The organism is Microcystis flos-aquae FACHB-1344 (assembly GCF_014698375.1).
GTDB lineage: Bacteria > Cyanobacteriota > Cyanobacteriia > Cyanobacteriales > Microcystaceae > Microcystis > Microcystis aeruginosa.
Window position 1 is genome coordinate 1 of the sequence record NZ_JACJSW010000220.1, and the last position, 57,671, is coordinate 57,671.

Consider the following 57,671-nt stretch of genomic DNA (forward strand, 5'->3'; position numbering starts at 1 on the left):
CCAATACTCGCTGCTGTTCTTCGAGATTACTACTTCCTTTTTTATCCAATATCTCCCAATAGATTGGGATGGCTCTCTTGTCATAAATTAGACTCACCATCAAGATATTAATTGCTCCCCAACTCGTTCGGTCTATGGCAATATATACTAATCCTTTTATTGTGAATCTCTCCTGCTGTTTTAACATCTCTTTTAAGCAGAGAAACCAGATTTTTTCAATATTCAGAATTTCCAGCTTTAAAAATCTTTTTAGTTTTTTTCTCCGACTCTCAAACAGGATTGGTATTGGTAAGGCTTCAGCTAATATCTCTAACTTTGCTTGCTTCAATATTTGCAAGGTTCCAACTACCATTAACAACAGTAGATATCTGGCTCGCCCCAGTTCATTTTCTAACACTTTCTGGTATAGTTCACTTATCATTTTCGTTATTTAGGTCATATATGGTAAATATGACTTATCTTTTTTGGGAGTCTGTGTCTGTATTCCATGCTACATAAGCTTTTCAGCTGGCTTGTCCCCCTGTCAGCTAGTTGCTTCTCCAATAATGATAAAATCCTAGAGAACCGCTTTGACAGTTGTTCGATTTTTAGCAAATTCCTCAAACGTCATTCCCTTTGTCCGTTGTTCAATTTCAGTGATAGATTCTAAAATGTCTTGAAGGAGAATTCGCCAATCTCTAGAAGGCATTGATAACATCCACCAACACAGGTTCTCGTCAATGTTCTCTTAAGGTATCCTGAGTTCCTAAATCCACTTTTTAATTTCGATAGGTCTTGATATGTAATTTTTTCGGTCATGTCCTCTAGCATTCTTTGAATCTCTTCTTCCGTTACGTCATTTCTTCGGCTAACATTTAAAATATCTCCTTCTTTTAATTGTTCGAGTATATTCTTGGCTAGTCTTTTCGTATAGGTTCGTTTACTGGCAACAAAATCTAACTCCTCACTAAAGGGTTTCTGACAATTATCGCACTTAAATTAACGACGATTAACTTGTAGGTATACTGATTGACCTGAGATTGGTAAATCTTTGACTAGATGTCGATGATTTTGGTGTAGTTTATCGCTCTCTAAGCCACAATGAGGACAGGTTACTTTTTTATTTTTCGATTCGATTCGGCAAACTATACCGATATTTTCTAGGTGTAGATAGCCTTGAATACAGGTTCCTTTTAGGTTCAAAAATTTGTCAAGTATCATAAGTAAAATACTCTGGTTTTTGGCTATTATATCAAATCTTAACTCTATTGTCTATCTTTTGGTATTAACCTGTTTGTGCCTTAAGTCTTTCCCTGTATGGATTTCAGCTACTTTTAGTTCTAGTCACTTTCAGCGAATTTGATTTTTAGTTAAATATTTGCATAACAAGTCCCGAAGAACCACTTTTGTCTCCCGAAGTACCGATCGATAGGATAATTGATCATCGGAACATCTGCTCTGAGAATATGTAGCTAATATCTAACTACCTCTTGCCTTTCCCTCTTCCATGAGTGCCTATCCTAACCAAGAAGTTAATTTTGTTTTATTACTTATGTCTCTCAATCGCCGTCAATTTATTGATCTTTTAGGTGCTACCCTTGGCACAGCCACTCTTGCCGGTTTTAACCCTGCCGCTTTTGCCGCTACCGGTCCCTATAGTCTTATTCCCCTACCCTATAGCTATGATGCCCTAGAACCTTATATTGATAAGGAAACGATGCAATTTCATCACGATAAACACCATGTTGCCTACGTTAATAATCTCAACCTGGCAGTGGCAAAATATCCAGAATTGCAGAAAAAAACAGTAGTAGAATTAATTAAAAATCTTGACTCTTTGCCCGCCGATATTCGCACCACTATCCGCAATAATGGCGGCGGCGATCTTAATCATACGATGTTTTGGCAGATTATGTCCCCCGATGGCGGTGGCGAAGCAACAGGAGAAATAGGGGCGGCAATAATCGCTAAATTTGGCAGTTTCGAGGAATTTAAAAACGCTTTCAACCAAGCTGGTACTAAACTTTTTGGTAGTGGTTGGACATGGTTGGTTTTAAATAAGTCAGGACAACTGGAAATTACCAGCACTGCTAACCAAGATAGCCCCCTAATGATGGGATTACAGCCAATTATGGGCAATGATGTCTGGGAACACGCCTATTACTTAAAATATCGTAATCAACGGGCTGAGTATTTAAAACAGTGGTGGAATGTGGTTAACTGGGAGGAGGTAAATCGCCGCTATCTTCAGGCAAAAGCTTAACCATGTCAACTTTTACGGTAACAGTTCCCGCTACCACTGCTAATATTGGGCCCGGCTTCGATTGTCTCGGAGCGGCCTTAACCCTATATAATCAGTTTACTTTTACCCTGCTGCCAGCAACGACAGCTAACCCTGTCAGCATTATTGTCAAGGGAACTGAATCAGCTAAAGTTAGCCAAGGTGCTGATAATTTAATCTACACTTCTTTTTTGCAAGTTTATCAAAAAATAGGACAGAATCCGCCCCCTATCGCCATCGAGATCGGTTTAGGGGTTCCTCTGGCTAGAGGTTTAGGTAGTTCTGCCACTGCTATTATCGGTGGGTTAGTGGCTGCTAATCAATGCGCGGGAAATCCTTTATCTATGGGGGAAATCGAAGCATTAGCGATCGCCTTGGAGGGCCATCCGGATAATGTGGTGCCAGCTTTGCGGGGTAACTGTCAGCTATCGGCAGGATATAGCACAAATTGGGCTATTTGTCAAGTATTTTGGCAAAAAAATCTCATTCCCGTCCTAGCGATTCCCGATTTTGAACTGGCTACGGAAAAAGCTCGGGCGGTTTTACCCGAAAAAATTAGCCGTCAGGAGGCAATTTTCAATATTTCCCGCTTGGGTTTATTATTGCGGGGATTGGAGACGGGTAACGGCGATTGGCTGAGAATTGCCCTAGAGGATAAACTGCATCAACCCTATCGCCAATCTTTGATCCCGGGTTACGAAAAGGTGAAAAAAGCCGCCATTAACGCGGGTGCTTACGGGATGGTAATTAGTGGCGCAGGTCCGAGCCTATTAGCTTTAACTAACCCCGACAATGCCCAAAAAACAGCAACAGAGATGAAAAATGCTTGGCAGCAAGTGGGGATTAACTCTGAGGTGAAAATTTTAGCTTTAGATACCCTAGGGGCGCAAGTAAACTGTTAAGCCTCCAATTTACCGGTTAAGAGTCCCGGGCAGATTGGTTGGGGTGCGGGGAAGTGGGGTGTGGGGAAGTGGGGAGCTTTTCAGTGAACAGTAATCAGTAATCAGTGAAAAGACAGCAGTGTTAGGATAAAAATAAATATAAATAATTATTAAGAAAATGACGCGAATTACCGTTATTGGTGCAGGGATTGGCGGACTAACGGCGGCGGCATTATTGGCGCGTCGAGGTTATCAAGTCACAGTATATGATCAGGCGCTTGTCCCCGGAGGTTGTGCCTCGACTTTTTCCCGTCGGGGTTTTACTTTTGATGTGGGGGCAACTCAAGTGGCAGGATTAGAAGTAGGGGGCATTCATCAGCGCATTTTTGCCGAATTAGGGATAGATTTACCCGATTCTGTCCCCTGCGATCCCGCTTGTGCCGTTTTTCTGCCGGGGGAAACCACTGCGATTAACGTCTGGCGCGATCGGCAAAAGTGGCAAGAGGAAAGACAAAAACAATTTCCGGGCAGCGAACCTTTTTGGCAATTATTACAAAAGCTCTTTCAAGCAAGTTGGCGTTTTCAAAGTCGCGATCCAGTTTTACCCCCGCGCAACTGGTGGGATTTAGGGCAATTAATCGCCGCTTTGCGTTTAGATACTGCCATTACCTTCCCCTTTACTTTGATGACTGTGGGCGATGCTCTGCGATTATACGGCTTAGAGAGGGATAAACGCCTAAAAACCTTTCTGGATCTCCAGTTAAAGCTTTATTCCCAAGTTACTGCCGATGAAACCGCTTTACTTTATGCCGCCACCGCTTTAGCAGTTTCTCAGTCTCCCCAAGGTTTATCCCACCTTCAGGGTAGTATGCAAGTATTAAGCGATCGCCTAGTAACAGCTTTGGAAAAATACGGCGGTAAATTGCAAATGCGCCACACAGTGGAAAAAATACTGACAGAAAAGGGAAAAGCCACGGGAATTATCGTCAGAAATCAAAAAAATGGTCAAATATATCCAGAAATGGCCGATGAGATTGTGGCTAATATCCCGATCCAAAATTTACCACAATTAATCGATCGCGAAGCCATTCCCAGTCTTTATCACCGGAGAATCGAAAAACTTCCCCCCGCATCCGGTGCTTTTGTGGTTTACTTAGGAGTCGATCGCGCTGCTATTCCCCCCGATTGTCCTCCCCATTTGCAATTCCTCTACGATGACGATGGCATAATCGGCGAAAATAACTCTTTGTTTGTTTCCGTGAGTAAAGAAGGGGATGGTCGCGCTCCAGTGGGAAAAGCGACGATTATTGCTTCTTCCTTCACCGATACCAGTCTTTGGTGGCGAAAAGGAGAAGATAATTATCAGCAATTAAAAGCAGCATACACCCAAGAGGCGATCGAGCGTCTCGGTAATTATTTCCATCTTAGTCCTGATCACATCGTTCACATCGAATCAGCTACACCTCGCACTTTTGAACGGTTTACGGGGCGAAATCAGGGCATTGTCGGCGGTATTGGTCAAAGACTGTCCACTTTTGGCCCTTTTGGCGTAGCGACGCGCACTCCGATCCCCCATCTTTGGTTAGTGGGAGATTCCACCCATCCGGGAGAAGGCACTGCCGGAGTCAGCTATTCGGCACTAACGGTAGTTAGACAGATTGAAAATCAATAGACCTCTTGTAAAAATCAAAAATTGTTGTTAGGGTTAGGAGTCAGTAGTCAGTAGTCAGGAGAATTAAGAATGGATAATAATCAATTAAATAGTATATTTACAGATTTTATGCCATTTAATCCTTATTTTTGCCGTTTTTAAACCCTCAAAAATTAATTATGCAAGAGCTTGAATTATTAGCTTCTAGTTAGCAGGAAGTGGGGAAGTGGGAAGTGGGGAAATTGAACTAAAACCCCAAAACCCCAATCCCCAACGCCTAAAACCTGTCTTCTATCTCCTGTCTCCTGTCTCCTGACTCCTGACTCCTGATCACTGTTATAAAGCGCCAGCTGCCGTGCGATCGAGTATTCCTGATCCTAGATGAGAGGTAATATTAATTGCTTGCAGGACCGGTTGAGAGTCAACTCCTTTGGCATAATCGATAACACTAACCGCGCCATTTCCCTGTTTAATATTCCAGAAATTGGCGGGTTTTAAACCCAATAAATAACAAAGAATCACCTTATTAATGGCATCGTGAGCTACTACCATAATTGTCTGAGGTCGATCGCTATTACTATAGGTTTTAACGATTTGCTGCCAACAAGCGATCGCTCGATCCCAAACTTCCTGTAAATTCTCCCCTTCCGGCATTTGCACGGTTTCTGGGGCATTTTTCCAGTCTTCTAACATCCCGGGGAAACTCGCTTCAATTTCCTCCTCTAATTTACCTTCCCAAAGTCCGTGACAGATTTCTGTCAGATCCCCTTGGGTATCTAAGGTGACATTGGGGTGATATTGCAGGATAATTTGGGCAGTTTCCTTGGGACGGGACAAAGGACTGGTGACAGCGTGATTGATCGCCGTTTCTCGCAGAAATTCGGCGGCTTTCTCAGCTTGAGCTTTGCCATTATCATTGAGAGGAATATCGCGCACACCTTGAAAACGTTTATCCCGATTCCATTGGGTTTCTCCGTGACGCACCAGCAGCAGCCTCGAACCTTGGAAAGGAGGACGTGGTGGGGGTAAAGCTATCCCTAGGTGTGCCGTTTGATTGAGGGATTCCACCTGGACAGGATCACCAAAATTACGCGTAAAATTGAGAACATTAACGCAACAGTTAGATTGTTGTAGGGAATGGTATAAGGAAACCGGAATACCAATGGCACTGAGAATTAAACAGCGATTAATGCCGTTATGGGCAACAATGAGGATAGTTTTGCCCTCGTGTTGGGGAATAATTTCTCGCCAAAAATCTTGGGCTTGTTGATAGAGAGAGAGAACGGGATAATGTTCTTGACCATCGGGCAGTATCATCTTAAATTCGTGAGGTTTTTGCTGCCAATCCCGATATTCTTGGGGGTATTGAGCTTTTACCTCCTCTTTGACCATATTTTCCCAGATAGGCAGATCGATTTCTAGTAACTGGGAAGTGGGTTGAATGACGGGAGAATTATTTAAACGAGACTGAATCACCTCAGCAGTAGATTTGGCTCTTTGGAGAGGACTACAGTAAAAAGCGGCGATATCGATTTGACTGAGGGCATTTCCTACTTTTTCCGCGTCCAGATGACCTTTTTCCGTCAAAACCGAGCCATCACTGCGACCTTGTATTTTCTGCTCTGCGTTATAACTGCTTTGTCCATGACGAACAATAATCACACGGGTAGCCAAGCGGTTCAGTCTCCTTAACTAAAAGTCTCAATATCAGATTACAGGCGATCGGGATCGGAGTACAAATCAGTGATCAGTAATCAGTAATCAGTAATCAGTGTAGCGCATTTGTACTAAAATATCGCCTACAGTTTCAAGGCAGCACAGAATATCAAAACTTCCTGATATAACAATCTCTTTGGGATCAAGGGTTTGGCGGTTTTGTCAAGAAATCATGACAAGGTACTTGGTCAAAATCGGAATCTTACTGTTTAATAGGTATTTATAACAAGCGATTCCCTTGATCCCCATCGAGTGGATCTCTCGTTCACACAGCAATCGATGAGTAGTTAGAAGGATTACCCAGATAACTGCTTTTGCAAATGCTCAAAAACATTTGCCGTCGTAACTAATCGGAGAGTGTCAACTCATGGTCCCAGAATACCCACCCTTAGATGAGATGACCTTGCGGCAACTGCGACGAGTTGCCAGTCAATACAGCATCTCTCGTTACAGTCGGATGCGGAAAACGCAATTAATTGAGGCAATTACCCAAGCTATGGGAGTAAGCGGCAATTTTAAATCTATTATTAAAGAGGAAAAACCAGTGGAAGCAGCAAAATTTGAATTAGGTCAAGCTAACCCGATCGAAGACATCCTAGGTTCAGTGGATGATGGTTTAGGAGATCTGCCCGGTGGCTACGGTGAAAATCGCATCACCCTCCTACCTCGCGATCCTCAGTGGGCCTATGCTTACTGGGATATCCCCAACGAATCAAAAGAAGATCTACGTCGTCAAGGGGGACAACAGTTAGCCCTGCGTCTTTATGATGTCACCGATATCGATCTCAATAGCCAAGGCGCGCATAGCGTCCAAGAATATCTCTGTGATGAATTGGCCCGGGAATGGTATTTACCGATTCCGGTCAGCGATCGAGATTATGTTATCGATATCGGTTATCGTTGTGCTGATGGTCGTTGGTTAGTTTTGGCCCGTTCTCCTTTAGTGCGGATTCCTCCCGTCTATCCTTCCGACTGGATTGAAGATGTTTTTGTCACCGTTAACTGGGAAGAAGAACTGGTGGGTAAAACTGTTTACGAACTCGTTCCCCCCAGCAAACGCTACGGCAGCAGCGCCGGAACCACGGGAAGCCCTATATACGACCAAATTTTCGAGAGTGTCGGCGATATGGAGGCCCTACGGGTGGCTGGTTCCTTGTTTGGTTCCATGCAGCACGTCGCCGGTTCCGTACCGATGTCGGAAGTGATCAGTTCTTATGTATTCCCCTCCGGGGTTGGTATGTGGGCAGTTCCCACGGTATCGGGACTAACCGCTTCCGGTATCGGCATGACTGCTTCTGGTATCGGTATGGGTGCTTCGGAAACCCTACAACGTCCGCGCAAATTCTGGTTAGTTGCCGATGCCGAATTAATCGTCTATGGTGCCACCGAACCCGATGCCACCGTAACTATCGGTGGTCGTCCGATTAAACTCAATTCCGATGGCACTTTCCGCTATCAGATGTCCTTCCAAGACGGTTTAATCGATTATCCGATTATGGCCGTGGCCGCCGATGGTGAACAAAATCGTTCTATCCACATGAAATTTACCCGGGAAACCCCCTCTCGCAATACCAACACTAAAGACGAGGCGGTTCTAGAATGGTTGTTCTAGATTGGGTTTTCTAACGTTACCAAAGCCAAACCAATTACTTCCCCCTAACTGAGATTTAGTTAGGGTCTGCTGAAAAAGTAGGGGCGAAGCATTCGGGCAATAACCTATCGGTGAAACCGGAGATTTTCTATCCGAATGCTTCGCCCCTACAGGACGCGGGCCGATGAAGACGCCAGGTTTTGAAGCACGATTCTCTCAAAATCTTGCACCTGTGGGAGCAAGAAAAGCCACAAAACCCTTACCCTGCCTACATTTCACATTTATTCAGCCAGCCCTAGTTAGGGGATTTTTTTCGAGAAGATAACGGCAAGCTACCGAGGGGGTTGCTTGCCGTTATCAACTTCTATTCCCAAATCTGACAGCTTAGATCGCCCGATTTTTGGGAAAGACGCAGATTTTCACCGTAATCGACGGGAACATCGATCACCGTGGGCACCTCTTGCCGGAAAGCATCCTCTAGTATTGGGATCAAATCCTGAGCAGATTCCACCCGATAGCCTTTTAATCCCATACTTTCGGCAAATTTAACAAAATCGGGATTACCAAACTTAATAAAAGAAGAGGTCCCAAAATAGTTTAACTGCTTCCATTCGATTAAACCGTAACCGCCATCATTAAAGATGAGAGTGACGAAGGGAGTTCCCACCCGCAAAGCTGTCTCCAATTCCTGACAATTCATCATAAAACCGCCGTCTCCCGTCACCGCCACAATGCGCTTATCGGGATAAACTAACTTAGCGGCGATCGCACCAGGGATAGCAATACCCATAGCGGCGAAACCGTTAGAAATAATGCAAGTATTGGGACAATCGGAGTGATACTGGCGCGCCATCCACATTTTATGAGCGCCCACGTCACAAATAGCGATATCTTCCGGTCCCATCACCTGACGCAGATCGTAGATCAATTTTTGTGGCTTGATCGGAAAACCCGTATCATTGGCATAAGTTTCGTAATCGGCCCGAATTTCCGTCTTTAATCCCGCGGTGACAGGAGTTGGTTTATTCTGGCGATCGGCCCGTTTGAGGATATCGATGAGAGAATCGGTGATATCACCCACCACTTCCACCACCGGGGCATAACTGCTGTCAATTTCCGCCGGAGTCATGCCGATGTGAATAATCGGTAATTTCCCGTCTGGATTCCATTTTTTCGGGGAATACTCGATTAAATCGTAACCAACAGCGATAATTAAATCACTGCGCTCGAAGGCACAACTAATCAAATCCCGTTGCTGTAATCCTACCGCCCAAAGAGCCAGAGGATGGGTATAGGGAATCACCCCCTTACCCATAAAAGTGTTAGCCACAGGGATATTCAAGGCCGTGGCGAATTCCGTTAAAGCCTCACTAGCATTAGCGCGAATTGCCCCATTTCCCGCCAAAATCAAGGGATTTTTCGCTTTAGAAATCACCGCCGCCGCCATGTTCAAAGTCCGGTAGGAAGCGTAAACTTTTTCCTGACTATCGAGGGGCAAGGGATGTCCATCGGCAGCCATAGCGGCGATATTTTCGGGAAGATCAATATGAACTGCCCCCGGTTTCTCACTTTGTGCGGTTTTAAAGGCTCTCCGTACCACTTCTGGGGTGATACCCGGCCGCACGATTTGTTTATTCCATTTCGTCACCGGGGCGAACATGGCCACCAGATCCAGGTATTGATGGGATTCAATGTGCATCCGATCGGTTCCCACCTGGCCAGTGATGGCCACTAAGGGCGCCCCATCGAGGTTAGCATCGGCTACCCCTGTCATCAGGTTAGTCGCCCCCGGTCCTAAAGTGGAGAGACAAACCCCCGCTTTTCCCGTCAAGCGTCCATAGACATCGGCCATAAAAGCCGCGCCCTGTTCGTGACGGGTGGTGATAAATTTGATCGAGGAGTTTTTCAGGGCTTCCAAAACATCGAGGTTTTCTTCCCCGGGTAGCCCAAAAATATACTCGACCCCTTCATTCTCTAGACATTTAACTAGAAGTTCGGCTGTGTTTAATTCCCCCATAATTCCCTCCTGTAGAGCTTACTTCATCAGTAAAGTCTCTAGAGATAGTTCATCCCGGCGGATTGAGGTTGTTGCGCTCAACTCGTCGGGATGATATCAGTAGACTATATGTACCAATGTAGCTGACTAAAATTTTGTTTAAGTCTATCCATATACCATTGTGACTTAGATCTTGACCCTTGGCAGATTATTTATTAGCACAATTGGGGAGAATTTTTTTTAGGCCGTTAATTCTTCGGCGGCGTGGGCTAGTTGGGCGGCGACTTTGGCTAGATAGGGACGACTTAACCACCAGATAAAGGGGGACAGCCAACCCCGCAGAGTGACAGAATAGGAAATATAACTACCACAGAGGGTTGATTCCACTTGGTAGGTCATTTTCTGTTCCATGCCGGGGATAGCGAGAACTCTTAGGCTGAGGAGTTCACCGGGGCGAACATTTTCCACGAAAACCCGGACAGGAATGGGAGTCAGACGGGTGACAGCTTGATAGATTAACCCCGGTTTAGCGATTAAACCCAAGGGAACATCAGCCTTGGCGATCAAAGGATGCCAAGAGACATCGGCCACATTGATTAATTTTTGCCAGAGGACATCGACGGGGGCGGTACTGACCACCCGATAGGTTTTGTAGAGTGAAAACTTACAGAATAGTCTGCCTTTGGCCGCTACAATCCTTAAGGAAAAATTGAGAATCACCGATTGCCTCCCGCAAAAATAATCTAGGGAATCTTCTATTTTGACATACCCCACGTCCGTTTACGGACGTGGATTCTTCTCGCATCACTGCTGTGAATTTATGGCTCAACGAGTCCACTTGAATTAGATTCCTGGCGAAATCCCACCCAGAGGTGGTTCTCTCCTCAGACTTTCGCAACCTTACAGAAGCCTGTTTTCGGAGTCCCCTACGATACAGTTCCAAACCTCTAAAATACTTGGTTTCTCTGGTACTTGGTGCTGAGAATTTTTACCTATAGGAGCATTCCCCTAGAGAACCCCATAACTCTAGTTTTCAAGGTGCGTTCATCGGTTGATGACTGGGTTTTTTAAGCGGTTGCTTACCCGGCCCCCTATTCTTAATAGCATACATCCTATAAAGTCGCCCTCAAAGGGCGAGGCTTTAAACCCAATTTTTCGGTAAAAAATAAATGGCTTTCCGGCAGTGTGCGCTTTTGATAATTGTCAATTATATGAATAGATTGATAAAGCTTGTTCTCAAGCCACTAAAAGCCTATCAGTTCTTTGTGTGATCAGTTTAACTTACTATAGAAGCGATCAATCTTTGTGTCCTCTGTGTCTGGAGTGGTTCCTTCCACTCCCTCGCCAGCAGGACTGTATCTTAGAATACATTTTACCCACCAAACCTAAGATAGCCTGGTTCTTCGGTTTGTGTTATGCCATGGATGGGGTTACAAGGGATGAAAACCCTATATAGAGTTGGCTGAATAAATCTAATTTTTTCGATAAAAGCGGCAGGGTTAAAACCAGCAAGAGTGGCTGTGCCAAGGGTAGCACCTAAAAGATAAAGAAATTGACGGCGATCGAGAGACATATTCTCAGAGCAGATGTTCCGATGATCAATTATCCTATCGATCGGTGCCTTGGCAAAGAAAAGTTTTTATTTTTACCTGTCCGCTATAAGATGTCAAATTTTTTGAGTAATTGCCGGGGAATTTAAAAAAATTTGTTTACTCAAATTAAGAGTTAAATTTGGAAGGTTTCTAGAGCGCGTTTTTCCTCAAGTTGGGATGGGATTTTTCCCATCCCCACACTTGTCAATTTATCGTTTTTGTTTGAATTGAGAACCGATGCCCAAAAGTCCTAAACCCAATAATCCTAAAATTGCCGAAGGTTCGGGAACCGGTGTAGCACTGGGAGTGACATTGATGTTATCAAACTGATGAAACGGAGATGCCTGAATCCATTGAACAGATACTAAATTAGTGAAGCTAGAATTAAAGGTAAAAGTTTCTAGGGTACTAAGAATTGCATCGGTAGTAAAAGATTGGGTAACGATGCTAGAATCTGCCTTTGTTCCTGTAAAATTGACAGTCACACTATTATTACCAAGGAGGCTAGTTAGTTGAATAGAATTTAAGTCAAATAAGCCTCCGCCATTTTGGTTTAATCTGGTGATTCCATCACTCGTATCATTGAATAAGGCGGTAGAACCAGGGTAACGAAATTCCTGAGTGCCAAAAAATGCAAAGGGAAAAGGAGTAGACAGGTTACCTAGGGTAAAACCGTCTTCGGTATAGGTAAAACCGACATTATTAGCGACTGAGTTATTTTGTTCTAAGCTTTGAAAATCGATAATTACAGCTTGGGCGGCTTGCAAAGGGGTTAGGATGGCTAGAGTTGCCCCCGCTACCAATAAGCAATGCTTACCCCCCCGCATTTTTAATTATTTTTGTTAATGTTTGCGCCATGAAAACCTCTTCTTTGGTATGGTTTCCTCGATTATATAATTGTATTTTTCAAAAGACTGCTACTGCCTGCTACCAATAAGTAATGCTTACTCCCCCCGCATTTTTAATTATTTTTGTTAATGTTTGCGCCATGAAAACCTCTTCTTTGGTAGGGTTTCTTCGATTGTATAATTGTCTTTGCCTCTCTTGGATATTGGCTGAAAAATGTTCACAATGTCACATTATGGGCGCAAGCGTTGCGCCCCTACATTACACAATGACCTCAAATACTTTTTCAGCAAGCATTTATTACCATAAACGATAAAAACTTTTCAACAAATGCGGCGGAATTTTTAGATAATAACCAATAATAACTAATTGATTAACTAAGGTAGTTTTGCCAACTCCTAATGTTTGCCAACGTCTTGCCGAGGTAATCACCGCGGCAGAAACTATGGCTATTTTACCCCTTTTTTTCAATCTTTGTATTAATTCAAAATCTTCCATAATTGGCAACTCAGGAAAACCGCCCAAATCTGCCAATATTGAGGCTTTTAAAAATATTCCTTGATCTCCGTAGGGAAGAGAAAGCCAGCGAGAACGCCAATTAACTAATTTTTCCACTAAACGCAGGGATTTTTCCTCTCCATCAATTTTTAATTCAAAGGCCCCCGCTACTATCCCAGATTGGGATAAAGTATCGATAATTTGTTCTTGAAATTCCTGGGGAAGTAAAGTATCTCCGTGCAGAAATAACAAAATATCTCCTTTGGCTATTTTGGCTCCTAAATTCATCTGAAATGCACGACCTTTTCTGGGTGAAATAATTACTTTCGCTCCCAATTGTTCGGCTATTTCTCTAGTTTTATCGGTACTTCCCCCATCGACAACAATAATTTCTACCCCCGCACCTATCTGTTTTAACGTTGCGGCAATTCTTAACTCCTCATTAAGAGTCGGAATGATAATACTAAGATAATTCATCAGGTTTTGCGCTAACTAAAGTCACAGGATTTAGGGGCGACCATCGGGTAAATTTTCCTACAGATACCGAGGGATTGACTGGGATTTTTAATAACTGTTTTTCCTGTAGAAAAGTTAAACATTGCTGCCAGTTCTTCAGAGTGGCTAAAGCTGCCGTCAAAAGTCGATGCCAAATTAGGTTACACTTCATCTTTATGGGAAACGAAACTCTGTTCTAAGATAGGTGGGACAATGCCGAATATTAAAGGAGACGATGGTGCGCTCAAAACCATCTTCAGCAATAGTAAAATTATCGCAGTGGTCGGGCATTCCGAGAAATCGAGCCGCGCCAGCTATCAGGTGGCCAAATTCCTGCAAGCGGTGGGTTATCGAGTCTATCCTGTCAATCCTATGGTCAAGCAAATTGACGGTCAAAGCTGCTATCCTTCTCTAGAGGCTATCCCCGAACCTGTGGATATTGTTAACGTTTTTCGTCATCCTGATTATCTACCCGAAATTGTCGAGTCAGCTATTGCTATTCGGGCTGCTACCCTTTGGACACAATTGAGAATTTATCACCCAGTTGCCGAAAAAAAAGCGATCGAGGCGGGTTTAAACGTGATTATGGATGCTTGTATCCAGATAGAATATCAGCGTTTATTTGCCTAAAACAAAACCCCACCATGGGTGGGGTTTCGGGTTTAATTTAGGAAATCCTAGAAGGTAAAGGTTCCGCGGAGAGTGCCAATCCACTCGTTACCAGTGCCTTTGAACTGTTCAGGTGCAGAAATCCAGATGACACCGGGGGTGATAGAAATATTGTCGGTGACTTGGTACTTGTAGAACAATTCAACGTGGTAGGGAACGATGTTAGATACTTTTAGCCCCATGTCTCGGAAGCTTAAGTGACCGATGTAGGGCTGCGCACCAGCAAACAGACCTAAGATATTTCCTTCTTTACCCAAGTCGGGGAAGGCAATACCAGCACCGTAGGTCCACACTTCCGCATCACCGAGACCGAGTAAACGCACGGTGGAGTAGGAACCGAAGGCACTCAAGCTGGCGAAACCAATATCCACTGCACCGGTTAAACCGTAGCTATTGGATACTTTGGCTCCGAAGTTGAAGAAACCGACTTTATCCTGTAGGGTGACGTCTCCAGGAGGGTTGCCGTTGACGTTGAGCAGGGTATTTAACTGAGTTTGGGAAAGGTTAGCAGCGGAAGTACCCGTTACACCGAAGGAACCACCGTTACCGAAGATGGCGGTATCGGCACCTTGGTAAGCGTTAACGTAGGTGAAGCCGACGTTGAGGAAGTTAAAGAGGTTAGCGTTAATCTGTGCTAAAGCGGCGTAATCTCCGTTAAAGAGACCATTACCCGGGTTAGGATTGGCCGCAGAACTAGAGCCACCACCACCGGCTAAGTAACCCAAGGATAGGGAGGTCGGACCGACAATGCTTTGGAGGAAGCCTAACTGTAGGCTAACACCAGCCCCAGAACCACCACCGATACGATAGATGGGGTTTTCGGATGCGAAGGTAGATAGCGCACCATTACCACCGTCGAAGTCTTCAAAGAAGGGGTTAGTGGTGGGAACGAAGTCATTCCAAATACCACCCCAAGCGGCAACATAGGTATTGAAGCGACCAAAATAGCCTAAGTCAATCGGGGTATAGTAGGCCAACCAGTCGAGAACCACATTGCTACCGTTACCGGCGGCGGTCCAAGTTTGATAAAGGGAAGGGCTTTGCAGATTATCGAATCTGACGGAAGCGGGATCACCATTTTGTAGTGTGGTGGTCGATTTGTAATCAAATCCGAAGGGAGTGGCACTACCCGCCGCTAAACGAGTTTTCAGTACGTCCTGACCGGTGAAGCTCGTGTTTAACAGCAAACGAGCGCGGTATTGCATGGCGGCCTGGGAGGCGGGGCTACCAGCACCGACCGTATCGGTGACAGCGAAAATAACTTCCCCAGCTAATTTGGTGGTGGTGGAGAATTGGTTATTTTCGAGGAAAGACACCCGGCTTTCTAAGTTATCAACTCTAGCTCCCAAGGCCGCTAATTCGGCCTGGAACTCATCCATCAAGCGCTTGAGGGCATCTAAGTCTTCCTTGAGGACGTTGACACCATCTTGAATTAAACGTTCCATGACGTTTAAGCAAGCGTTTAAACCAGCCGCAAATTCCCAACGGGTTAAAGCTCGGTCGCCGCGGAAGGTGCGATCGGGATAACCAACAATACAACCATAGCGTTCAACTAAACTTCTTAAAGCCTCGAAAGCCCAAGCGGTGGGGGAAACATCCCGCAGTTGGTTAACGCTGGTGACTTGATCGATGGTGTTGCCCTGTACGGGTGCCACTTGACCTTCGTTACCGTACTGTTCGATCTGATTGAGTAATTCGCCAGTTCCTGCAGCGTTGTCCTGAACTTGAGCGATTTCTAGATTGTTAAATTCGGTAGAAACACTGGTAGATTTGGCGGGATCGAAGCTACTAGCATTAGCGGAAGCTACTAGGGTAGCCCCTAAAATCGCTGGGCTAACCAGCAATGATTTCCAGAACATTCTTAACATGATGGTTTTTTCCTCACACCTTATAGGTTGACTACACAGTTTGACGACGCATATAGCCTTTCTATTCTTTTGCCATTATACACAATTTAATTACTTAGGGAAAGATGCGATCTCATTTTTTTTCCCTTGACCAGTTGAAAAAGTGGCCACCCTGTCGCTCCTAACGGCACTTAAACAAAAACTAAAGTAGGTTAGAATCCTTACACAGAGAAAACTTAAGCTCATACAACAGGCTCGTCTAGACGAGTCGGGCAAGGTTCTGTGATTTTGATAACGGCCACTGAACTGGGTTGTTGTCAGGTTAATTGATGATTTCTCTGGTGGCACTCTTAATATGGAGTGATGTCTAATGGGCAAAACTTAACGCCGATAAAAACAGAGACAAGACCATGAAAAAAAGAAAGATAGCCAATACACTGCGTAAAGCCTTGCTAGAAGATGGCAAGATGGAACGCGCTCTCTATGAATACGAATTAGAAGAACACATAGACTACTGGTACGAAGGTCTCAAGTCCGACCGTGATCAGTTTGTCTTTGCCGTCACGGAAAACTCCGGTGATGTGGCAATGGTATTGATTACGCCGGGTAAAACTATCTATGTCAATGAGGAGGCGAGAGAGAAACTAGCTAAATTCTGGATAAAAGCTTATGAGAATAATATAAATCAACTCATTCCCATGATGGCAGAGAATTTGGCCAATGATATTATCTCGGTGACAGGCGTTAAAATGGTGTCCCCAAACCAGAAGCGACGCTGGGTTAGTTTGCGCCCGTAGAGTTAAAGTCAAGAAAGGCTCACTTAGGAAAAAATTGGTATTAGTTCTGGTTCTGGGGTTCCCAGATGACGGGAAACCCCCAAAAACTATCCGCCCTTACCAATTGCTCGGTAAGGGCGGTGTAGCGGGTCATCGGAATCGACACCAGACTGCCGGAAGGAACTCCAGCTAGTCTAAATCTTGTTTAGACGTGGGGTCTAGAGAACAGCCCCGGCGCACAGCCGGCTATTGTCGATTAGGAGACCCATGCTTTTACTACTTTCTACCATCGACATCACCTCCTGTATCCCTTAACGGATTGATTATCAAATTTATCTGTAATTAGCTTAACGCAGCTGTGCGGAAAAAATCAAGGCCGGCAGCTAAAAATTTTTTCGGCAGGCTGAGATTAGCCCCAAAATGTAGGTGAAGATAGGAAGCGTGCAGATTCTTACCTTGCCACCCTTCGGCATTGATCTCACTTTTGGGGAATGCTTGCAGTTGATAAATCGGTGCGTCGCTCACCCCGCTTAATTGGGAGCGATGGAATTCATGGCCGCGCACTGGTTGACCTGCTTTGAGCAGGATCGTCTCCTGTTTGGCGATGGCTTGCCGATAACCTAGGGTTAATTTCGGGGACATTATAGCAGATTGGGGGATTATTTGCAACATAGAATGGTTTTTTTGCTCAAAATCAACTATTTTGTCACATAAATACATTAATCCCCCACATTCGGCGTAGGTGGGCATTCCAGAGGCGATCGCTTTTCTCACCTGAGTTAAGATAGGGGTGTTAGCCGCTAATTCCGGGGCAAAGATTTCGGGAAAACCGCCACCAAAGTACAACCCTTGCAGGTTTTCGGGCAAATTTGCCCCTTGCAAGGGACTCCAAAAGATTAATTCCGCGCCTAAATTGGCTAAAATATCGAGATTATCGGGATAATAAAAGTTAAAAGCCTTATCTCTGGCAATACCGATACGGATAGGGGGAAAAAGCTTATTTGCTCTTGGGGGATTTTTCGGGTTCTCTTGGGGAGAAATAGTGAGTAAAGGCAAGAGAATGTCCCAATTAAAGCAGTTTTGGGCAATAGAAGCCAGTTGATCTTGCAGTTGCCTGATTTCTCCTAGTTCATCCCTGGGAACCAATCCTAGATGGCGATCGGGAATTGTCAGGGAATCTTGACGACGCAAAACCCCGACAATCGGCATATTGATCGATTCTAGGGCGGTTTGCAGTAATTGCAGGTGGCGATCGCTGCCAACCCGATTGAGGATAACTCCGGCTAGATGAAGATTTTTGTCTAAAGATTGATAACCGCGGACAATAGCGGCGACAGAGGTAGATAAACGACTACAATCGATAACTAACAGCAGAGGAAGCCCTAAAATACGGGCAATATGGGCGGTACTGGCATAATCGGGAAATTGAGTATCGCTTAATTGAATACCATCAAATAGCCCCATTACCCCTTCAATCAGAGCATAATCGACATTTTGACAATGTTGGGCAAAACAGTTTCTTACATAGTCTTCAGAAGTTAAAACCGGATCGAGATTGCGACAGGGGCGACCGGTAAAATGACTATGGAACATGGGATCGATATAATCGGGCCCGACTTTAAAAGATTGCACTCGATCGCCACGACTGATTAAATAGGCCAAGATTGCCAGAGTAATCGTCGTTTTACCGACTCCGCTTCTTTCTCCTGCGATGATCATTATTAGTTGTTTTTTTTCGAGATCGAGCTAGACTTAATTAACCTTTTAAGTAGTTGGACAAAAGTAAAGTTAACTGTGGGGTAAGGAGTCAGGAGTCAGGAGTCGGTCGTCAGTAAGAATTGCGGCAATTTACATTTCTTAAGATAGACAACAGAATTTATGTCCGACTACTTACACAATCAATTCTAGAGCTTGCCAACGGCTAATAGAGTTAATTTTGGCCGCTAACTTGCCCTGTGTCAATCGACTTTTTTTATTAGCGGCAAAACCGATTTAACCACGTTTAGGAGCCTTGGCATCATCTCCGGACGACCAGCTATTGTTCTGACGTTGCCCAAAACCAGAGACTTCCTACCCCACCATGAAGATAGGCTAAGACGCATTTTAACCGCCTATCCTTGAGATTGGCTAAATCTACCCAAATCCCTTTACTGTTGCCTGTTGCCTGTTGCCTCATCTCAACAAGCAATTTAAATTCGCGGGCAGCTTAACTGCTAGATTAGCTGACCAATGTTGTTTAGCTGTTAATTTTTGTAAAAAAAACATCGTCTGTATCCTATTGTACAGCTAGACTAAAAATATCTAGAAAAAGCAGTTAGATCGGCAAGAGGGAAAAGGTAAAAACCCTGACTGGGAGATGACGGGTAAATAGGCAAATAATCCTGAATTACCGCTCTAAGATTGGCTTTACCGACAGCAAAAGACCAGATTAATCAGGCAAATATCGTCAAATAAACTAATCAATATAGCTTCTTAGGTGTCTGGGAGTGAAAAAAGACAGAGAACGGAGTTTTTCTAGTTTCTATAACTGCACTAATCAGAGACCTGGAACTTAGCTCTAAACCGACAACTAAATTATCAGGAGAATTGGGGTTATGCCGACTCTACACACGCTGACCAATGATAGTATCTCTTGTCCCTTGCCCGATCGCATGGAGAATGTCAATTTCTATTACGAATTAGAAAATCAAATTCATCCCACCTACGGCCTTGAAAACCTAGGCATGAAAAATCTCGGTCGCGTTTATCGCAATCTTTCCGTACCGCAATTAGTCGAACAGGCGATCGAACATCATGAGGGCGTTTTAGCCGATAATGGGGCTTTAGTGGTGGAAACGGGTAAATATACCGGTCGTTCCCCCAAAGATAAATTCATTGTCAAAGAAGCCACTAGCGAAAAGGAAATCGACTGGAATCAGCATAACGCCCCGATTAGCGAGGAAAAATTCCAGCAGTTATACCGAAAAGTCCTCGCCTATGTGCAGGGAAAAGACCTATATATCTTCGATGGTTACGTCGGGTCCGATCCTAATTGTCGCTTTGGCGTGCGCGTTGTCACCGAAATCGCCTATCATAACCTCTTTGCCCATCAGTTATTCCTCCGGCCCAGTGCGATCGAACTAGCTGCCCATCAAACTGATTTTACCGTGATTGCCCTGCCGGGGTTACAGGGAGATCCCGAGGATGACGACCTGAACAGCGAAGCCTTTATCGTCCTCAACCTGGCAAAAAAAATCGTTCTCATCGGTGGCACTCGCTACGCTGGCGAAATCAAAAAATCCGTCTTCTCGATGATGAACTACCTGATGACCAAACAAGGGGTTTTACCGATGCACGGTGCCGCTAACATCGATAAACACGGTCATACAGCCCTCTTTTTCGGTCTCTCCGGTACGGGTAAAACCACCCTTTCCGCCGATCCTAAACGCAGCCTCATCGGTGATGATGAACACGGTTGGTCAGAAGACGGCATTTTTAACTTTGAAGGCGGTTGTTATGCTAAAACCATCCGTTTAAGTGCCGAATACGAACCCCAAATCTGGGCGGCGATTCAATTTGGCACTATTCTCGAAAACGTGATCCTTTCCCCCGATAATCGCCTTCCCGACTACGATGATGGACGTTTGACCGAAAACACCCGCGCCGCCTATCCCCTGCGTTATATCCCTAATTGTGCCGTATCTGGCATGGGAACCCACCCGAAAACTATTATCTTCTTAACTGCCGATGCTTTTGGGGTACTGCCACCAATCGCCAAATTAACCACGAACCAGGCGATGTATCATTTCCTCTCCGGCTATACTAGCAAATTAGCGGGAACGGAACGGGGAATCACAGCCCCACAGGTGACTTTTTCCAGTTGTTTCGGTCAATGTTTCTTCCCCCTCTCACCCCTCGTCTATGCCCAAATGTTAGGGGAACGTTTAGAACAACACCCCGAAACCTCCGTTTATCTGATTAATACTGGTTGGTCCGGCGGTCCCTACGGAGTCGGCGATCGCATTTCGATCAAACACACCCGTGCTATGGTTTCCGCCGCTTTAAATGGCGATTTAGAGGAAGTCGTTTTCCATCCTCATCCCATCTTTCAAGTTCTCGTCCCCGAAATTGTCCCCGGAGTTCCCAAAAAAATCCTCGACCCGCGACAAGCATGGCAAGATGGCGAATCCTACGACCTACAGGCGCGAGAATTGGCCCATCGTTTTGTGGAAAATTTCCGTCAATTTACCACTGCCTCCCAAGAAATAATTGCAGCCGGTCCAATTTGGGAATAGCAACATCAAGGAACCAGTTATCAACTATCGGTTAAGGTGAGATTTTCTCGGAGTTTGATTGCCGTCGGGTGTATTGGGGCAGCCCAATACACCGGCATACTGCTATCTATTACCCATAGCTTGTCCGGCGAGATAACCAGTGGTCCAAGCGCTTTGAAAATTAAATCCCCCCGTGACTGCATCGATATCTAGTACCTCCCCGGCAAAATATAACCCCGGACAGATTTTACTTTCCATAGTTTTAAAATCCACTTCCTGAAGATTCACTCCCCCAGAGGTGACAAATTCCTCCTTAAACACCCCTTTTCCTTTGATTTGATATTCCCCTTGCTGTAATTCAATCATTAATCGATTGAGAGTATTTTTAGATAATTCGGCCCAGGGAGTTTCCGAGTTAACAGTCAAGTAACTTAATAAACTCTGCCAAAGACGCTTGGGTAACTGTTCAAAGGGACAATAATTAAAAAGTTTTCTTTTGGGATATTCACTTTTAGTTTGTAAGATAATTTCTCGCAATTTTTCAGGATGATAATCCCCCAACCAATTAATGATTAAAGGCATTCGGTAATGATGCTCGTGAAGTAACCGCGCCCCCCAAGCAGAAAGTTTTAAAATAGCCGGTCCACTGACTCCCCAATGGGTAATTAATAAGGGTCCGATTTGTTCTAATTTGCTTCCCCCAAGACGAACTCGCACTTTATCCACAGCAACCCCTAACAAATCTTTCAGACGAGGATCGGCAATTTGAAAGGTAAATAAAGAAGGGACAGGAGAGACTAGAGAATGACCTAAATCTTGAGCGGTGCGATAACCAAAAGGACTACTTCCCGTAGCAATTAAAAGCTTATCTGCCCTAATTTGCTCATCTCTCTTTAATTCAATTAAAAAACTTTCTTCCTGTTTTTTTACCGATTTAACTGGGGAATTTAGCCTTAAATTAACCCCAGCAAAAGTCGCACTTTCCCGCAGACAATTAACAATAGTTTCAGAATTATCGGTGCTGGGAAACATTCGTCCATCCGCTTCTGTTTTGAGTTTTACCCCTCGCAATTCAAACCATTTAATAGTATCTTGGGGTTGAAACCGACTAAAAGCTCCCCGTAGTGCTTTGCCACCGCGAGGATAATAATTAACCAATTGGGAAACGTCAAAACAATGATGGGTGACATTACAGCGTCCCCCTCCCGAAATCCGCACTTTCGCCAGAGGTTCTTTTGCCGCTTCTAGGATAGTAACGCCAGCTTTTGGGTTAGATTCTGCCGCTTTAATTGCGCCAAAAAATCCCGCTGCCCCGCCACCAATTACGACTATTTGAGTCATATATCAAGGAAAAAGTTAAGTTTAAACCGCCAAAAATCGCTGAATGACTTCTTGACTTAATTCGCTCGTGAAACCGGAAGCAACAATTCCCCCTTTCTGCATGGCGTAATATCGATCAGCTTGGCGGACAAAATGCAGGTGTTGTTCTACTAATAAAACGGCGATTCCTTTACTGGCAACAATGCGCCGTACCGCCGCTTCAATTTCGAGAATAATTGACGGTTGAATTCCTTCCGTGGGTTCATCTAAAATTAATAATTTTGGTTCCCCCACTAAGGCGCGAGCGATGGCTAATTGCTGTTGTTGTCCCCCGCTTAAATCCCCTCCCATCCGCGATAACATGGTTTTTAAATCGGGAAATAAATCAAAGATTTCTTCGGGAATTGTGGCATTTTTTCTTTTTGTGGGTAAAGCTTCCAAACCGAGAATTAAATTCTCTTTTACCGTTAAACGGGGAATAATATCCCTACCCTGCGGCACATAACCCAGTCCTAATCTGGCTCTTTGATCTGAGGTTTTATTAATCAGGTTTTCTTGCTCATAATTGATTACTCCCGCTCGCGGTTTTAAGATACCCATTAGAGTTTTTAATAGGGTAGTTTTACCCACGCCATTACGTCCAATTAAACAGACCATTTCTCCCGCATTAATGTTAAGGTCAACATCTCTTAAAATATGACTTTCTCCGTAGTAAACATTGAGATCAGATATGTGTAACATTGTCAACCCTTTTTAACTAATTTTAATCCTTTGACTTTTTATTCTTCCGAGGAACCTAGATAAACTTCAATAACTTTCGGATCATTTTGAATTTGCTCCATATTCCCCTCACATAGAACAGTTCCTTGGTGTAAAACCGTGACTTTGCGGGCAATTTGCCGGACAAATTCCATATCGTGTTCAATGACAATAATTGAATGACTTTCCGCTAGATTTAATAACAAATTACCCACGTTTTCCGTTTCCTCATCGGTTAATCCTGCTACGGGTTCATCTACTAGCAGTAAATCTGGTGACTGGGCCACTAATTGACCAATTTCTAAGCGTTGTTTTTCGCCGTGGGAAAGTAAAGAAGCGGATAAATCAGCTTTAGCAGTTAACCCGATAATTTCCAATAAACCAATAACTTTTCTGCTATCTTCTAGCGGAGGACGACCGAAAAGAGTTGAGAAAACATTTTTATTACGGTTGCTAACTAAATCGAGATTTTCTCGGACAGTTAGATTTAAATATACCCTAGGAGTTTGGAATTTGCGACCAATACCTAAACGAGCGATCGCAAATTCGGGAATTTTGCGGAGATCTCGACCTTTAAATAATACCCGTCCGATGGTGGGTTGCACTTTCCCCGTAATCACATCTAAAAAAGTGGTTTTTCCCGCACCATTGGGACCGATAATCACCCGCAATTCTCCCGTATCCATACTGAAATTAAGATTATTGAGAGCTTTAAAACCCCCAAAACTAACGGTAAGATTCTCGATTTCTAAGATTTTTCCAGTCATAATTTCTAAGAGGGAATAGGGAAGTATTTTCAGTGAACAGTCAGCAGTAATCAGTGAACTGAAAACTCACATCTGATAACTGATAACTGATAACTGATAACTGATAGCTAAGATCACTTATGCTCTAATTCTTCTCTTTCCAGTTGCACTTCCGGAGCTTCCTCAATACTAGGATAGGTAATTAAAGTTTTGCGGAAACCAAAATGAGTCAGCAAACGTTTAATTCCACCGAGAAGACCATCGGGAAGCACTGTCACCACAATTAGGAATAGGGCCCCTTGGAAAAATACCCAGACTTCCGGAAATTGTTCGCTTAAAAAAGTTTGGGCTAGGCGTACTAATAAAGTACCGACAACTGCCCCCACAAGGGTAGCACGTCCCCCCACAGCCACCCAAATCACCATTTCAATGGAAAAAGCCACATCCATAGAGTTAGGGGTGATAATTCCCGTTTGCACGGTGTAAAGAGCGCCGGCAACACCGGCAATTGCCCCAGAAATGGCAAAAACTAACACCTTAAACCAAGTAGGATCATAACCAGAAAAACGAACCCGCACCTCATCATCGCGAATGGCGACTAACAAGCGCCCAAATCTGCCCGTAGTTAACCAACGACAGAGGAGATAAATAGCCAGTAAACAGACAATTGTGAGTAAATAAAAGGCCACTTGAACGGCATCGGAACCCACCAGCAAACCGAAAATTGTTTGGGTATCGGTTTTTAAGCCATTAGTGCCGTTAATTAACTTCTGTTGACCGTTAAAAAAGTTAAAAAATACCAGTAAAGCCGCTTGGGTCAAAATCGAGAAATAAACCCCTTTAATGCGATTGCGGAAGATTAAATAACCTAATAATCCTGCCACGATCGCTGGTACAATAATTAGGGCTAGAATTGTCAAAGGTAGGGAATAAAAAGGTTGCCAAATAAAAGGTAATTCTGTCACCCCGTAGAGAGTAAAAAATTCGGGCATTTGTCCGGGGGGTAACTGAAGATTTAGGTACATGGCCAAAGCGTAACCACCGAGGGCAAAAAATATGCCATGACCAAGACTTAATAAACCCGTATAACCCCAGATTAAATCTATCCCCAAAGCGACAATAGCGAAGGAAAGAAATCGCCCCAATAAACGCAAGCGGAAAGCCGACAAAGCTAAGGGCAGTAACACCGCAAAGATGACCACTAAACCAACAATAACAGCGATTTCCGTGATTAACTTTTTCTTTTCCCGTTGTCGGGATTCTTTTCTAGTGATGGTTTCGGTAATCATAATCTATAACTCAGCAGTACGTCCTTTAGGAGGAAAAATTCCCGCAGGTTTGAATTGCAAGAAAGCAATAATTAAAGCAAAAATCATCACTTTTGCCATGCTAGTGGTGGAGAAAAAGGTGAAGAAATCCGTTAGGGGTTTTAGGGCTTCTACGGAACCAAAAATCAGAGCAAAAGTTCCCGAACCAATTAAATAATTAGCCACACCGATCGCCATAGCCGCGATAATAGTTCCCAGGAGATTACCCACTCCCCCCACCACCACTACCATGAAGGTATCAACGATATAATTTTGTCCCACATTTGGACCGACGGAACCCAAGAAACTAATCGCACAACCAGCAACTCCGGCTAATCCCGAACCGAGGGCAAAAGTCAAAGCATCCACTTGATTTGTCGGAATGCCTAAACAGGCACTCATCTGGCGATTTTGGGTGACGGCACGAATGCGTAAACCCCAAGAAGATTTATTTAAAAACCAATAAGTCCCTAACAAACAAAGGCCAGTTAAAATGATAATAAATAGACGGGTGTAGGGCATTTGAAAACCGGGTAAAGGTAAACCTCCCCGTAACCAGGCAGGAGCCGTGACATCGACGTTTCTGGCACTAAACCAGGGTCGAGCGAGAACCGGATTAAAAGATAAAAGATAGCCTAATAATCCAGCGATAGCTAGGGATAAAGGCAGGGTGATACCAATAGCTAAATTGCGAATTCTCTCCCAATCTAGGCGACGACTTAACAGCGTCATCGCCCCAAAAAATAACAGACAGAAAACTATTAAACTAATTACTAATAAGCCGTTGACACTTCTGACAAATTGCTGCAGAATTAAGCTGACTCCCCAAGTGGCCAGCAGCGTTTCTAGGGGTCTGCCGTAGAGGAACCTAATCACCCCCCTTTCTAATAATAATCCCGCCAATCCCGACACTAAAAAAGCGATCGGTAGGGCGAATAAAACATAAGTATCAAAGAGAGAAATACGGAAAGCTTGAAAGACATTTAAAATATAAATATCTTCAAAACCTTTAAAGATATTCTGCACCACAAAAGTAGTATAAGCCCCTAACATCATTAACTCACCGTGAGCTAGATTAATTACCCCCATCAGTCCGAAAACAATCGCTAGTCCTAAAGCCGCCAGCAATAGCACAGAACCGATGCTAATACCATTAAACAATCCTTCCAATAATGCTGACACTTTTCGTTATTCCTGTGCATTTTTAAGCTTTAAAAAGTGGGGTGAGCAGTAATGCTCACCGCACTCTCGTTATTGTCTGAAAAAACTCCTAAAACTAGGATTTTTCCATTTTGAACTTACCGCCCTTAGCCGGATCCGTCCAGTCACAGGCAAAGCCCTTAGTTTCGGGGACAAATTGGTTCCAAGGTTGCGGATCCACTACCCCCGGAGTTGACCAAACAATGTCAAATAGACCATCATCTCTCACCTGACCAACGCGGACGGTTTTGGAGATATGATGATTGGGGAACATTTCTACCGGTCCTTCGGGAGCATCGAATTTTTGTCCCACGGCCGCGGCGCGAACTTTGTCGAGATCATCGGCGGTTCCCGCTTGTTCCACCGCTTGCTTCCAGAGATAGACCATGATGTAGGCCGCCTCCATGGGGTCGTTAGTGACGCGCTCGGGACCGTATTTGGCTCGAAAAGCCTCAACAAATTTTTTGTTAGCGGGGGTATCTACGGTTTGGAAATAGTTCCAACAAGCGTACTGACCGAGGAGATATTCCTTACCGATTTGTTTAACTTCTTCCTCGGCAACACTCACCGACATGACCGGATATTTATCGGGAGTTAAACCGGCCGCTTGCAGTTGTTTAAAGAAAGCCACGTTACTGTCACCGTTGAGGGTGTTGAAAATAACGCCGCCATCGGGTAAAGCTTGCTTAATTTTGGTGATAATCGGGGTAACTTCCGTGTTACCTAGGGGTAGATAGTCTTCGCCCACGGTTTCGCCGCCTTTCGCCTTTAACTGCTCTTTAATAATCGTGTTGGCAGTGCGGGGAAAAACGTAGTCGGAACCGACGAGGAAGAATTTTTTCCCTTTATTTTCCAGCAACCAAGTGACTGCCGGCTCGATCTGTTGGTTGGGGGCAGCACCGGTGTAAAAGATATTCCTAGAACACTCTTGACCCTCGTACTGGACGGGATACCAGAGCATATGGTTTTTGGCTTCAAACACGGGTAAAACTGCCTGACGACTGGCGGAAGTCCAACAACCGAAGACAGTCACAACTTTGTCCTGATCGATCAGTTTGGTGGCTTTTTCGGTAAAAGTTGGCCAATCGGAAGCGCCATCTTCCACCACTGCCTCGATCTGTTTACCAAGAACACCACCGGCGGCATTGATTTCCTCGATCGCCAGTTTTTCCGCATCAACTACGCTGGTTTCACTGATGGCCATGGTGCCACTGAGGGAGTGCAGAATACCCACCTTAATTGTCTCTCCAGAGGCTGGGGCGGGACTAGCAGCCGGGCTAGGACTAGCCGTGGGGGTTTGGCTTTGATTGCCACCACAAGCTTTTAACAGAATACTGGTTCCCAAAGCGGCAGAACCGTACAGGAGAAATTTACGTCGTCCTAAATTTGACATGATGATCTTGAACTAACCTCGCTGACAATATTAGCTACTTCACACGGATGTTTTTGCTGAGGAGATTTTCGGGAATCTTTCTACGAATATCTGTGTGATATTACGGCTAGGTTAGCAGATTTTTTGTAACTTTCGCTACTTTTTGGATGTTTTTTGTGATTTTTGCTACTTTTTTAGAAAAAATTAATGATTTTTCTGGAATTTGCCTCAGTTTTTTAGCTATCAGGAGTCGGTCGCCGGTCGGGGAAGTCATAATAACACAATAGCCTCGCGTGCCTGGAAAAAGTGCCAAAACCGTTTTCTAGTAAGGCTTCCAGTAATATTCAGCCCAACCCAATTATCAATCCGAATCTGGCCAAAGCAGCCGGACAGCAAGCAGCGCAAAACCAATGGCCGCTATCGCTTTTAATATCTTAGCGGGGAATAACTGCGCCATACTGCCGCCCGCAAGGACTCCTAAGAAACTGGTGCAGATTAAGGCGGTAATTGAGCCAAAAAAGACAGCTTTAGGTGATTTGGAACTGCCACCGAGAGCGATCGCTACTAATTGACTTTTATCGCCGATTTCTGCCAAAAAAACCGTGATAAATGTCAGTCCGAATAATTGCCAATTCATAAATTCTAGGGAGATGGGTGATGGGGAGGTGGGGAAGTGGGGAAGTGGGGAAGTGGGGTGATGGGGAAGCTGTTTCATCACCCTATCACCCCAAAACCCTATCACCCTATCTCCTGTCTCGGAGTCTCCTGACGACCGACTCCTGAATACTGATTGCTTAGAGAATATCGCCGATCAGTAAACCAGTGATCAAAAGGAGAAGGATAGCGACACCGATATCTAAAGTTTTGGGGGAAAGACGACGAGCAATCCAATAACCGATCAGGACACCGAGGAGACTGGTAGCGATTAAAGCGCTGGCTGCCCCGGCAAAAACCACCCAGGGGGATTGGGATTCGGCGCTGATGAGAAGGGTGGCTAATTGGGTTTTATCGCCGATTTCAGCCAAAAATATGGTTAGGAAGGTGGAACTAAACACCGTCCAAAAACTCCAAGAAGGTGGATTATCTGGCTTTTTCTCGGTTAAGGCGATCGATTTGCTATCACTCATCGGCTAATTTAACAATATCGGGTTAAGCAATAATTTTCATACTTTTTTCATTTTAGCCCGACCGGTTTTCTGGCGATAGTTTCTGCTGTTGGGGGCGCTGTCTCCTCCCCCCAATAGTTAAAAAACCCTAGTCGATCGAGGTAGAGTTTCCATCCTAGAGTTTAATAATTATTAGACTAGGACGAGCGCAAATTGCTTGGAGGTATAGCCCCTATGGTAGAAAACAGAGATTATACTCTGATTATTGACAAAAGTGGCAGTATGTCCACTGCTGATAAACCCAGCGAGAAAACCCGTTGGCAAATTGCCCAAGAATCCACCCTCGCCTTGGCTAGAAAGTGCGAGGAATTCGATCCCGACGGCATCACTATCTATCTTTTTTCCGGACGTTTCCGACGCTATGATAATGTTACTTCCGATAAGGTGACACAAATTTATCAAGAAAATGAACCTATGGGGAGGACAGACCTAGCCGCTGTTCTTCAAGATGCCCTCAATAATTATTTTCAGCGCAAAACTGCTGGCAAAACTAAACCCAACGGAGAAACTATTCTGGTGATTACCGACGGAGAACCAGATGATCGCAAAGCGGTGATGCGTCAAATTATCGAAGCTTCTCGAAAACTCGATAGGGATGAAGAATTAGCCATTTCTCTGATTCAAGTAGGCCATGATCGACAAGCAACCGAATTTCTTAAAGCTTTAGACGATCAGCTAGAATCGGCGGGGGCCAAATTCGATATCGTTGACACAATTACTATCGATGATATGGAAGATATGACCCTAGCGGAAGTTCTTCTCAATGCCGTTACCGATTAATTTCTAGCCAGTAGGGGTGATATATCTTCACCCCTAATCAAGGAGGATTTAACTGCTAGTCAGGGCGACAAATTTATCTTTTTCTTCATCGGATAATTGATCCGATTGTCCGGTGATTTGTTTGTAGATTTTGAGATATTCCAAAGCGGATTTATACCAACTAAAATCTTGAGTCATTGCCCGTTGCTGTAGTTTTTGCCAATCCTGTTTATAACGGAAACTTTCCCAAGTCCGGATCATACAGGTAAACAGGTCTAAAGGTTCATAGCGATCGAAACTAAATCCTGTTCCTTTTTCCTGAATTGGGTCGTGGAAAGATACCGTATCGACTAAACCACCGGTGCGGCGTACCATGGGGATGCAACCGTAACGCATGGCCATTAATTGGGAAATGCCGCAGGGTTCAAAACGGGAAGGCATTAACAAAGCATCGGCCCCCCCATAGATGCGACGGGAAAGGGCATCACTATAGAGAAGATGCAGGGACATTCGCCCCCGGAAACGGGAAGTCATCTCCCATAGTTGGGTTTCATAATAGCGATCACCTGTACCCAAAATAATCAATTGTGCATCAGTATAGGTGAGAAAGCGATCTAAAATTTGCATCACTAGATCAATACCTTTTTGTTCCACCAAACGCGTCACCATCGCCATGACAAAGGCACTTTTACTGACCTGTAGCCCCACTTCTTCTTGCAGGGCAATTTTATTAGCCAGACGTTTTTCGATGGTTTCTGGGGTAAAATTCTGCTTAAGATAAACATCTTTAGCCGGGTTATACACCTCCGTATCGATGCCGTTGACAATCCCCACCAGATTGCCGGAAATATAGGACAATAATCCCTCTAAATTTTCGCCATAAATGGGGGTCTGTATTTGACGGGCATAGGTGGGAGAAACGGTGGTGATGCGATTAGCAAATTGAACCGCCGCAGCCATGGTATTATCGCCCTGCATATACCAAGGACACCAAGTCATTTTTTCTAATGCCTCCCGCCAAGGACCCTGGTAGGCGAGATTATGGATAGTAAAAACGGTGCTAATATCGGGGTCTTGGTGCATCCAGACGGGAATCATGCCCGTATGCCAATCATGACAGTGAATAACTTGCGGTTTCCAGTAATTCCAAGCGAATTCCGCCGCACCATTGGCAAATAGGGTAAATCTCCAGGCCTCATCTTCGCCTCCGTAGATATTGCGTCCAGAGAAAGCTAGATGACCAAAGAGGTAGAGAGGAATATCCGTATCGGGTAAAACCGTCTCATAGACTAAAAAATCCTGAAACATGGCGAATCCTGACCAAATGGGTTCGGAAGGGATGTCCATTTTTTCCTGGAGAAAACCGTAGTAGGGCAGAAAAATCCGCACGTCATGACCTAGCTGACGCAAGACTTTCGGTAATGCCCCAATTACGTCCCCCATTCCCCCAACTTTGGCAATTGGGGCGGCCTCGGCACCCACAAATAGAATTCGCATACTCTTCCCGCTTTACTTCACGACGACAAGAAATTTTAACAGATAAAACCACCCTAGCAGGATTTGCAAGCAGGTTATTATCGGATTAGCCTAGATTTTGCTTTCACCAACCAGAGAGCCAACGAGGGGCATAATTAGCTGTTTTGGACATTATTAAGTTTTGTCGCCTTTTTATTAAGTTTTAGCTGCTCGGCACCGGCACTGTCTGCTATTGTCGATTTAACCGACATTCCGCCTATCTTCATATACTTTTATATATCTTTACATTCCCCAAACTGTTTTGACGAAAAACCTTCACTGTAGAAACTACTATTGAGAACATTTTCAATAATTGGTTTTTTCTAAGAAAAAAAATTACAATTCTTCACTTGGATAAAAATCAATCATTGTCGCTATAGTCCTTACTGGTAAAGGATTGTAGGCTGTTAAGAAGTGCGGAAAGTGGGACTTAAGGTACATTTCAATCAATCCGATTATTAGGGATGAGTGACGGGCAATTGTTCGCTTCATTGCCGCGAGGCCAATTCCCCACCCCCCTAGGTATCCGGGTGGGGACTGACGCGGAATCGTTCACCCTAATTTCGGTAAACCCATACTGTAGTTCTGCACTCTGGCGTTGAGATTATAGCTAATTTCCCCTTTTTGCAGGAGAGAACGGATAAAATGTTCTAGATCTGAACCGATGCGACGGAGATTATATTCGCTCAGTTCTTCCCCATTGTAGGACTCTACCAATTCATCAAACTTACTATAAACCTTATTGAGAGCCACTTCTTCCCAATTAAATTCATTATCGGGATCCACATCAAGAGTCAAGACATTGTTACTCTCGATTAATTGATTATTTTTTACTTCAGCCGTATAAATGCGAATATGACGGGTCGTGGATTTTAACAGCATGGAATCTTCAGGGTAAGTTAGACGCTATGTCTAAGATTTTGCCATGATTTGCGGAAATGGGGAATTGGGAAGTGGGGTGTGGGGTGTGGGGTGTGGGAATTATGGATTATGAAGTGGGGTAGATAGGGAAGTGGGGAAGTGGGGGGGTGGGGAAGCTGTCTCATCACCCTATCACCCTATCACCCTATCTCCCTATCACCTGCCTCCCGAACAATGTTTACGGATCGACCAGAAACGTGATACTATGATAGATTGCAGTGTTTAAGCAGAGATCACGAGTCCTATGGCCTTAACCCAGACCAAAAAACAAGAACTAATCAGCCAATATCAGGCCCACGAAACCGATACAGGATCATCGGAGTTACAGGTAGCTTTCTTAACCGAGAGAATCAACCAACTGACCGAACACCTGAAAGCTAACCCGAAAGACCATGCTTCCCGTCGGGGATTACTCCAGATGATCGGTCGTCGTCGGGGACTGTTAACCTATATCCAGAAGAAAGATCAACAACGTTATCAAACCCTGATTGGTCGTCTCGGAATTCGCCGTTAAGCATACCCCCTTTGCATCCCTACCATGGCCTCTGAATCGAAATCGACGGAGAAAAAAGAACGTCTCCCCTTTGAGCCGCGCCAAAATAAGCGAAAAACCCCGAAAATTGCCCCTAGTCCCGTGCCACCGCCCCTAAAAAATCGCTCCGAGGAAACCAGCTTAAAGGCGATTCCGCAAGTGGTCAGTCAACGGATGGCCAAACGGATGGCGGTATTTTGTGGCCTGCCGACGGCACTGGGGATAGCTTCCTTTTTTGGCTTCTACTGGATTATTAGCCACGATCTTCTCGAAATCCCTTCCTACGTCGCCATGCTCGTCAGTTTAAGCCTATTTGGTCTAGGTTTCATCGGTCTGAGTTATGGCATCTTCTCCGCTTCTTGGGATGAGGATCGGGTGGGGGATTGGCTAGGATGGCAAGAATTTCAAGCTAATTTTGGCAGAACGATCGCCGCATGGCGGTCCGGCAAAAAAGAAGTGGAAGAAAAATAGATAACCTCTAGAAATCGTCAACAATAGAGATTAAAGAAAAAAATAAAAGGTTAATGCCATGATTATTGTCATGAAAGTTGGTTCCCCGGAAATTGAAATCGAGCGCGTCAGTGCCGAATTCGAGGCATGGGGATTAAGTCCCGAAAAAATCGTCGGTAAGCATAAAGTTGTCATCGGTTTAGTCGGAGAAACCCGGGAATTAGACCCCCTACAAATCCAAGAATTAAGCCCTTGGATCGAAACCGTCCTGCGAGTCGAACAACCCTTCAAACGCGCCTCTTTAGAATACCGTCACGGCGAATACAGCGAGGTTTTAGTCCCCACTCCTAACGGTGTTATCCCCATCGGCAGAAATCATACCGTTAGCATTGTCGCCGGCCCCTGTTCGGTGGAAAATGAAGCGATGATCGTGGAAACTGCCAAACGAGTGGCGGCAGCCGGAGCGCAATTCCTCCGCGGTGGTGCCTACAAACCCCGCACTTCTCCCTATGCTTTCCAAGGTCACGGGGAAAGCGCTTTGGAATTACTAGCGGCGGCTAGAGATGCCAGTGGTTTGGGTATTATCACGGAAGTAATGGACGCAGCGGATCTCGATAAGATTGTCGAAATAGCCGACGTGGTGCAAGTGGGGGCGCGCAATATGCAGAATTTTTCCCTCCTGAAAAAAGTTGGGGCGCAACCGAAACCGGTCCTACTCAAGCGCGGCATGGCGGCCACTATTGAAGATTGGTTGATGGCGGCAGAATATATCCTCGCCGCAGGAAATAGCAATGTCATTCTCTGCGAACGCGGTATCCGCACCTTTGACAGTAAATATACTCGCAATACCCTAGATTTATCCTGTATTCCCGTTTTAAGAACTTTAACTCACCTGCCGATCATGATCGATCCTAGCCACGGTACGGGTAAATGGGAATATGTCCCGACCATGGCCATGGCTTCCCTGGCAGCCGGGGCCGATTCCTTGATGATCGAGGTACATCCTAACCCGGCGAAGGCCCTATCTGATGGGCCGCAATCCTTGACCCCCGACCGATTCGATCGATTAACTCAGGAGTTAGCGGTCATTGGTAAGGCGATCGGGCGTTGGCCCCAGGTTCCGGCACTGGTTTGATAAGATGATCAGGGGGTGAGTCAACCCCCTTTTTTTGGGCATAAATTTCGCTTTTCGGGGCAGTTATGGTGACAGTTCCTCTGGAGTTAAATACTAGCGAAATCCGGGCAGAAAGACGGGTTACTTTTTATCATCTCAATTGGCTATCCTATCAGCAAATTTTACAGGCACTAGGGGAAAATAATCGCGCCCATTTATTTTATGATCGTGGCACTTTAGAAATTACTATGCCCCTAGAAGAACACGAGTTTTATCGAGAATTAATCGGATTGTTTATTCGGATTTTGGTGGTAGAATTGGGTTTAAAAATTAAAAGTATGGGTTCCACAACTCTAGCTAGGGAAGATTTAGAACGAGGAGCAGAACCCGATAATGCTTACTATATTCAAAATCAGGCTAAAGTGCTGGGGAAAAGGATTAATTTAACTGAAGATCCGCCCCCAGATTTAGTGGTGGAAGTGGATATCACCCATACGGATATTAATAAATTAGCACTTTATGCCCGTTTGGGAGTGCCGGAATTATGGCGTTTTAATGGACAAATCTGGCGCATTTATCGGTTAGAAAAGGGGGTTTATCAGGAAGGAGAATTTAGTCCGACTTTTCCCCTAGTTCCGAAAACTAAACTCTATGAATTTTTAGCCACTGCTAAAGAGGATGAAGTGAGGGCAGAAAAGAATTTAAGAGCATGGCTTGTTAGTCAACTAGCTAAAAATAATTAACCAGGGCAGTTGAGGTAATTATGGTGACAGTTCCTCTGGAGTTAAATACTAGCGAAATCCGGGCAGAAAGACGGGTTACTTTTTATCATCTCAATTGGTTATCCTATCAGCAAATTTTACAGGCACTAGGGGAAAATAATCGCGCCCATTTATTTTATGATCGTGGCACTTTAGAAATTACTATGCCCCTAGAAGAACACGAGTTTTATCGAGAATTAATCGGATTATCTATTTTTTGGTGTCCGAATTGGGTTTAAAAATTAAAAGTATGGGTTCCACAACTCTAGCTAGGGAAGATTTAGAACGAGGAGCAGAACCCGATAATGCTTACTATATTCAAAATCAGGCTAAAGTGCTGGGGAAAAGGATTAATTTAACTGAAGATCCGCCCCCAGATTTAGTGGTGGAAGTGGATATCACCCATACGGATATTAATAAATTAGCACTTTATGCCCGTTTGGGAGTGCCGGAATTATGGCGTTTTAATGGACAAATCTGGCGCATTTATCGGTTAGAAAAGGGGGTTTATCAGGAAGGAGAATTTAGTCCCTCTTTTCCCCTAGTTCCGAAAACTAAACTCTATGAATTTTTAGCCACTGCTAAAGAGGATGAAGTGAGGGCAGAAAAGAATTTAAGAGCATGGCTTGTTAGTCAACTAGCTAAAAATAATTAACTAGGGCAGTTTTTGAGGTAATTATGGTGACATTTTATCTAGAGTTAAATACTAACGTTTCTTGTCAGGCTGATAATTTCTTTTCCCAATTTAATATTGTTTTATTCGTGTATCCAAATGTTCGGACTGTTGCATTTAATCCCATGCCTTCCATCCTAGCTTTCAATACTTTGACAATTTTCGAGGGATTTCGCTAGAATACAGAAAGCGGTAAAGCGCGTAAGGGATCACGGAAACCTCCCGCTCCTTTGTACCTCGGAACAAATATCGCCCTTGAAAATGTAATGGTGACGGGTCAAGCAGGATAGAAGCTTAACGGCTAAGGTCAAAACAGCCCACAAATAAAATTCAGATCCGTCCGCCGCCTGGCAGTCGGTAGACGTTAAACTAAAACGCTTGTGGATTCGGTCTGACGGGGGCATAGTCTTCCGATTGTGTCTAGTTAAGAGGAGTAGAAGCAAGAATCTCCAGTCACAGCGTAGCTTGACGGCGAGAGTGTCAATAACTGTTGACTGTTGAATGGGACATGACTGTGGATATTCGCTTAATCGTTGTCGATGTGGATGGAACGATCGCCGGTGATAACAATCAGGTTAATCCAGCTGTGGTGCAAGCTGTCTCGGCCGTCCAAAAAAAGGGAATTCCCGTCGCTATTGGCACTGGTAGGATGTACCGCTCGGCTTTACGTTTTCATAAACGCCTTAAATCCACTTTACCTTTAATTGCTTACAATGGCGCTTGGATTCAAGATCCTGTTTCCCAAGTTCACCATCGACATACTCCCATTTCCCCCGACTTGGCGATCGATCTTTTAGATTATCTCGAACAACCCCAATGGAAAGAGAAAATCTCCCTTAATTTTTATATGGACGATGTGCTTTATGTGCGGCAATTAAACGCGGAAACGGAATTCTATCGGCAGCGATCGGGTATTATTGCCGAAGCAGTGGGAGATTTACGCAAAGTTGCCCACAAAACCACTAAAATCCTGGCCATGGGGGAAGATAAGCAATTTATCGCCGAGATTTGGCATCATTTACAGCAACGCTATCAAAATCAAGATTTATACTTTACCCAATCGAGTCCGACTTTTTTTGAAGTTACCCACGTTGAGGCTACCAAGGGAAGCGCCACCCAATTTTTGGCCGAAGATATCCTAGGATTACAACCGCAAAACGTTATGGCGATCGGTGATAATTTTAATGATGTTTCTATGCTCACCTATGCGGGTGTCGGTGTTGCCATGGGTAATGCTCCCCAAGCTGTTAAGGATCAAGCCGATTGGGTTGCCCCCAGTGTAAACTTAAATGGGGTGGCTGCGGCCTTGGAAAAGTTTGTTTTAATTTGAGGAATTGGGGAGATGGGGAGATGGGGAATTGGGGAAATGGGGAATTGGGGAGATGGGGAATTGGGGGAATTCAACTAAAACCCTACAACCCTAAGACCCTACAACCCTACAACCCTAACACCCTAACACCCTAACACCCTTTTCACCGAGAAAATTATGACTATTAATACGCAAACTGTTACGATTCCTAACAAAGATATTGACATAGATGCCTATTTAGCCATTCCCGATCGGGTGGGAATTTATCCGGCAATTATCGTGATTCAGGAAATATTCGGCGTAAACGACCATATTCGCGATGTCACCCGCAGAATTGCCCAAGAAGGCTATATAGCGATCGCTCCTGCCATTTATCAGCGATTCGCTCCTGGTTTTGAAACGGGGTACAGTATAGAAGATATCGAAATCGGTCGTCAGTACAAAGAACAAACCAAAGCAGCCGAATTAATCAGCGATATCCAAGCCACCATCGATTATCTTTATAGTTTGCCACAGGTGCAAAAAACCGGTGTCGGCACGATCGGTTTTTGTTTTGGTGGTCATCTGGTTTATCTTGTCTCCACTCTAGAGGATATCAAAGTTACTGCCTCTTTTTACGGTGCAGGAATCACCACGGGAACCCCTGGGGGTGGTCAAGCGACGGTGAAGGTGACTCCCCAAATCAAGGGGACAATCTACGCATTTTTCGGGATGTTAGATAGCAGTATTTCTCAAAAGCAAGTGGATGAGATCGAAAACGCATTAATCCGTTATCAAATCCCTCATCGAGTTTTCCGCTATGAAAATGCCGACCATGGCTTTTTCTGCGACCAAAGGGCTAGTTATAATGCTAATGCGGCCAAATCTGCTTGGGATCATGTGCTAGAGTTATTTAGCCTTCTTAAATCTTAATGGTCTGACCCCTCAAGCTTCAGCTTACACTGGAAGCAGATCGAAATTATACTTGTAACCATTCTATTTATCATGACACCGAACCCTGCCTTTTCCATGGACGATTTTGCCAAAGCTCTTGATCAATACGATTATCAATTTGAAAAAGGGCAGATCGTGCGCGGGAGAGTCGATCAACACACCTCCGATGGAGCATTCATCGATATTGGCGGCAAATCCTCCGCTTTTATTTCTTTAAGGGAAATTTCCCTGGAAAATGTTACTTCCATTGCCGAAGCTTTACCCATAGATGCAGAATTCGATTTTCTGATTACCCGTGGACAGGACGCGGAAGGACAAGTTACCCTGTCTCTGCGGCAATTATTACTACAAAAAGCTTGGGAAAATGTCAGGGAAATCTCTGAAAGTGGCAAGTCGGTACAGCTGCGCGTCACGGGGGTGAATAAGGGGGGAGTGACGGGAGAAGTGGAAGGATTAAAAGGATTTATCCCTCGCTCCCATTTAATCGAAAAAAATGATTTAGATTCCCTGATCGGACAACTTTTAACCGCAACTTTTATTCAAATCGATCAAGAAAATAATAAATTAGTTTTATCTCAGCGAGAAATTGCTCGCGCTAACGCTATCAGTCAATTAGCTGTGGGTAAATTATTAAGTGGCACCGTGGTTAAATTACAACCCTACGGTGTCTTTGTCGATTGCGGTGGAGTGACGGGATTACTCCATGCTAAACAGGTGACAGGAGCCTCTTTTAATTCTCCCATGACTTTCTTTAAAGTTGGTCAGGCAATTCAAGTGGTAGTCGCGGAAATTGACGAATATAAAAACCGCATTTCCCTATCTACAAAAATCCTGGAAGCGCACCCCGGGGAAATTCTCGAAAACTTTGCAGAAGTCATGGAAACAGCAGCAGAAAGATTAAAACAAGCTCAGGGAAAAACCCCAGAAACTTAGTGTAGCGTGGGTTAGGCGACAATAATTTAGATATTTTACCACCTATTTAGTATTCGCCGTAACCCACCATCAGTTATCAGGTGAATTTGTCTCCTGTCTCCTTTTTACTTGACAAAGATGTTTCAAGATCGGATAGCAATTTTAGGGACTATGCACGGAAAAGAGCGGGTGATTGCACCGATTTTAGCGCAAGAAATAGGCCTTAAGGTGATTGTACCCGATAATTTTGATACCGATCGCTTTGGCACTTTTACCCGGGATATTAAGCGCATCGGGACACAAATTGAAACCGCTCGCGGGAAGGCACAACAAGCGATCGAGCTTTCGGGATACGATATCGGAATTGCTAGTGAGGGTAGTTTTTATCCCTATCCTAACTTGCCGCTAGTTTCCTGTAATCGTGAATTGATTTTATTGTTCGATCGAGTCCATAATCTAGAAATAATTGGTCAAGCAATAGTCACGGAAACTAATCACGCTCACCAAACTGTAACTAATCTAGCAGCTGCTTTAGAATTTGCCGAAAAAATCGGCTTTCCTAGTCATGGTTTAGTGGTGATGTTTGATAAAAATTCTCTCGACTCTGAGCATATTTTTAAGGGAATTACTGACCAGAAAAATTTAGTTAAAATTGTTGAAGATATTCTTGACAAAAACGGCAAAGTACACCTAGAAACCGATATGCGCGCTATGCACAATCCCACGCGGATGAAAGCAATTGCAGCTGCGACAGCAAATCTGGTGCAGAAACTTAATCAATTATGTCCTAATTGTGGTTGTCCGGGGTTTGATATTATCGAAAGAAAAGCGGGTTTACCCTGTGGTTTATGTCACTTTCCCACCTCTTTGATTAAACTGGAACTATACGGTTGTCAAAGGTGTGATTATCGAGAGGAAAAACTCTTTCCCAACGGTCAAAAAACCGCCGATCCAATGTATTGTGAATATTGTAATCCCTAAAGATAGCTTTTCTATGGAAAGAATTTTAGAACCAGAAGTAATGGATGATCGGGAAGAAGCGATCGAATATGATGCCATGGACTTCACAGAAGTTAATACTAATTTCGCTAAAGAAGCCGTACAATTGGCCGGTATTAATGCTAGGGTGTTAGATGTAGGAACCGGTACTGCACGCATTCCGATTATACTCAGTCAACTACGTCCCCAATGGCAAATTATCGCTATTGATCTGGCCGATTCTATGTTAGAAATTGGTCAAAAAAATATCCTTAATGCTAACTGTCAAGAACAGATAAAATTAGAAAAAGTTGATGGGAAAAATCTTCCTTACCAATCCGAGCAATTTGATTTAGTTATTTCTAATAGTTTAATCCACCATCTCGAAAATCCTCTGCCTTTTTTACGCGAAATTAAGCGAGTTTTAAAACCCAATGGTGGCATCTTTTTAAGAGATTTATTCCGTCCCGATTCCGAGGAAATAATCCAGGGGATGGTGAGGGAAATCGATCCTAATTTTTCTCCACGACAAGCGCAACTATTTAAAGATTCTCTCCAGGCCGCTTTTACCCTAGCAGAAATTGCCGATTTAATCCAGCAATCGGGATTAAAAAATGTTAAAATTTATCAGTCTTCCGAACGTCATTGGACAGCCATAAAAACAAGTAAAAACTAATCACTAAATCAGGAAAAATTAAGTTATGAAAGTTGGATTTTTGGGAACGGGATTAATGGGAACGCCAATGCTGGAAAGATTATTAAATCAGAGAATTTCTGTTATTGCCTATAATCGCACCTTAGAAAAATTGACAGCTTTACAGCAGTTAGGAGCCAAAACAGTTAGCTGTCCCGATCAGGTAATTCAAGAGGCAGATTGTCTGATTTTAATGTTAACTAATGCCGCCGCTATCCAAGAGGTTTTAGGATTAAATTCCGAGCAATCCAACTTCAATAATCGTACTATTATCCAGATGGGAACCATTGCCCCTTCTGAAAGTAAACAACTGCGAGATCAAATTGTTGCTAAAGGGGGAGAATATCTAGAAGCACCCGTTTTAGGAAGTATTCCCGAAGCTAAAAAGGGGACTCTCTTAGTTATGGTGGGAGCAACGGAGAAACAGTTCCATCAATGGTCAAATTTATTAGCACATTTTGGTCAAGAACCGATGTTAATCGGGGAAGTGGGAACCGCCGCGGCGTTAAAATTAGCTTTAAATCAATTAATTGCCGCTCTAACCAGTGCTTTTGCTTTGAGTTTAGCTTTTTTATCCCAGCAAGGAGTAGATCTAGAAAAATTCATGACTATCCTGCGTCAAAGTGCCTTATATGCGCCTACTTTTGACAAAAAATTAACCAGAATGTTAGAAGAAAATTATGCTAACCCTAATTTTCCCACTAAACATTTACTCAAAGATGTCAATCTCTTTTTAGAGGAATCGGAGAAGTTAGATTTAAATACTTTTCCCCTAACAGGAGTACAGCGCCTTCTTGAAAAAGCTTTAGAAATGGGATTCGCAGAGGACGATTATTCAGCTTTATACGGGGCGCTGAAAAAAGAATTAAGTAGGTAGGCGTTAAAAATTATCAGACACCCCCCTTATCAAGCGTAGGGTTGATTCATGAATCAACCCTACCTTATCAAGGGGGGGCAGGGGGGATCGAACCTAAAATCCATTTTTAATTTAATTATAACCAGCTACTTATAAACCGCTTGGCAACATCAAAAAGACTCTTTTTGGTTTGTCTAGTCGGACAACTGATAGGAGAAAAACTGGTAAAAGGCTTTAAATTTTCCTTAAGCTTTGTTGAGGTGGCCGGAAGAGGGGGTTAGAGTGGGAAGTGATGGAATTTTGGGCATATTCTCCTATGACGCTGACTGAATTTGGATTATTAGCGGGTTTACTTGTCCCCGGTATCCTGCTCTCGATTTTGGTGATGGTGAGTTTTGCCAAAGGGGGTTAAAAAGTGATAGAGACACCGATGAAAGTGTCTCTGTCTTCGGTGAAGATTAATCTATTTTTGGTTTTTTGCCTAATTTAATTGATTCTGTAGCTAACAAAATTGATTCTAAATGATGGCGCTTCTCCACTTGACCGAGGAAATAACCGGTCATCATCGCTGAAGCGAGAAGATTAGCCAAATTCTCGCGGTCGGTGGTAATTTGTACCGCAAAATCCTCTGAGGGCAACATTCCCACCAATCCCTTGACGTTTTGCGAGATAATATCTTTAATTTCGCTACTGACCGATTGGGCTATTCTCTCAAGGGTTTCAGGATGCTGCTGCTGGAGATACTGCATCAGACAGTTATCATTTTGTTCTTCGGTTTCCCAGGGAAAAAAATCAGGATTAAAAGTCATCAGAACTCCCACGCTGTAGTGGTTATTAGATTTAGGTTAACAAATCGCTCTTCTTGATTGCCCGAAGTCCCCCCATCTTCCTCAAGTTTAGCTCAGTGATCAGAAATATTCACCCATAATATACCCTCTCTCTCCTTATTCCTGAGCGGTAGCTTCCAGAATACCCTGTTCCCTAAGATTGTCAACCTCGAAATATTGATGAAATTTATCGGTTACTTCTAACCAGTAGGATCTACCTTCGTTTTGCTTGCGTTTTCTCACAAATCCTCGTTCTACCAAGTCCTGAACCTGTTGATAGGCCGTACTGCCCCGTAAATTAATTAAATCCGCTTGCAAAATCGGTTCTTTCAGTGCGATCGCTGCTAAAGTACGGAGAGTTCCCGTGCCTAATTCGGCCGGGATCAGGTCTTCGATCAAATTCTGATAAGCTGACCGCAATTGTAAACTATAACCGAGGGGGGTTTCCACCACTTCCAAGGCACTATCCCGGTGGGCATAATCGGACATTAACTCGATCATGGCATCTTCCACCGTCAAGCGATCGCTGTTGGTTAATGTCACCATCTCGGTTAAGGGGACAGGCTGCCCTTTTAGGTAAAGTATCGCTTCTAGACGGGTAGCTAGTCTGATCTCCTGGTGGGCTTCCGCGCTCAATCTCGACTACCTAAGTTTAGACAATGATTTAATATTCTACTAGAAGACGAACGAGAAAATTATGGAAACTTTTTGGAGTCAGGTTTTAGACTTTTGTTATCAGGCTACCGAGCTGGTGGGCGATCGCCTACTAGCTGATTTTGGCAAATTACAGGCCACCAATAAAGCAGACGGGACTTTAGTGACGGCTGCCGACCGTTGGTCCGATGGGGAATTGCGATCGCTAATTGCCCGCACTTTCCAGGACCATGGAGTCCTAACCGAGGAAACTACCCATATTTTCCCGGATCAAGAATGGTGTTGGGTAGTGGATCCAATCGACGGTACAACTAATTTTACTCGCGGTATTCCCATCTGGGGCATTTCCCTAGGACTTCTCTACCGGGGGACTCCCGTGTTCGGATTTGTTTATCTCCCCTGCCTAAAACAGGCCTATTATGGTTATTGGTACGGTGAGACGGGTTTAACCGGTCCAGAGGGGGCCTACCGCGATGGTCAACCGATTCACACCAGCGACGATTTTCCTAGCAAAAATCATCTGTTTAATCTCTGCGCCCGTAGTACAGATATATTTAAAAATCCCTTTCCCTGCAAAGTGCGGATGATAGGAGTGGCTAGTTATAATCTGCTTTTGGTTGCCGATGGCACGGTGTTGGGAGGAGTGGAAGCAACCCCGAAAGTCTGGGATATTGCTGCGGTCTGGGCAATTCTACAGGCCGCTGGCGGAGTATTTATCTCTTTAGGAGAAAAGATTTTTCCCTTGCAGGTGGGGGAAAATTATAGCGATCGATCCTATCCCTGTTTAGCCGTGGCTCGATCGAATTTAGCGCCGGTTTTCTTGCCTTTAGTCGGTTTTCTCAAGGATGTTGCTTGAATGGAGAATTGCTCAGGTTAGAATAGCTGCATTTAATGGTTTTATCTCTATATTATTTCATGAGTTTTGATACTTCCTCTCTCAGCGAACGCAACGATAAAGCCGAAGTCTATCAGCCAGTAATTATTCGCCTCGAAAATGTATCTAAAATCTACGGCAGTGGCGAAACCATGGTTAAAGCTCTTAATAACGTCAATTTAAGCCTGAAAAAAGGGGAATATTGCGCTATTATGGGGGCATCGGGTTCGGGAAAATCCACGGCCATGAATATTATCGGCTGTCTTGATCGTCCCACCTTGGGAGCTTATTATCTAGAAAATCTGGACGTTTCCACGCTGCCGGATGGGGATTTAGCCCAGATTCGCAATCGCAAAATCGGCTTTGTTTTCCAGCAATTCCATCTTTTACCCCAGATGAGCGCACTAGAAAATGTCATGTTACCGATGATTTATGGTGGGGTTTCTCCCCAAGAAAGAAAGGAAAGAGCGATCGCTGCTTTAACGAAGGTAAAATTAGATAATCGACTGCACAATAAACCCAATCAATTATCGGGGGGACAACAGCAGCGCGTTGCTATTGCTAGGGCAATTGTCAATCAACCCATATTATTACTTGCTGATGAACCGACGGGGGCGCTAGACTCGAAAACTACCCAAGAGGTGATGGCTATTTTCTCGGAATTGAATAACAGTGGCATTACTATCGTCATGGTAACTCATGAGGCTGATGTGGCGCGTCACTCTCAGCGCATTATTTGGTTTAAGGATGGTGAAGTGGTTTATCCTAATCTCGCACCGACGGATTTACATGAGGTGATTGGGTAGGGTGGGGATTTTTCAGTTATCAGTGAACAGTAATCAGTAAACAGTGAAAAGACAGTAGGAAACTGCTATTTAATACTGCTCACTTAAAACTCAAATCTGATAACTGATAACTGATAACTCCTTAGATTTCGGGGGCTTTGAGGGAATAAAGGGAGAAACTAGCGGTTTTTGCCTTTGCCTGTTGCACTAAACTGGGGACAGAATTACGCGCTAGGGCGGTTAATTTATTGGTAGTAGCATCGTAAATTGTCGTGGCTACTTTGGGATAGAGTCCAATGCCGATAATTGGCACTAATAGAGAAGCGATGATAAAGACTTCCCGGGGTTCCGCATCTACTAGGGCATGGTGTTCTTCTAATTCCTTATTTTCCGGCCCATAGAGAATTTCTCGCAACATGGACAAGAGATAAATCGGGGTGAGAATGACACCGATAGCCGCTAAAAAGACGATAATAACGCGGAAAGTGGGACTATAGGCATCACTGGTGGCAAAACCGATAAATACCATTAATTCCGCCACAAAACCGCTCATCCCGGGCAAAGCTAGGGAAGCGAGGGAACAGGTGGTCCACATGGCAAAAACTTTCTTCATTTTCTTGCCGACACCGCCCATCTCGTCTAACATCAGGGTATGGGTGCGATCGTAGGTACAACCGACCATAAAGAATAAACTCGCCCCAATCAGTCCGTGGGAAATCATCTGTAACATCGCCCCACTTGTACCAATATCGGTAAAGGAAGCCATGCCAATCAGCACAAATCCCATGTGAGAGATGGAAGAATAGGCAATTTTGCGCTTAAGATTGCGTTGGGCAAAGGAGGTTAAGGCGGCGTAGATAATATTAACTACCCCTAAAATCACCAAAACGGGGGCGAAAACGGCGTGAGCATCGGGTAACATCCCCATATTCATCCGTAAGAGCGCATAACCACCCATTTTAAGCAAAATTCCCGCTAGTAACATATGGGCGGGGGCAGTGGCTTCGCCGTGGGCATCCGGTAGCCAAGTATGGAGGGGGAAAATCGGCAGTTTTACCCCGTAGGCAATCAGAAAACCGGCGTAGAGGAATAATTGCAGTTTCAGGGGGAAATCCTTGCCAGCAATAGTCACCATGTCAAAGGAGACGGTATCGCCATAAAAAGCCATCGTCAGCGCCGCTACAAGGATGAAGAGAGAGCCTCCGGCGGTGTAAAGGATAAATTTGGTGGCCGCGTAGAGACGGCGTTTACCGCCCCAAATGGAGAGGATGAGATAGACGGGGACTAATTCTAATTCCCAGACGAGGAAGAACAGTAACAGATCCTGGACGGCAAACACCGCAATCTGTCCCCCGTACATCAACAGCATCAGGAAGTAGAATAGTTTCGGTTTAAAAGTCACCGGCCAAGCCGCTAAGATAGCCAGAGTGGTGATAAATCCCGTTAAGATAATCAGAGGCATGGAGAGGCCATCGGCTCCTAAAGACCATCTTAGGTCAATTTCGGGCAACCATTGGTAACTTTCCACTAATTGCAGATTGGGATTAGCGAAATCGTAACTGGTATAGAAAGCGTAGATAATTAGGGCAAAGTCGATTAATCCCACCGTCAGAGCAAACCATCTCACGGTTTTACCGTCTTTATCGGGAATTATGGGAACCAATAAAGCGGCGACGATGGGAAAAAGGATGATGGCAGTTAACCAAGGAAAGTTCGTTAGATTCATCGGCTGTTTTAATATTTATTTAATTGTCAGAATCGAGAAATTAAGCTAGGGCTTTTTGGCGGTTTTACCGGGGAAAACCGCTTTTTTTCTCTTGTTCTCGCGGTTACAGTTAACTGTACCTAAATCAATCTAGCAATTATTTTCCTGTCCTTGTCTATTAATATTGTTAAGTTTCAAGAGACTTCTGCCCTAATTAATTTTTGAGAGTTCAAAAATGGGAAAAATAGCGATGAAGTTGCAGAAAATCTCTAAATAAGTGGGTAGGTGTTAAAAATTGTCGGCTCCCCCCTTATTAAGGATAGGGTTGATTCATGAATCAACCCTACGATGAATCAACCCTACGATGAATCAACCCTAGTAGCAAGGGGGAAAGGGATAGTTCAGTTTAATCGGGCAAATCAAAGAGAACACCCGTCATATAACGCTCTGCCCATTCCCAACCAAAGGCTTTTTCTAGTACACGCCGAGTTTTATCGTTTTTTTGCTGTTGACTACAATAATCCCGTTGTCCCTGTAAATAAATGCGCGCTTCTTCCCCGGAAAGAGGCTGACTTGCCTTAGCACATTTGCAGTGAATTGTCAAGAAATCTGTTACTCTTTGTAAAAATTGTCGTTCCTCGGCGGCGGTTGCGGGACGAATAAACAGACAATATTGGGAGAAAATATGACCCCAAGGCGGTAAATCACGAGCTTGGGCGAAATCAGCCCCAGGTAGAGCCGCTAAAGCTTGATTATAGGCACTAGGGAGAGTTTTATCGCCACTGGTGGGAGAAAGATCCACAATAGCGGCACTGATTCCCGCTTTGCCGGAGACTATATCACATCCGAACATCGGCAGCGGATATTCTGGACGGGGGAACATGACACAGTGAAGGATATCCAAACTATTGCCCAGTTTAGCCAGTTCTAGGTGCATTTTGCGGAACTGGGGAGTTTGATAGCAGCGATTCTCGATAATTAATTTTTCCCCTTCTAAACGTCCCTCCACATAGCCTAAACCTTCCGGCAACTCAAAGGGCGACAAATCAAGATAATTTTCCCAGTGGGACAGAATTGCCGTGGCTAATTGTCCAATCAGGGGATGAAGTAACGGTAAAATTTCAGGCTTGGTAACGGCTATCATAGGTCAGTAATCAGTTATCAGTAATCAGTTATCAGTAATCAGCTTTTTTCTCCCTATCTCCCCTGCTCCCTTCTCCTGTCTCGGAGTCTCCTGTCTCCTGTCTCCTGACTCCTGACATCTAAAATCCACTTTACCCCATGGAGCGATCGAGATTAGAACTGGGAAACATAAAATTAACTTTTTGATCCTTCTGCCAATTTACCCTATGGTTAGCAGTGCCGCTCGTCCAAGACCTTCCTTAAAAACCCTCTGGCAAAAGATAGAATCTTCTCCCTTGCCGGAAACCGAGGAATCGATTATTTTAAGAATTCTGGTGCAAGCTTTAGTAATCGTGGGTATTATCGCCACCGATGTGGCTACCGATAGTTATACCAGTATTTGGGCTGTTCCTCTCAGTATTATCGGCGGAATCTGGAGTTGGCGACGCAGGAAAAAGCGCAATATTGGGGCAAAATTTTGTATAGCCATCGGAATGTTGGTAGTGTTGGCGCTATTCTTGGGTGATATCGTTGCGATGCAGGATAGTCGCATTGCCTTAACACAATTATTAATTCAATTACAAATTCTCCATAGTTTTGACCTGCCCCGACGCAAAGATTTAGGGTATTCTATGGTAATCGGTTTAATTCTCTTGGGAGTCGCCGGGACAATCTCCCAAACCCTCGCTTTTGCGCCTTGGTTAATCCTCTTTCTGCTTTTATCCCTACCTACCCTAGTTTTAGACTATCGTTCTCGTTTAGGTTTAGATAATCTCAATCAGAGTCTCCCTTTCTTCTCAAGGAAATCCCCGCGTCTAGCCACAAAAAAATTAGTTTCCCCACAAAATTCTCCCCTTTCTCCCAAACGTTTTGGGATTTTCTTTCTGACAATTCTCCTCTTGGGATTGACAATTTTTGCCCTGATGCCGCGTTTTCCGGGTTATCAAATTCAATCTTTTCCCGTCAATAGTCCAGGAGGTATGGAAAATCAGGATTTTGAACAGGGAGACCGACAAATCGTTAACCCCGGCTATGTGCGCGAGGGTGAAACGGGGAATGGTGGCGTAAATGGCGGTAATAGTCCCACTACGGGGTCAGGACAGCTAGATTCTACCTTTTATTACGGTTTTAACCCCCAAATCAACCAAAATTTGCGGGGAAGTATGACTCCAGAAATAGTCATGCGGGTACGTTCTCAAGCCCCCGGATTCTGGCGGTCCATGGCCTTTGATCGCTATACTGGTCAAGGGTGGCAAATCTCGCGAGATCAAGAAGTAGAGGATTTAAATCGCAGTAGTTGGTCCTATCGCTTTTTTGTGCCGCTACCTGCAACCCAGGCAAAAACCCATCAGGTAGTCCAAACTTACAGCATTGTCTCCAGTTTACCGAATATTATCCCCGCTCTTACTTCGCCTCAGTTTCTCTTTTTTCCTACCCGACAGGTATCTTTAGACCGAGAAAATAGCTTAAGGTCGCCGGGGGGGTTAGCGGAAGGGCTAACTTATACTGTAATCTCACAAGTGCCGGAACGCAATCGCAGCCAACTGCGATCGGCCCCAGAAACTTACCCGAAGGCTATTCTCAAGTATTATTTACAAATTCCTGCCGAAATTGCCCCGAAAGTCCGCCGAAAAACCGAGGAATTGCTGGCAAAATCTCCCACACCGTTAACCTCTCCCTACGAGAAGGCCCTATATTTGGCCCAAGCATTAAAGCAAAACTATGAATTAAAAACCGATTTGCCCTTTTTAGCCGAAAATGAGGATTTAGTCTCGGCCTTTTTGTTTCGTTTTCAGGGGGGTTACGCCGATCATTTTTCCACCGTGTTAACGATTATGTTACGCTCGATCGGTATTCCTGCCCGATTAGCCACCGGTTTTGCTCCTGGCCAGTTTAATCCTTTCACTGGCTTTTATGTTGTCCAAAATACGGACGCTTACGCCATCACAGAGGTGTTTTTTCCAGGTTACGGTTGGTACACTTTCGATCCTATCCCGGGCCACGAATTAATTCCCCCATCCTTTGAGGAAGTGGAACCTTTTAGCGTCCTCAAGCAATTTTGGCAATGGGTAGCCGGATGGTTGCCCTCTCCAGTAACGGGTTTTCTCGGTCTGATTTGGGAAAATGTTATCGTTACTATCGGTAAGTTATTGGCATGGTTATGGCGCTTTATTTCCAGCAGTCTTTTAGGGGGAATTCTCGGCGGTTTAGTGGGGGTCGTCTTCGCTTACGCTGGTTGGTTAGGATGGGGACAGTTCCATCGTTGGCGTCGGGGTCGCAAGTTGGCAAAACTACCACCAATCGAGCGTTTATACCAGCAAATGTTAGGAATCTTAACAGAAGCCGGTTATGGTAAACATCCCGCTCAAACCCCTTTAGAATACGCCGCCGCCGCCCGCATTGTCCAACCGCCCCCGGTGGCGAATATTATCGAGGAAATTGCTCGCGCCTACGTTGATTGGCGTTACGGCGGGAAATCGGCTAATATCGAGAGTTTACGCCAACGTTTTCGAGAATTTGTCAAGTTGGTGAAAAAGTGAGCTTGAGCCTATAGTTAGGGTTTGCGGCAAAAAGTTTTTCAGCAAATCCTAAATAATTAGTCTTTAATAACAGAAAACGGGTTTCTTTAAGAAACCCGTTTTCTAGACAAACCTGACTCCAATAGCAAATTAGGTTACACTTCATCTTGATGAGAAAGGCTATAAACAAGACTATGTTAAGAAATGTAACCAAGGCCGAAACCCTTACTGTTGCCTTGTCTGCACAGTTAACTTTACTTTTGTCCGACTACCGATAATTCTCAGCCAGCAATTTATAAGCAGATCAATGTCATCTTGTCAAGTATTTGAACAATCAATTCAGATTAAAGCTAGTGCCACGACGGTAGAGCGTTGTATCACGGATTTAGAGTTAATGCGTCGTTGGTTGAATCCGGTGTTAGTTTGTGAACCTATCGGGGATTGGAAGACCGATATCGGTGGGAGAAGTCGTTTTTTGATTCAAATTCCCCTAATTCAGCCAACGCTGAAAAGTACGGTGATTGAGAGGGAACCGGGGTTAATTGTCTGGCAATTTGAAGGCTTTTTTCGCGGATGCGATCGCTGGGAATGTCAACCCAATGATGGCGGCACTTGTCTAATCAATCGTTTTGAGTTTGCGATTCCCAATCCGGTTGTGGGGTGGGGATTCCAGCAATTCGCCGCCAAATGGACTAAAAAGGATATGGAAGCGCAATTAAGACGCTTAAAACGAGTAGCCGAGGAAATTTATCTACTTTCAGCAACAAGTTAAGCTGATGGGGTGGTAAGCGGGGGGTTTTGGGGATGGGAGAATACCCTCACCCCCAACAGCTAACCCCTGATCCCTAATCGATCGAGATCGACTGGGGACCGTTGCCGTTATCCTGATTATTGTCGTTAAAACTGACTAATCCCTGCTGTTCTAACCATTTTTTGAGGGGATCGTCCGAAAGTTTCAAGCGCAGTAATCCAGAGGCAAAACCACCGAAAAAAGCGATCGGTTGTTGAATCAGTTCTTTAACAACGGGTTGTAATTCATCGAGAAACATCTTATTCTATCTCCTGATATTGTCACACCTATCAATGTTAAGTTAATTGAAGTGATTCTGTGAGACTAGCATGACTGAAACTTCCGACACGGTGAAAAAATCTTTCCGGCTAACCCCGTTTATTTTCCTGGGAATACTGCTCATCTGGCTAGGAATTAGGTTAATTGCTCCCGATAGCGTCAGTTTATTCGCCGGTACTCGTCCCGATTATTTGGGAGTCAGGGAGGGTAAACTGGCTCCTTGTCCAGTCACTCCTAATTGTGTTAGTAGTCAGAGTCAGGATCCAGCTCATTCGATCGAACCCCTTAGTTATCAGGGTAGCGGTGAAAAAGCGATCGAGCAATTAGCTAAAATTATCGCCTCCCAACCGAGAACTAAAATTATTAGCCAAGATAGTAACTATCTCTACGCCGAATTTAGCAGTCAATGGATGGGATTTGTCGATGATCTGGAATTTTCTCTCAATCCTAGCAAAAATGCGATCGATGTTCGCTCGGCCTCCCGGTTAGGAGAATCGGATTTAAATGTCAATCGAGAACGAGTGGAAACCCTGAGAAAACTCTTTTCAGTGATCAGTAATCAGTAAACAGTGAACAGTGAACTGACTCGGAGAATACGATAAGAAAAATTATGTTTCGTCCCCAACCGATACCAGCAAAAGCAGGACAGGAATCCGTCTGGGATTATCCTCGTCCCCCGCGCCTAGAATTATCGCCTAAACACCTAAAAATTATCTTTAATGGGGTGATAATTGCCGATACTAAAAGCAGTTATCGAGTTCTAGAAACCAGTCATCCTCCAGTTTATTATCTACCGCCCCAAGATATTAAAATGGAATACCTGCAAGCCACAGCAGAAAAGTCTTTTTGTGAGTGGAAAGGTCTAGCGGGATATTACAATATCACCGTTGGCGACCAACAGGCAATTAACGCCGCTTGGTATTATCCGGACCCGACACCAGAGTTTCAGGCAATTAAGAATTATCTGGCTTTTTATCCTGCCAAAATGAGCGCTTGTTATGCCGACGGGGAATTAGTACAACCGCAACCGGGCAACTTTTACGGGGGATGGATAACCTCCGATGTAGTTGGTCCGTTTAAAGGCGTTCCCAATAGTTGGGGCTGGTAATCACGTTAAGTAGGTAGTCGTGCAAAATTAACTTCTTGGTTAGGAAAGGCAAAAGGCAGCTTTTTTCTCCCCACTTCCCCATCTCCCCCTTAACTCCTAGTTTCTACTTTTTACGAGAAATTATGACTATATCCCAACCCGATCTAGAACCCACTTGGATGACGATTATTCGCCTCTTGCGCTGGGATAAACCCGCAGGTAGGTTAATTTTGATGGTTCCCGCTTTATGGGCGGTATTTTTGGCGGCAGACGGGGTGCCACCGCTACCCTTGATCGGGGTGATCGTTTTGGGAACTTTGGCCACTAGCGCCGCCGGTTGTGTGGTTAACGATCTTTGGGATCGCGATATCGATCCACAAGTCGATCGCACTCGTAACCGTCCTTTAGCGGCCAGAGCTTTATCGATCAAGGTTGGTTTGATTATCGCTCTGATTGCTTTCTTTTGCGCCGCAATTTTAGCTTTATATCTGAATTTCCTGAGTTTTTGCCTATGTGTGGCCGCCGTTCCCTTGATTATCTGCTATCCCCTCGCCAAGCGTTTTTTTCCTGTACCCCAATTGGTTCTTTCTCTCGCTTGGGGTTTTGCGGTTTTAATCTGTTGGAGTGCCGTCACCGGGTCGTTAAATAGCAATACATTTATATTATGGGGAGCGGTGATTTTTTGGACATTGGCATTTGATACTATTTATGCTCTGTCCGATCGAGAGGATGATCTCAAGGTTGGTATTAACTCTAGTGCCATATTTTTCGGCAAATACGCCCCGGAAGCCGTGGTGGTCTTTTTTGCCCTAACAGTGGGTTTATTGGCTTGGGAGGGGCAAAAAATGCAGTTATCAGCCTTTTTTTGGCTAGGGTTGGGTCTAGCGGCGATCGCTTGGTTGCGTCAATACTGGTTGTTACGTCAATCGGATTTACCTAAACCAGTTTATGGTCAAATGTTCGGTCAAAATGTTTGGGTCGGTTTTATTTTATTAGCGGCTATGATTGCGGGGAGTGATTTTTAAATAAGTAAATCGAGTAATTTTTGACTCTTTCGGTCTTCCCAAGCGTTTTTTAAGCTCGATCACTATAAAATCAAGTTAGTAAATTACCGCCCCTTAACTAATGTCTAACTCGAAATCCGATAACGTTTGGAATCACAAACCCCGTTGGTGTCAACCTTGGTCGATTTTGTTGACAGGAATTACCCTGATTGCCGGCTGTTGGTTTTTAACCCAGCGTCTCTGGTTAACTCTACTCCTATCTATTCCCATACTCCTCTGGTGGTTTGTCTTCCTAATTCTTTATCCGCGGACGCTGCAGCAACAGTTAAACACAGAAAGAATCGGGGAAAGCATTGATTAAAACAGGAAAGACAGGACAGGGATTTTTATCCTGTAATTGACTACTTTCATCCCCGCGAAAAGTGTTCCAACGGAAGGGAGCTTTTTTTTCACTCGACATCCATAAAAGTCTTTTTGCTCGCGTCATCGCTACATACAAAAGTCGGTATTCTTCAGCTTTTTTAAGTTGTCCAGCTTCTAACCAAGCGCTTAGAGGTGGGGGAATAATTGGTATGCTGTCGGGGTTTAAATAGCGTTGATGAACCGCTGCTCGAATTTGCGCTCGTGCCACTTCTGCGAGGGTAAAATCTGCCAAAAATTTCGCCCCATTGGGTATCCAAGGTTTGCCTGGGATAATATCTTCGTGAAGAAAGGGAATAAAAACATAATCCCAGTCTAAACCCTTGGCTTTGTGCATAGTAATAATCGTCAGTTGTTCAGGACGAGTATAACAATCATCGTTATCTTCTTCCACTCCTTCAAAGCGCTCAGAGGCGATAATTTCATTAAGGGTGTTAATTGTATTTTTTAGAGAACTATTACCAGCAGTTTCCTGATAAATACGGGCGGTTAATTTTTGCAAAGTGGCTAATTCTGAACTGGAATATTGGAGAGTCATAGCGAAAAAAGACAGGAGTTGATAATGGGGTAATTCTAATCTAGCTTTTAGTAAACTGCAGCAATAACGACGGGCGATTTTTTCGTTAGATTTCAGTTCGGGATCGAGGGGAGTGGGATAAAGAAATTGTTCGGGATAGGTAACTAAAGGATTTAAGTCTTGGGCAGTAATTAAACCCCTAAATTGTAGCACTTCTAAAGCCGCTTTGAGATAATCAGGAGAGTGGGGACGTTCGACAAAAGCTAATAGTTTCAGCATTTCGGCGGGAATTTGGGAAAAGCGATCGATCTCGTTAGCTTCAAAAATTCTGATTTGATAACTTTTGTAAAAATGGGCAAATTTTTGAGCAAAAAAGTGTCCTTGTCGATTTTCTCTAACGAGGATAGCCGCATTATGTTGAGGGTTTTCTTGGAGTAATTTAACTAGACGTTTTTCAATTAATTCTACTGTTTGATAAATGTCATCGGGTTGATAAATTTCTAATCCTTTTCCCTCCTTAACTGGATTAGGTTGGGGATCTTCAGCACCGACGGGAAGAATCGCTTGAACTCGAAAAGGAGCCTCGGTAACTTTATGATTATCTTTTCCCTGTTTCCAATCTCGATCGACCCATTGTAACACTAAATTAGCAGCTTCAATAATTTTAGTATTGCTGCGACCTGCTTGGTTCATAGTCGATAAATTGCCTTCGCTTTGACAACTTTCACAAAACCAATTAAAGTAAACAGGATCGGCGGGGGTAAAGGTAGAATTAATGGCTTGATTGGGATCGCCGACGCGAATTAAATTAGGTATTTCCTCGTCATTATTTTTTGCTAAAATAGTAATTAGTTTTTCTTGGAGAGGACTAGAATCCTGTGCCTCATCTTCAAAGACTCCAAAGACAGATTTTTGCCATTGTCGGCGAATTTTGTCTTCCTCTAATACCCGCAAGGCTCCTAAAATCATGTCATCATAATCTATATAGTTTTTCTGACGCATCAGGATTTCATACTGTTGGTACAAACCACTAGCAATAGCGAGAATTTGATAATTATCGTCGGTATAGTGGCTTAATTCCCAGACTTGCTGCGGTGATAATCCAGAACTTTTTAGCTCATGAATGGCCGTATAGGCAAGACTAGGTAAAATTTCGGTTCTCAGCACCGATTGACGGCGTAATCTTTCGGTTTCTTCCCCATCAAATTCCACTCCTTCTAATAACTTTTGATAACGAATTGGGTCGGCAATTAGCCATTTTTCCACCGAGTTTCTAATAATTCTGTGGCTAGGAGTCGGAATAACTAAGGTAGAAGATTCGAGGTCTAATCCCGATAATTCCGGGTAACGACGGGCCAATTGTAGGGCCAGTCCGTGCAGAGTTTGGACGCTGAACCCTTGGGCTGAAAGTTGTAAATCTTGCAAGCGTTGTTTAATTTTAGCTTTAATACTAGCGGCAGCGGAGCGCGTGTAGGTGACAATAATTAACTGTTTTTTAGCATGAAGTTGCTCACGAGCAATAACCATGGCGGCAGCTACGGCCAAACTGTGGGATTTTCCCGCCCCCGGCACCGCAGAAATGGCCATTTTTCCCCCTTGCCAATCGGCTAATTCCTGTTGTCCCGCGCGCAGTTGTTGCCGGAGACTGACCAGTAAATTTTCTCGATTAATTACTTTAGTTTCGCTCATTATTCTACGCCAATTTTATTTTTAGTTTAATCGTATTACTAATTATAGTTTCTTCTTAAACCAATTGCTGTAAAAGTTAGCTAGAGATAACTAGAATGGGGAGATGGGGTTTTTCAGTGAACAGTAAACAGTAAGCAGTAATCAGTGAAAAGAAAGTAGCGAAGTTTTCCCCTAACACTGTCCACTTAAAACTGTAATCTGATAACTGATAACTGATCACTGATAACTGATATGTAGCCAATTTTGTTGTACTTCTACCCGAATTTTGCCAGTTAAGGAAGAAGTGGCATCGCGATTAACACCGGTAATGAGATTAACCACTGACTCAACTTCGGCAAAATTAGGGGATGAGGGTAAATATTGAGCCAAAAATAAACGAATCACTCGTCTTTGTATCGCTAGAGGTAGAATTTGTAAAGGGGAGCGATCGAGTCTTTGTTGATCTAGATCGATAACCTGACGAAAAATATCCCGGGCAATACTATCTAAATAATCGCTTTCTGCTTCCAAAATTTCGGCAGTTTGGGCGAGATGTTTTTCGATTTGGGGATTTAAATTAGTTTGCAGGTAGGGTAATAATTCCAGACGGATGCGATTGCGAGCATAGCGTAAATTCTCATTAGCTCGATCATACCAGATCGGTAATTCTCGACTTTGACAAAAAGCGAAAGTTTCCCCGCGAGTGACATTTAAGAGGGGACGGACTAAAAAAATATCTGGGGTTAAACTTGTCAACCAAGTTAAGGCAGAAAGTCCATCACTACCCGCCCCGCGCGTGAGATTATAAAGAAAAGTTTCCGCTCGATCGCTCCTCGTGTGTGCCGTGAGAAGATAATTAAAACCCTGTTCTTGGGCGATTGTTTGTAAAGCTTGATAACGCCATTGTCGGGCCTTGGCTTCCGTTTCCGCCATGGGGGGTGCGGTGGTAATATAAACAGGTAATTGCCAAATTTCGGCGATTTCCCGCACATGAGTGACTAATCCTCGGTCGGAGGACCAACGGTGATCACAATGAGCGATCGCTAGTTGCCAACCCCAACGAGGGCGCAAATCCAGCAATAATTGCCCTAAACAGAGGGAATCCTGACCTGCCGACAATGCCACTAACAGAGACGCATTTTTAGGTAGTAATTGTCCCTTTTTCACCGTGGTTTCCAGACGAGTATGGAGAGGTGTCCAAAAATTAGCCAAAATTTTTAGATTTATTTACTTGACAAGGGTGTGGGAAGTATTTTCAGTGAACTGATAACTGATAACTGATAACTGATAACTGATAACTGATTTAACCTTGCCAATTAACCCAATCTTGGGGTTTTAGGAAGACATCATAGAGTTTTGCTTCTGGGGTGTTTGGTGCAGGTTGATAACAGTATTCCCAACGGACTAAAGGAGGTAAAGACATCAAAATCGACTCGGTACGACCGTTAGTTTGCAACCCAAAAATTGTGCCACGATCATAAACTAAATTAAATTCTACATAACGACCGCGACGATAGAGTTGAAACTGACGTTCTCTGTCACCGTATTCCGTCGAGCGCCGTTTCTGGACAATGGGAACGTAAGCGGGTAGAAAAGCCCGGCCACAGTCATTAATGAAACTAAAAATTTCTTCCCAGTTGCGGGGTTGTTGGGGAGATAATTTTTCTGAATAGATAGCGGCATCACTTTCGGCAAAAGGACCACGATAGAGAGGGTCTAAACCGTCTTGGTAATCAAAGAAAATCCCGCCGATGCCTCTGGCTTCCTGACGATGATTGAGATAAAAATATTCATCACACCAGCGTTTAAAAACGGGATAATATTCGGGATGATGTTGGTCGCAAACCTGTTTAAAAGTGCGGTGAAAATGACTAGCATCTTCTTCAAAAGCATAGTAGGGAGTTAAATCAGCGCCACCGCCAAACCACCAAACCGGACCTGCTTCAAAATAGCGATAATTGAGGTGAACCGTGGGAATATAAGGATTGTGAGGATGTAAGACCATCGAGGTTCCCGTGGCATAAAATTGATGACCGGCAGCCTCGGGCCGTTGTTTGGCAATGCTAGGAGGT

At 44.2% G+C, this 57,671-nt stretch carries 55 protein-coding genes and 3 pseudogenes (1 of these 58 running past the window's edge); 27 read left to right on the forward strand and 31 right to left on the reverse strand.

Going from position 1 to position 57,671, the window contains the following annotated elements:
* The 3 genes and pseudogenes from H6G48_RS23200 to H6G48_RS23205 form a co-directional block, all read right to left on the reverse strand.
* A pseudogene (locus H6G48_RS23200) lies at positions 1-421 on the reverse strand (IS4 family transposase); the annotation flags it as partial.
* 135 nt (positions 422-556) lie between these two features.
* Positions 557-688, reverse strand: coding sequence for a HepT-like ribonuclease domain-containing protein (locus H6G48_RS26990; protein ID WP_277925700.1), 132 nt, complete (start codon positions 686-688; stop codon positions 557-559).
* Positions 689-756: 68 nt separating this feature from the next.
* Positions 757-1,200: pseudogene (locus H6G48_RS23205) on the reverse strand (transposase family protein); the annotation flags it as partial.
* Between the two features lie 331 nt (positions 1,201-1,531).
* Here H6G48_RS23205 and H6G48_RS23210 point away from each other — a divergent pair.
* The 3 genes from H6G48_RS23210 (at position 1,532) to crtD (ending at position 4,813) form a co-directional block, all read left to right on the forward strand.
* Positions 1,532-2,242, forward strand: a complete 711-nt coding sequence (locus H6G48_RS23210; RefSeq protein ID WP_190723535.1) for a superoxide dismutase — start codon at positions 1,532-1,534, stop codon at positions 2,240-2,242.
* A 2-nt stretch (positions 2,243-2,244) separates the two neighbouring features.
* A complete protein-coding gene (thrB, locus tag H6G48_RS23215; protein ID WP_190723451.1) occupies positions 2,245-3,162 on the forward strand; it encodes a homoserine kinase in 918 nt (305 codons plus the stop codon).
* Between the two features lie 157 nt (positions 3,163-3,319).
* On the forward strand, positions 3,320-4,813 hold the full coding sequence (gene crtD, locus H6G48_RS23220) for a C-3',4' desaturase CrtD (RefSeq protein ID WP_190723453.1): 1,494 nt from the start codon (positions 3,320-3,322) through the stop codon (positions 4,811-4,813).
* Positions 4,814-5,128: 315 nt separating this feature from the next.
* Here the strand turns inward: crtD and H6G48_RS23225 are convergent, their stop codons facing one another.
* A complete protein-coding gene (locus H6G48_RS23225) occupies positions 5,129-6,466 on the reverse strand; it encodes a histidine phosphatase family protein (RefSeq protein WP_190723455.1) in 1,338 nt (445 codons plus the stop codon).
* Between the two features lie 409 nt (positions 6,467-6,875).
* Here H6G48_RS23225 and H6G48_RS23230 point away from each other — a divergent pair, with 409 nt between their 5' ends.
* Positions 6,876-8,120, forward strand: a complete 1,245-nt coding sequence (locus tag H6G48_RS23230) for a DUF4912 domain-containing protein (protein WP_190723457.1) — start codon at positions 6,876-6,878, stop codon at positions 8,118-8,120.
* A 343-nt stretch (positions 8,121-8,463) separates the two neighbouring features.
* Here H6G48_RS23230 and H6G48_RS23235 read toward each other — a convergent pair whose 3' ends face one another.
* The 6 genes from H6G48_RS23235 to H6G48_RS23260 form a co-directional block, all read right to left on the reverse strand.
* The gene (locus H6G48_RS23235; protein WP_190723460.1) at positions 8,464-10,116 is read right to left on the reverse strand and encodes an acetolactate synthase large subunit; all 1,653 of its coding nucleotides are present in this window, start codon (positions 10,114-10,116) and stop codon (positions 8,464-8,466) included.
* Positions 10,117-10,335: 219 nt separating this feature from the next.
* Positions 10,336-10,815 (reverse strand): hypothetical protein, encoded by a 480-nt coding sequence (locus H6G48_RS23240; protein ID WP_061431412.1) that lies wholly within the window; start codon positions 10,813-10,815, stop codon positions 10,336-10,338.
* A gap of 652 nt (positions 10,816-11,467) precedes the next feature.
* A complete protein-coding gene (locus H6G48_RS23245; protein WP_190723462.1) occupies positions 11,468-11,668 on the reverse strand; it encodes a twin-arginine translocation signal domain-containing protein in 201 nt (66 codons plus the stop codon).
* 228 nt (positions 11,669-11,896) lie between these two features.
* Complete coding sequence (locus H6G48_RS23250; protein WP_190723464.1) at positions 11,897-12,514, reverse strand: PEP-CTERM sorting domain-containing protein; 618 nt, start codon at positions 12,512-12,514, stop codon at positions 11,897-11,899.
* 319 nt (positions 12,515-12,833) lie between these two features.
* Entirely contained in the window at positions 12,834-13,508 is a 675-nt protein-coding gene (locus H6G48_RS23255) for a TIGR04283 family arsenosugar biosynthesis glycosyltransferase (protein WP_190723466.1), read from the reverse strand.
* Positions 13,495-13,698 (reverse strand): hypothetical protein, encoded by a 204-nt coding sequence (locus H6G48_RS23260; protein WP_190723468.1) that lies wholly within the window; start codon positions 13,696-13,698, stop codon positions 13,495-13,497. The genes H6G48_RS23255 and H6G48_RS23260 overlap by 14 nt, the downstream gene beginning before the upstream one ends.
* Before the next feature lie 41 nt (positions 13,699-13,739).
* Between H6G48_RS23260 and H6G48_RS23265 the strand changes: the two genes are divergently transcribed.
* Entirely contained in the window at positions 13,740-14,156 is a 417-nt protein-coding gene (locus H6G48_RS23265; protein WP_125731644.1) for a CoA-binding protein, read from the forward strand.
* 47 nt (positions 14,157-14,203) lie between these two features.
* Here the strand turns inward: H6G48_RS23265 and H6G48_RS23270 are convergent, their stop codons facing one another.
* Positions 14,204-16,063: an iron uptake porin gene (locus H6G48_RS23270; protein ID WP_190723470.1), complete on the reverse strand. Its 1,860-nt coding sequence runs from the start codon at positions 16,061-16,063 to the stop codon at positions 14,204-14,206.
* Between the two features lie 389 nt (positions 16,064-16,452).
* Between H6G48_RS23270 and H6G48_RS23275 the strand changes: the two genes are divergently transcribed.
* A complete protein-coding gene (locus tag H6G48_RS23275) occupies positions 16,453-16,839 on the forward strand; it encodes a hypothetical protein (RefSeq protein WP_004163047.1) in 387 nt (128 codons plus the stop codon).
* Between the two features lie 321 nt (positions 16,840-17,160).
* Here the strand turns inward: H6G48_RS23275 and H6G48_RS23280 are convergent, their stop codons facing one another.
* The gene (locus H6G48_RS23280) at positions 17,161-18,537 is read right to left on the reverse strand and encodes a cobyrinic acid a,c-diamide synthase CobB (protein WP_190723472.1); all 1,377 of its coding nucleotides are present in this window, start codon (positions 18,535-18,537) and stop codon (positions 17,161-17,163) included.
* Positions 18,538-18,853: 316 nt separating this feature from the next.
* Positions 18,854-18,994 carry a hypothetical protein gene (locus tag H6G48_RS23285; protein ID WP_002759867.1) on the reverse strand — a complete coding sequence of 47 codons (141 nt, stop codon included), beginning with the start codon at positions 18,992-18,994 and terminating at the stop codon, positions 18,854-18,856.
* 418 nt (positions 18,995-19,412) lie between these two features.
* On the opposite strand from H6G48_RS23285, the gene pckA reads away from it, so the two are divergent.
* Positions 19,413-21,092 (forward strand): phosphoenolpyruvate carboxykinase (ATP), encoded by a 1,680-nt coding sequence (pckA, locus tag H6G48_RS23290; RefSeq protein WP_190723474.1) that lies wholly within the window; start codon positions 19,413-19,415, stop codon positions 21,090-21,092.
* Between the two features lie 102 nt (positions 21,093-21,194).
* Here pckA and H6G48_RS23295 read toward each other — a convergent pair whose 3' ends face one another.
* The 8 genes from H6G48_RS23295 to H6G48_RS23330 all read right to left on the reverse strand — a co-directional run bounded on the left by H6G48_RS23295 (position 21,195) and on the right by H6G48_RS23330 (position 28,902).
* Positions 21,195-22,412 (reverse strand): BaiN/RdsA family NAD(P)/FAD-dependent oxidoreductase, encoded by a 1,218-nt coding sequence (locus tag H6G48_RS23295; RefSeq protein ID WP_190723476.1) that lies wholly within the window; start codon positions 22,410-22,412, stop codon positions 21,195-21,197.
* A 21-nt stretch (positions 22,413-22,433) separates the two neighbouring features.
* On the reverse strand, positions 22,434-23,132 hold the full coding sequence (gene urtE, locus H6G48_RS23300) for an urea ABC transporter ATP-binding subunit UrtE (protein WP_190723478.1): 699 nt from the start codon (positions 23,130-23,132) through the stop codon (positions 22,434-22,436).
* Between the two features lie 38 nt (positions 23,133-23,170).
* A complete protein-coding gene (urtD, locus tag H6G48_RS23305; RefSeq protein ID WP_052275869.1) occupies positions 23,171-23,917 on the reverse strand; it encodes an urea ABC transporter ATP-binding protein UrtD in 747 nt (248 codons plus the stop codon).
* 113 nt (positions 23,918-24,030) lie between these two features.
* A complete protein-coding gene (urtC, locus tag H6G48_RS23310) occupies positions 24,031-25,185 on the reverse strand; it encodes an urea ABC transporter permease subunit UrtC (RefSeq protein ID WP_190723480.1) in 1,155 nt (384 codons plus the stop codon).
* Positions 25,186-25,188: 3 nt separating this feature from the next.
* Entirely contained in the window at positions 25,189-26,385 is a 1,197-nt protein-coding gene (locus tag H6G48_RS23315) for an ABC transporter permease subunit (protein ID WP_004163064.1), read from the reverse strand.
* Between the two features lie 94 nt (positions 26,386-26,479).
* Positions 26,480-27,796, reverse strand: coding sequence for an urea ABC transporter substrate-binding protein (urtA, locus tag H6G48_RS23320; protein ID WP_190723482.1), 1,317 nt, complete (start codon positions 27,794-27,796; stop codon positions 26,480-26,482).
* A 340-nt stretch (positions 27,797-28,136) separates the two neighbouring features.
* Positions 28,137-28,412 carry a TMEM165/GDT1 family protein gene (locus tag H6G48_RS23325; protein WP_002732425.1) on the reverse strand — a complete coding sequence of 92 codons (276 nt, stop codon included), beginning with the start codon at positions 28,410-28,412 and terminating at the stop codon, positions 28,137-28,139.
* 157 nt (positions 28,413-28,569) lie between these two features.
* Positions 28,570-28,902 carry a TMEM165/GDT1 family protein gene (locus H6G48_RS23330; RefSeq protein ID WP_190356454.1) on the reverse strand — a complete coding sequence of 111 codons (333 nt, stop codon included), beginning with the start codon at positions 28,900-28,902 and terminating at the stop codon, positions 28,570-28,572.
* A gap of 213 nt (positions 28,903-29,115) precedes the next feature.
* Here H6G48_RS23330 and H6G48_RS23335 point away from each other — a divergent pair, with 213 nt between their 5' ends.
* The gene (locus H6G48_RS23335) at positions 29,116-29,721 is read left to right on the forward strand and encodes a vWA domain-containing protein (protein WP_002733700.1); all 606 of its coding nucleotides are present in this window, start codon (positions 29,116-29,118) and stop codon (positions 29,719-29,721) included.
* 48 nt (positions 29,722-29,769) lie between these two features.
* Here H6G48_RS23335 and glgA read toward each other — a convergent pair whose 3' ends face one another.
* A complete protein-coding gene (gene glgA, locus H6G48_RS23340) occupies positions 29,770-31,197 on the reverse strand; it encodes a glycogen synthase GlgA (protein WP_190723484.1) in 1,428 nt (475 codons plus the stop codon).
* 570 nt (positions 31,198-31,767) lie between these two features.
* Positions 31,768-32,097: an NAD(P)H-quinone oxidoreductase subunit M gene (gene ndhM, locus H6G48_RS23345; RefSeq protein ID WP_002738864.1), complete on the reverse strand. Its 330-nt coding sequence runs from the start codon at positions 32,095-32,097 to the stop codon at positions 31,768-31,770.
* 283 nt (positions 32,098-32,380) lie between these two features.
* Here ndhM and rpsO point away from each other — a divergent pair, with 283 nt between their 5' ends.
* The 11 genes and pseudogenes from rpsO to H6G48_RS23400 all read left to right on the forward strand — a co-directional run bounded on the left by rpsO (position 32,381) and on the right by H6G48_RS23400 (position 41,369).
* On the forward strand, positions 32,381-32,650 hold the full coding sequence (rpsO, locus tag H6G48_RS23350) for a 30S ribosomal protein S15 (protein WP_002738807.1): 270 nt from the start codon (positions 32,381-32,383) through the stop codon (positions 32,648-32,650).
* A gap of 24 nt (positions 32,651-32,674) precedes the next feature.
* Positions 32,675-33,139, forward strand: a complete 465-nt coding sequence (locus H6G48_RS23355; protein ID WP_002763019.1) for a PAM68 family protein — start codon at positions 32,675-32,677, stop codon at positions 33,137-33,139.
* A gap of 58 nt (positions 33,140-33,197) precedes the next feature.
* The gene (gene aroF, locus H6G48_RS23360) at positions 33,198-34,253 is read left to right on the forward strand and encodes a 3-deoxy-7-phosphoheptulonate synthase (protein ID WP_045360366.1); all 1,056 of its coding nucleotides are present in this window, start codon (positions 33,198-33,200) and stop codon (positions 34,251-34,253) included.
* Positions 34,254-34,318: 65 nt separating this feature from the next.
* The gene (locus H6G48_RS23365; protein WP_190723486.1) at positions 34,319-34,975 is read left to right on the forward strand and encodes a Uma2 family endonuclease; all 657 of its coding nucleotides are present in this window, start codon (positions 34,319-34,321) and stop codon (positions 34,973-34,975) included.
* Between the two features lie 20 nt (positions 34,976-34,995).
* Positions 34,996-35,648: pseudogene (locus H6G48_RS27295) on the forward strand (Uma2 family endonuclease).
* 532 nt (positions 35,649-36,180) lie between these two features.
* On the forward strand, positions 36,181-36,996 hold the full coding sequence (locus H6G48_RS23375; protein ID WP_052275762.1) for a Cof-type HAD-IIB family hydrolase: 816 nt from the start codon (positions 36,181-36,183) through the stop codon (positions 36,994-36,996).
* 156 nt (positions 36,997-37,152) lie between these two features.
* Complete coding sequence (locus tag H6G48_RS23380) at positions 37,153-37,887, forward strand: dienelactone hydrolase family protein (RefSeq protein ID WP_190723488.1); 735 nt, start codon at positions 37,153-37,155, stop codon at positions 37,885-37,887.
* Positions 37,888-37,983: 96 nt separating this feature from the next.
* Positions 37,984-38,841: a S1 RNA-binding domain-containing protein gene (locus H6G48_RS23385; protein WP_190723537.1), complete on the forward strand. Its 858-nt coding sequence runs from the start codon at positions 37,984-37,986 to the stop codon at positions 38,839-38,841.
* A gap of 117 nt (positions 38,842-38,958) precedes the next feature.
* Positions 38,959-39,801 carry a DUF6671 family protein gene (locus H6G48_RS23390; RefSeq protein WP_190723490.1) on the forward strand — a complete coding sequence of 281 codons (843 nt, stop codon included), beginning with the start codon at positions 38,959-38,961 and terminating at the stop codon, positions 39,799-39,801.
* Positions 39,802-39,814: 13 nt separating this feature from the next.
* The gene (locus tag H6G48_RS23395) at positions 39,815-40,474 is read left to right on the forward strand and encodes a class I SAM-dependent methyltransferase (RefSeq protein ID WP_190723492.1); all 660 of its coding nucleotides are present in this window, start codon (positions 39,815-39,817) and stop codon (positions 40,472-40,474) included.
* A 25-nt stretch (positions 40,475-40,499) separates the two neighbouring features.
* A complete protein-coding gene (locus H6G48_RS23400; RefSeq protein ID WP_190723494.1) occupies positions 40,500-41,369 on the forward strand; it encodes an NAD(P)-dependent oxidoreductase in 870 nt (289 codons plus the stop codon).
* Positions 41,370-41,806: 437 nt separating this feature from the next.
* Here H6G48_RS23400 and H6G48_RS23405 read toward each other — a convergent pair whose 3' ends face one another.
* A complete protein-coding gene (locus H6G48_RS23405; RefSeq protein WP_002803308.1) occupies positions 41,807-42,157 on the reverse strand; it encodes a DUF760 domain-containing protein in 351 nt (116 codons plus the stop codon).
* A gap of 135 nt (positions 42,158-42,292) precedes the next feature.
* Positions 42,293-42,811 carry an SMC-Scp complex subunit ScpB gene (gene scpB / locus H6G48_RS23410; protein ID WP_190723496.1) on the reverse strand — a complete coding sequence of 173 codons (519 nt, stop codon included), beginning with the start codon at positions 42,809-42,811 and terminating at the stop codon, positions 42,293-42,295.
* 61 nt (positions 42,812-42,872) lie between these two features.
* Between scpB and H6G48_RS23415 the strand changes: the two genes are divergently transcribed.
* Positions 42,873-43,685, forward strand: a complete 813-nt coding sequence (locus H6G48_RS23415; protein WP_190723498.1) for an inositol monophosphatase family protein — start codon at positions 42,873-42,875, stop codon at positions 43,683-43,685.
* A 59-nt stretch (positions 43,686-43,744) separates the two neighbouring features.
* Positions 43,745-44,509: an ABC transporter ATP-binding protein gene (locus H6G48_RS23420; protein ID WP_190723540.1), complete on the forward strand. Its 765-nt coding sequence runs from the start codon at positions 43,745-43,747 to the stop codon at positions 44,507-44,509.
* 121 nt (positions 44,510-44,630) lie between these two features.
* On the opposite strand, the gene ndhD1 is transcribed toward H6G48_RS23420, so the two are convergent.
* Positions 44,631-46,214: a photosynthetic/respiratory NAD(P)H-quinone oxidoreductase subunit D1 gene (ndhD1, locus tag H6G48_RS23425; RefSeq protein ID WP_045360515.1), complete on the reverse strand. Its 1,584-nt coding sequence runs from the start codon at positions 46,212-46,214 to the stop codon at positions 44,631-44,633.
* 385 nt (positions 46,215-46,599) lie between these two features.
* Positions 46,600-47,337: a phycocyanobilin:ferredoxin oxidoreductase gene (locus H6G48_RS23430; RefSeq protein WP_190723500.1), complete on the reverse strand. Its 738-nt coding sequence runs from the start codon at positions 47,335-47,337 to the stop codon at positions 46,600-46,602.
* Positions 47,338-47,542: 205 nt separating this feature from the next.
* On the opposite strand from H6G48_RS23430, the gene H6G48_RS23435 reads away from it, so the two are divergent.
* Both H6G48_RS23435 and H6G48_RS23440 read left to right on the forward strand, forming a co-directional pair.
* Positions 47,543-49,855: a transglutaminase TgpA family protein gene (locus tag H6G48_RS23435; protein ID WP_190723502.1), complete on the forward strand. Its 2,313-nt coding sequence runs from the start codon at positions 47,543-47,545 to the stop codon at positions 49,853-49,855.
* 286 nt (positions 49,856-50,141) lie between these two features.
* Entirely contained in the window at positions 50,142-50,606 is a 465-nt protein-coding gene (locus H6G48_RS23440; RefSeq protein WP_002778570.1) for an SRPBCC family protein, read from the forward strand.
* Positions 50,607-50,679: 73 nt separating this feature from the next.
* On the opposite strand, the gene H6G48_RS23445 is transcribed toward H6G48_RS23440, so the two are convergent.
* Entirely contained in the window at positions 50,680-50,883 is a 204-nt protein-coding gene (locus H6G48_RS23445) for a ssl0294 family protein (protein WP_002762986.1), read from the reverse strand.
* A 70-nt stretch (positions 50,884-50,953) separates the two neighbouring features.
* On the opposite strand from H6G48_RS23445, the gene H6G48_RS23450 reads away from it, so the two are divergent.
* The 4 genes from H6G48_RS23450 (at position 50,954) to H6G48_RS23465 (ending at position 53,355) form a co-directional block, all read left to right on the forward strand.
* The gene (locus H6G48_RS23450) at positions 50,954-51,469 is read left to right on the forward strand and encodes a DUF1499 domain-containing protein (RefSeq protein WP_190723504.1); all 516 of its coding nucleotides are present in this window, start codon (positions 50,954-50,956) and stop codon (positions 51,467-51,469) included.
* A 44-nt stretch (positions 51,470-51,513) separates the two neighbouring features.
* The gene (locus H6G48_RS23455) at positions 51,514-52,011 is read left to right on the forward strand and encodes a DUF427 domain-containing protein (RefSeq protein ID WP_045356290.1); all 498 of its coding nucleotides are present in this window, start codon (positions 51,514-51,516) and stop codon (positions 52,009-52,011) included.
* A 122-nt stretch (positions 52,012-52,133) separates the two neighbouring features.
* Positions 52,134-53,015, forward strand: a complete 882-nt coding sequence (locus H6G48_RS23460) for a 4-hydroxybenzoate solanesyltransferase (protein WP_190723506.1) — start codon at positions 52,134-52,136, stop codon at positions 53,013-53,015.
* Between the two features lie 100 nt (positions 53,016-53,115).
* A complete protein-coding gene (locus tag H6G48_RS23465) occupies positions 53,116-53,355 on the forward strand; it encodes a DUF6737 family protein (RefSeq protein WP_002736158.1) in 240 nt (79 codons plus the stop codon).
* Here H6G48_RS23465 and H6G48_RS23470 read toward each other — a convergent pair.
* From H6G48_RS23470 to hemF, 3 genes are all read right to left on the reverse strand, one after another.
* On the reverse strand, positions 53,320-55,620 hold the full coding sequence (locus H6G48_RS23470) for an ATP-dependent helicase (protein ID WP_190723508.1): 2,301 nt from the start codon (positions 55,618-55,620) through the stop codon (positions 53,320-53,322). The genes H6G48_RS23465 and H6G48_RS23470 overlap by 36 nt on opposite strands.
* A gap of 216 nt (positions 55,621-55,836) precedes the next feature.
* Positions 55,837-56,811 carry a tRNA lysidine(34) synthetase TilS gene (tilS, locus tag H6G48_RS23475; RefSeq protein ID WP_190723510.1) on the reverse strand — a complete coding sequence of 325 codons (975 nt, stop codon included), beginning with the start codon at positions 56,809-56,811 and terminating at the stop codon, positions 55,837-55,839.
* 91 nt (positions 56,812-56,902) lie between these two features.
* On the reverse strand, positions 56,903-57,671 hold the 3' portion of the coding sequence (gene hemF, locus H6G48_RS23480) for an oxygen-dependent coproporphyrinogen oxidase (RefSeq protein ID WP_190723512.1). 254 nt of this gene lie beyond the right edge of the window; 769 of the gene's 1,023 nt are visible here — the last part of the coding sequence; its start codon lies beyond the right edge, outside the window; the stop codon is at positions 56,903-56,905.

What these genes read in the sequence shown, in the direction of transcription:
- H6G48_RS26990 (WP_277925700.1), bottom strand. Translation starts at nt 688, where the DNA reads ATGCCTTCTAGAGATTGGCGAATTCTCCTTCAAGACATTTTAGAATCT.
- H6G48_RS23210 (WP_190723535.1), top strand. Translation starts at nt 1,532, where the DNA reads ATGTCTCTCAATCGCCGTCAATTTATTGATCTTTTAGGTGCTACCCTT.
- thrB (WP_190723451.1), top strand. Translation starts at nt 2,245, where the DNA reads ATGTCAACTTTTACGGTAACAGTTCCCGCTACCACTGCTAATATTGGG.
- crtD (WP_190723453.1), top strand. Translation starts at nt 3,320, where the DNA reads ATGACGCGAATTACCGTTATTGGTGCAGGGATTGGCGGACTAACGGCG.
- H6G48_RS23230 (WP_190723457.1), top strand. Translation starts at nt 6,876, where the DNA reads ATGGTCCCAGAATACCCACCCTTAGATGAGATGACCTTGCGGCAACTG.
- H6G48_RS23235 (WP_190723460.1), bottom strand. Translation starts at nt 10,116, where the DNA reads ATGGGGGAATTAAACACAGCCGAACTTCTAGTTAAATGTCTAGAGAAT.
- H6G48_RS23245 (WP_190723462.1), bottom strand. Translation starts at nt 11,668, where the DNA reads ATGTCTCTCGATCGCCGTCAATTTCTTTATCTTTTAGGTGCTACCCTT.
- H6G48_RS23250 (WP_190723464.1), bottom strand. Translation starts at nt 12,514, where the DNA reads ATGCGGGGGGGTAAGCATTGCTTATTGGTAGCGGGGGCAACTCTAGCC.
- H6G48_RS23255 (WP_190723466.1), bottom strand. Translation starts at nt 13,508, where the DNA reads ATGAATTATCTTAGTATTATCATTCCGACTCTTAATGAGGAGTTAAGA.
- H6G48_RS23260 (WP_190723468.1), bottom strand. Translation starts at nt 13,698, where the DNA reads ATGAAGTGTAACCTAATTTGGCATCGACTTTTGACGGCAGCTTTAGCC.
- H6G48_RS23265 (WP_125731644.1), top strand. Translation starts at nt 13,740, where the DNA reads ATGCCGAATATTAAAGGAGACGATGGTGCGCTCAAAACCATCTTCAGC.
- H6G48_RS23270 (WP_190723470.1), bottom strand. Translation starts at nt 16,063, where the DNA reads ATGTTAAGAATGTTCTGGAAATCATTGCTGGTTAGCCCAGCGATTTTA.
- H6G48_RS23275 (WP_004163047.1), top strand. Translation starts at nt 16,453, where the DNA reads ATGAAAAAAAGAAAGATAGCCAATACACTGCGTAAAGCCTTGCTAGAA.
- H6G48_RS23280 (WP_190723472.1), bottom strand. Translation starts at nt 18,537, where the DNA reads ATGATCATCGCAGGAGAAAGAAGCGGAGTCGGTAAAACGACGATTACT.
- H6G48_RS23285 (WP_002759867.1), bottom strand. Translation starts at nt 18,994, where the DNA reads ATGAGGCAACAGGCAACAGGCAACAGTAAAGGGATTTGGGTAGATTTA.
- pckA (WP_190723474.1), top strand. Translation starts at nt 19,413, where the DNA reads ATGCCGACTCTACACACGCTGACCAATGATAGTATCTCTTGTCCCTTG.
- H6G48_RS23295 (WP_190723476.1), bottom strand. Translation starts at nt 22,412, where the DNA reads ATGACTCAAATAGTCGTAATTGGTGGCGGGGCAGCGGGATTTTTTGGC.
- urtE (WP_190723478.1), bottom strand. Translation starts at nt 23,132, where the DNA reads ATGTTACACATATCTGATCTCAATGTTTACTACGGAGAAAGTCATATT.
- urtD (WP_052275869.1), bottom strand. Translation starts at nt 23,917, where the DNA reads ATGACTGGAAAAATCTTAGAAATCGAGAATCTTACCGTTAGTTTTGGG.
- urtC (WP_190723480.1), bottom strand. Translation starts at nt 25,185, where the DNA reads ATGATTACCGAAACCATCACTAGAAAAGAATCCCGACAACGGGAAAAG.
- urtA (WP_190723482.1), bottom strand. Translation starts at nt 27,796, where the DNA reads ATGTCAAATTTAGGACGACGTAAATTTCTCCTGTACGGTTCTGCCGCT.
- H6G48_RS23325 (WP_002732425.1), bottom strand. Translation starts at nt 28,412, where the DNA reads ATGAATTGGCAATTATTCGGACTGACATTTATCACGGTTTTTTTGGCA.
- H6G48_RS23330 (WP_190356454.1), bottom strand. Translation starts at nt 28,902, where the DNA reads ATGAGTGATAGCAAATCGATCGCCTTAACCGAGAAAAAGCCAGATAAT.
- H6G48_RS23335 (WP_002733700.1), top strand. Translation starts at nt 29,116, where the DNA reads ATGGTAGAAAACAGAGATTATACTCTGATTATTGACAAAAGTGGCAGT.
- glgA (WP_190723484.1), bottom strand. Translation starts at nt 31,197, where the DNA reads ATGCGAATTCTATTTGTGGGTGCCGAGGCCGCCCCAATTGCCAAAGTT.
- ndhM (WP_002738864.1), bottom strand. Translation starts at nt 32,097, where the DNA reads ATGCTGTTAAAATCCACGACCCGTCATATTCGCATTTATACGGCTGAA.
- rpsO (WP_002738807.1), top strand. Translation starts at nt 32,381, where the DNA reads ATGGCCTTAACCCAGACCAAAAAACAAGAACTAATCAGCCAATATCAG.
- H6G48_RS23355 (WP_002763019.1), top strand. Translation starts at nt 32,675, where the DNA reads ATGGCCTCTGAATCGAAATCGACGGAGAAAAAAGAACGTCTCCCCTTT.
- aroF (WP_045360366.1), top strand. Translation starts at nt 33,198, where the DNA reads ATGATTATTGTCATGAAAGTTGGTTCCCCGGAAATTGAAATCGAGCGC.
- H6G48_RS23365 (WP_190723486.1), top strand. Translation starts at nt 34,319, where the DNA reads ATGGTGACAGTTCCTCTGGAGTTAAATACTAGCGAAATCCGGGCAGAA.
- H6G48_RS23380 (WP_190723488.1), top strand. Translation starts at nt 37,153, where the DNA reads ATGACTATTAATACGCAAACTGTTACGATTCCTAACAAAGATATTGAC.
- H6G48_RS23385 (WP_190723537.1), top strand. Translation starts at nt 37,984, where the DNA reads ATGGACGATTTTGCCAAAGCTCTTGATCAATACGATTATCAATTTGAA.
- H6G48_RS23390 (WP_190723490.1), top strand. Translation starts at nt 38,959, where the DNA reads ATGTTTCAAGATCGGATAGCAATTTTAGGGACTATGCACGGAAAAGAG.
- H6G48_RS23395 (WP_190723492.1), top strand. Translation starts at nt 39,815, where the DNA reads ATGGAAAGAATTTTAGAACCAGAAGTAATGGATGATCGGGAAGAAGCG.
- H6G48_RS23400 (WP_190723494.1), top strand. Translation starts at nt 40,500, where the DNA reads ATGAAAGTTGGATTTTTGGGAACGGGATTAATGGGAACGCCAATGCTG.
- H6G48_RS23405 (WP_002803308.1), bottom strand. Translation starts at nt 42,157, where the DNA reads ATGACTTTTAATCCTGATTTTTTTCCCTGGGAAACCGAAGAACAAAAT.
- H6G48_RS23415 (WP_190723498.1), top strand. Translation starts at nt 42,873, where the DNA reads ATGGAAACTTTTTGGAGTCAGGTTTTAGACTTTTGTTATCAGGCTACC.
- H6G48_RS23420 (WP_190723540.1), top strand. Translation starts at nt 43,745, where the DNA reads ATGAGTTTTGATACTTCCTCTCTCAGCGAACGCAACGATAAAGCCGAA.
- ndhD1 (WP_045360515.1), bottom strand. Translation starts at nt 46,214, where the DNA reads ATGAATCTAACGAACTTTCCTTGGTTAACTGCCATCATCCTTTTTCCC.
- H6G48_RS23430 (WP_190723500.1), bottom strand. Translation starts at nt 47,337, where the DNA reads ATGATAGCCGTTACCAAGCCTGAAATTTTACCGTTACTTCATCCCCTG.
- H6G48_RS23435 (WP_190723502.1), top strand. Translation starts at nt 47,543, where the DNA reads ATGGTTAGCAGTGCCGCTCGTCCAAGACCTTCCTTAAAAACCCTCTGG.
- H6G48_RS23440 (WP_002778570.1), top strand. Translation starts at nt 50,142, where the DNA reads ATGTCATCTTGTCAAGTATTTGAACAATCAATTCAGATTAAAGCTAGT.
- H6G48_RS23445 (WP_002762986.1), bottom strand. Translation starts at nt 50,883, where the DNA reads ATGTTTCTCGATGAATTACAACCCGTTGTTAAAGAACTGATTCAACAA.
- H6G48_RS23450 (WP_190723504.1), top strand. Translation starts at nt 50,954, where the DNA reads ATGACTGAAACTTCCGACACGGTGAAAAAATCTTTCCGGCTAACCCCG.
- H6G48_RS23455 (WP_045356290.1), top strand. Translation starts at nt 51,514, where the DNA reads ATGTTTCGTCCCCAACCGATACCAGCAAAAGCAGGACAGGAATCCGTC.
- H6G48_RS23460 (WP_190723506.1), top strand. Translation starts at nt 52,134, where the DNA reads ATGACTATATCCCAACCCGATCTAGAACCCACTTGGATGACGATTATT.
- H6G48_RS23465 (WP_002736158.1), top strand. Translation starts at nt 53,116, where the DNA reads ATGTCTAACTCGAAATCCGATAACGTTTGGAATCACAAACCCCGTTGG.
- H6G48_RS23470 (WP_190723508.1), bottom strand. Translation starts at nt 55,620, where the DNA reads ATGAGCGAAACTAAAGTAATTAATCGAGAAAATTTACTGGTCAGTCTC.